The sequence below is a fragment of the Micromonospora sp. NPDC005161 genome, from assembly GCF_053599855.1.
In genome coordinates this window covers 111,507-166,977 of sequence record NZ_JBSFYQ010000013.1, presented here as the reverse complement: position 1 = coordinate 166,977, position 55,471 = coordinate 111,507, and the positions used below count along the sequence as shown (strand labels likewise).

Genomic DNA, 55,471 nt, shown 5'->3' with positions numbered 1-55,471 from the left:
GTGAGTCATCACCTCAGGATCCTCACCGAGGCCGGCCTGCTCGAGCGCGAGAAGCGCGGCGTCTGGGCGTACTACCGCCTGGTGCCGTCCGCGATCGCAACGATCGCCGACCTGCTGACGCCCCCTCGCAAGCGGGCGACGAAGAAGGCCGCCCGCTGAGCGGCAGTGTCGGAGACCACGCCGTCGTCGAGAGTCAGCGGTGTCGCGGCTCGCCGGTCAGCTCGGTGTTCGTCTGCCCGTTCGGTACGACCAGATGGCGGCGGGGCCGCCGCCGTCCTTGGACGGCAGCGGCCCCGGGTGGTACGGCCCGACGTCAGCGCCGGTCGGTCGTTCCGTTCCGTGCGGCGTCGACGGACACCTGGTCGAAGGCCGGTGCGCCGTCGACCGCGTCGGCGGCGACGGCCGCCGACGTGGCGCTGTCCGGCAGGTCCAGGCTGGTCCGCAGGGTGACCGGCTTGAGCAGGAGCGCGGCGATGACGCCGACCACCGCGATGGCGGCGGAGATGAGGAAGATGTGTCCGGTGGCGTCGCCGTACGCGGCCCGGACGATGTGCTGGATCCCCTCAGGCAGAGCGGTGATGTTGAGATTGCTGCTGCCACCGGCGCTGTCGGAGGCGGGGATCCCGGCGGCGGTGAGGTCGCGGGTGATCTGGTCGGTGACCCGGTGGGCGAGGACGGCGCCGAGCACCGAGACGCCGATGGTGCCGCCGAGCGACCGGAAGAAGGCGACGCTGGAGCTCGCCGCGCCGATGTCCTTGAGGGAAACCGTGTTCTGGACGGCGAGAACCAGGTTCTGCATGGTCATGCCGACACCGGTGCCGACGATGAACATGGCGGCGCCGACCAGGACGAGCGACGTCTCGTGGTCGATGGTGCCGAGCAGCGCGAACCCGGCGACCAGAATGATCGAACCGGCGACGATGTACGGCTTGATCCTCCCGGTCTTGGTGATCAACCGGCCGGCGATAATCGAGGAGCCGAGGACCCCCGCCATCATCGGGATGGTGAGCAGGCCTGCCTCGGTCGGGGTGTAGCCGCGGCCGATCTGGAAGTACTGGCCGAGGAAGACGGCGCCGCCGAACATGGCCATTCCGACCGCGAGGCTGCCGAGGATGGCCAGCGCGGTGGTGTGCTGGCGCACGATACTGAGCGGGACGACCGGCTCGGCCGCCCGCGACTCGACCCAGACCGCCAGGGCGAGCAGGATGAGCGCGCCGCCCACCATGGCCACGGTCTGCCAGGAGAACCAGGCGAACGAACCGTCGACGAAGGAGATCCAGATCAGCAGCACGCTGACGCCGGCGGCGATCAGGCTGGCGCCCAGATAGTCAATCTTGACGTTCTCCCGCCGCAGGGTGGGCAGGTGCAGGGTGGCCTGGAGCAGGATCAGCGCGATGATGGCGACGGGCACGCCGACGAAGAAGCACCAGCGCCAGCCGAGCCAGGACGTGTCGACGATGAGGCCGCCGAGCAGTGGGCCGCCGACCGTCGCGACCGCCATGACGCCGCCGAGGTAGCCGTTGTAGCGCCCCCGCTCGCGCGGCGGGATCATGGCGGCGATCGCCACCTGGACGAGGGCCTGCAGACCGCCGACCCCGATGCCCTGGAACGCGCGGGCGGCGATGAGCTGGCCGGCGCTCTGCGAGAAGCCCGCAACGACGGAGCCGAGCAGGAAGACCACGATGGCGACCTGGATGAGGATCTTCTTGCTGAACAGGTCGGCCAGCTTGCCCCAGATCGGGGTGGTCGCGGTCGCGGTGAGCAGGGTCGCGGTGACCACCCAGGTGTACTGGTTCTGCGAGCCGTTCAGCGCTCCGATGATCTTCGGTAGAGCGGTCGAGACGACGGTGCTGCTCAACATCGCGACGAACAGCACCAACAGCAGGCCGCTGAGCGCCTCGAGCGTCCGCCGATGGGTCATCGGCTCAGCGCCGGTCATGGTGGTGGGTGCGCTCATCGCGCGGCCTCCAGCTTGTCGTGGTTTGCGAGTGCGACCTCGATGTCGCGGGTGAACCGGTCGAGTGCGGCGCTCAGCGCCTCCACCTCGCCGGGAGTCCAGTCGGCGAGTGCCCGCTCGAGCAGCTCGCCGTACCAGCTGTGGGTGTCGGCCAGGGCGATCCGGCCGGCGGGGGTGATCGCCAGGAGACTCGCCCGCTTGTCGGTCGGATCGGGCCGCCGTTCGATCAGGTCGTGCGCGACGAGCGCGGCGACGGAGCGGCTGACCGTCGACGGGTCGAGCCGGGTGCGCTGAGCCAGTTCATGGGCGTGGCAGCCGCTGGACAGCTGGTCGATATGCCGGAGAATCCCGACCAGGCCCAGTGGAACGGCCGGCCGCTCGTCAGCCCGACGCTGTCTCAGCAACCGGACAGTCCGCACCAGGCCGTGCAGTCGAAGGCCGAACTCACGAACGGCGTTGTCCACGTCTGCTCCCACCCCCGGTTGTTGGTTGCCTCAAGCAAGCATCTACCGATCTTGCACAACAGGCAAGTTTGCCCATTGAGAAGCGGGTGGACAGCACTGAGCCGGGCGGCCGAACGCTTCGCCGAGGAGGCGTTCGGCGATCGCGACCACGCCTGGCTGACCCGACGCCGGCAGCTGCGCGGGCACCCTGGCCTGGCCGCACAGCAGGTCGCGGCGTACACCGCGATCGAACGCGAGCTGGCCGACGACCTCGCACACCGGCTCACCGGCGCCGACGTGGCACTGCGTGCCCGCCTCCTGGCCGCGACCTTCCTGGCCATCCTGCGCGTCGCCGTCCAGCACTGGATCAACCACCCGGGCGGCCAACTGCAGCGGACCATCCGGTCCGCGCTCGCCGAAGCCACTCCCCCGACAGCGGCGGCAGGTCACCGGACGATCACGGGCGACTAGGGCGCGTTTCAGACGAACGCCCGACCGGCGGCATGCCCGGAGGGGTCCTGGGGATCCGGGTACGCCACCGAGGCGGCCACGGCGGCCCTGCGGTTCGGCTCCGTCGACTGCGGCCTGGACCGCATCATCAGCATTCGCCACGTCGAGAACGTCAGGTCGGCGCGGGTGATGGAGAAGCTGGGAATCACGCACGAATTCGACACTGTCGTATCCGGGCACGATCAACCCGTCGCCGTTCATGCGATCACCCGTGGCCGGTACCGAGCCCGCTTCGGTGCCTGAGCTGCGAGGACAAACACCCGCGGGTGGCGGTGGCCAGGGTCACCTCACCAACCGTTCGCAGAAGCGGACGATGACCGTCCGCCTGGGATAGCGTGCTGGATGCGGACGGCACTCGTCCGTTCCGGGATGAGCCCGATGGAGAACGAGACCTCGCACGGCGGCGCCGGCGGCTCGTGGGCTCGCCTCTCGAATCACCCAGACCCAGAACAGAGATGAGGACTCATCGTGTCCATGCGTTTCACCGACAAGGTCATTTTGGTCACCGGTGCCACCTCCGGCATGGGGCGGGCCGTCGTCGAGCGGGTCGCCGCCGAGGGAGCGAAGGTCGTCCTGGCCGCGCGCGGCAAGGATGCGGGTGAAGCATTCGTGGCCGAGCTGCGCTCCGCCGGGCGGGACGCGCTCTTCGTGCCGACCGATGTGACGGTCGGAGCCGAGGTGGAGGAGCTGGTTGGCCGGGCGGTCGACCACTACGGCCGGCTCGACGGCGCCTTCAACAACGTCGGCGCGGCCACCGCGCACGGTCCGGTCACCGGAATCGACGACGACGCGTGGGGCGCCGAGATGGCGCTCAACCTCAACAGCGTCTTCTTCGGCCTGAAGTACCAGATTCCCGCGCTGCAGGCGTCCGGCGGCGGGTCGATCCTGAACAACGCCTCCAACCTCGCGGTCACGGGCGCGGCCGGGATGGCCGCCTACAGTGCGGCCAAGCACGGCGTCATCGGGCTCACCCGGTCGGCGGCACTCGACGTGGCCGCGACGGGTGTGCGGATCAACGCGCTCGTCACCGGCGGCGTCGACACCCCGCTCCTGCGCGGCGCGATGGGCGAGAACCCGGAGGAGGCCCTGCGTGTCGCCGGCGCGATGCACCCGGTGGGACGAATCGGGCGGCCCGAAGAGATCGCCGCTTTCGCGGCCTTCCTGCTGAGCGACGAGACCGCGTTCATCACGGGGGCCGCTCTCGCGATCGACGGTGGCATGACCGCCGCGTGAGGGCAGGCATGACGGGACAGGCGGCTGGATGCGCGCCCGGAGAGAGTCCGGTGACCCGGCATCGAGTACGTGCCGTCCCGGCGTACGCCATCGGCACGGAACCGCCGGCATCGCGGATGCCGCCGCCGGGTCAGCTCCCGGCTCTCGTGCGGGCCGGGAGCTGACGCCTTCGTCGGCGGCGATCGTCCGATTAGTGGCATTCTTTCCCGCATGGCCGAACGGATCGATCTGCCGCTTGCCGATGCCGAACTGGCCGCCTTCATCGAGGCCGGTCGGCGGAACCCCGGCCCTCCTGCCAGAGCTGTCGGAGCGGCGGAGCTACGGCGCGCGCAACGGCTCCGTGTCGAAGCCCGACCCCCAGGCCCGGAGATCGCCTGGGTTGAGGACCTGACGGTCGGTGCGACCGATGTGCGGACCCGCCTCTACCGGCCATCGGCGGCGACTCGGCCGCTGGTGGTGTTCCTCCACGGCGGGATGTGGACGATCGGCGATCTTGAGTCGCACGACCGGGCGTGCCGCCGTCTGGCGGTCAAGACCGGAACGGCGGTACTGAGCGTGGACTTCCGTCGAGCGCCGGAGCACCCGTGGCCGGCGGCCGTCGATGACTGCGTTGATGTGCTCCGATGGGCCTCGACCAGCGGGGGTTCGAGCGCTGGCATCGGTGGCCCGACAGTCGTCATGGGCGACAGCTCGGGCGGGAACCTCGCCGCGCTCACCTGCCTGCGCCTGCGCGATGAAGGCGGACCACTGCCCGCCGCCCAGATCCTGCTGTATCCCAACACCGATCTGACGCTCTCCTATCCGAGTGTGCGGACGTACGCCACGGGTTGGGGCCTGAACGCCGACGACGTCGCGTGGGGGGCTGAGCAGTGGGTCCCGGACCACTCTCAGCGCGCCGACCCCGACGTCAGTCCGGTGTTCACCGCCGACCTTCGCGGGCTGCCGCCCGCCGTTGTCGTCACCACGGAGCACGATCCGCTTCGAGATGAGGGCGACGCCTACGCGGCTCGGCTGGCGGCAGCTGGCGTTCCGGTCACCCATCGCTGCGAGCCGGCGATGGTGCACGCATTCCTCACCCTCGATACCGTCTCACCCGCCGCGGCGGCGGCCGGAGACCGGGTCTTCGCCGACGTCGCCGATCTGGTCGACCGCCTCTGGTGATGTCGCATCCGGCGGGCCTTGGGACGCTCCACCGAGATGTCGGCGTTCGACCCGGGCTCCCGGCCCCTGCGGCTACAGCCTCCCCCGGATCCCGGGGGTAACCGCACCGACCGGGCTGGCCTGCGTCGCGGCCGGGATACTGGCCGCTGTGACGAACAAGGCGCTGATCCTCGACTTCGACGGCCTGCTGATGGATACGGAGACCACGCTGCTGGAAAGTTGGCGGTGTGAGTGGCGTCGGCACGGTTTGCAGCTCGACCCGACAGGCTTCTTCGCCGATCATGGTGGCGACGCGAACGAGACGCGTTACGCCGCGCTCGAAGCGGCGGTCGGGCTGACCTACGACCGCGCGTCCAGCCACGCGCTGCGGATGGCGCACCGCGCAGAACTGAACTCGGCGCTGGAGCCGGCGCCCGGCATCGTCGGATGGCTGGACCGGGCCGCAGAGCTGGGGCTGCGGCTCGCCGTGGCGAGCAGTTCCCCGATCACTCATGTGGGCCCCCTGCTGGAAAACGCGGGGCTGCTGGCGCGGTTCGAGGTGGTGGCAACCGGCGAGGAGGTGCCAGCGCACAAGCCGGACCCAGCCGTCTATCTGCTGGCGCTGGATCGGCTCGGGCTGCCCGCGGATGAGGCGGTCGCCTTCGAGGACACCGCGCACGGCGTGGCCGCGGCACATGCCGCTGGGCTTCGCTGTGTCGCGGTGCCGAACCCACACGCGGACCACGCCCGCTTCACGGCCGCGGACCTCCTGCTGCACAGCGCCGCGGACCTGTCCCTGGACGCGCTCCTGATCAGACTCGCGCGGTGCGCGAGCCGTCCCCCAACAGCGTGAGTCGGCCCGCACCATGGGAATTCGCAGATGCCTCGCTGGTCGCGGTCGCACCGCTTCCGCCAGGATCGCGGACGTTCATTGGCCGATGTCCAGCCTGATCACCTCTGCCACCTCGCTCAGGTCGTTGTCCAGTTGGTGATCGCGTCGGGGCAGCCGGTGCAGCTGCGCCTGCGGGATGACGCGCGCGTACAGGTCGGCATGCGACGGTGGAGCAGTGTCGTCCTGGAGCCCATGGAACACATGTACCGGCACGCCTTGCGGCAGCCTCGCGCCGAGGTTGTGCGGCAGCTCGAACTCGTCGCCGGGCCAGCCGCCCGCACCGACGAACGGAGCGGCGATAAGCACGATCGCCCTGAGCTTCCGCTCCGGTGGCCGCTCGGCGAGCGCGTTGATGAGGATCGTCCCGCCCACCGAATGGCCCGCGACGACCGCCCCGCCGTCCAAGGCCGCGATCTCCCGCCGGATGGCCGCGCTCCAGGTGGCGTAGCTCGGATCGTCCTCGTCGGGCATGCGCGGGTAACGGACCTCGTACCCGTCCCCGAACTCCCGCCTCAGGCTGTCGACCAGCTCGTTGTCCCATTCGTCGTGCGTGCCGGCGCCGCCGCCCTGGATGAACAAGATCTGCCCGGTCCCCGCCATGACGATCGTCTCCCACACATCCTGCTGTCCGTGCTCGGCGTTGACCACTACTGAGGGTCGACGCGTGCGGCATCCGAGATGGTTCAGCGGCCGGAGTGGGGCATCGCCTGCGGGCAGACCAGCGACGGCCTCGCGGAGTCGGAGAACTCGCCGCGCCACCGCTTGCCGGGAAGGGTGTCATCCCACAGCGGCAAGTGTTCCCACTTGAACGTATATCGCACTGCGGGGCTTGCCGCAAGACCCCGGTCCTGCCGCAGAATCGTCGACCGGAGCCGAGAACGGACGAGGAAATGGGGCACGACGTGGGTCTGACGTTGTCGATGCGGAGGACGGCTGCCTCGGAGGTATCGGGATGATCGAGCAGTACGTGTTGGGCTTCCAGGAGGTCGACGAGACGCAGGTCGCGATCGTCGGCGGCAAGGGCGCGCACCTGGGAGCGTTGTCGCGGATCGACGGCATCCGCGTACCGGACGGCTTCTGCGTGACGACGGACGCCTTCCGGCGGATCATGGCCGAGACGCCGTCGATCGACGATCGGCTCGACCGGTTGTCGCGTCTGGACCCGGACGACCGGGCGGCGGTCCGCGAGCTCAGCGCGGAGATCCGCCGGGCCATCGAGGGGGTCGTCCTCCCCGATGATGTGGCGGGGGCGATCACCCGGGCTCTCACTCAGCTCGGTGAGCGAGCTGCCTACGCCGTCCGGTCCAGCGCGACGGCCGAGGACCTGCCGACGGCCTCCTTCGCCGGCCAGCAGGACACGTACCTGAACGTCATGGGGCTGGCGGCGATCCTTCAGCAGGTCAGCCGGTGCTGGGCCTCGCTCTTCACCGAGCGGGCCGTGACCTACCGTCAGCGCAACGGCATCGACCACCGCGGCGTCCACATGGCCGTTGTCGTGCAGAGAATGGCCTTCCCGCACGCGGCCGGCGTCCTGTTCACGGCCGACCCCGTCACGTCCAACCGGAAGGTCGCCTCCGTGGAGGCCAGCTTCGGCCTCGGCGAGGCACTGGTCTCCGGGCTGGTGAACGCGGACGCCTACCAGGTGCGGGACGGGAAGATCATCGACAGGGCGATCGCCACCAAGCGGCTGGCCATCCACGCCCTGCCGACCGGCGGGACGACGGAGCAGGCGATCGACCCGCAGCGGCAGGAGCAGGCGGCGCTGACGGACGCACAGGTCGTGCGGCTCGTGCAGCTCGGGCGACGGATCGAGGCACACTTCGGCCACCCCCAGGACATCGAGTGGTGCCTGGTCGACGATGACTTCCAGATCGTCCAGAGCCGGCCGATCACCACGCTGTTCCCCGTCCCGGAGACCGGCGACGGAGAGAACCACGTCTACCTCTCCGTTGGTCATCAGCAGATGATGACCGACCCCATGAAGCCACTGGGTGTCTCCATGTGGCAGCTGACGGCCATGGCGCCGATGCAGGAGGTCGGCGGGAGGCTGTTCGTCGACGTCACCCGGCGCCTGGCCTCGCCCGCGAGCCGCGCCGGTTTCCTGGAGATGGCGGGCAGGGACGATCCGCTGACCAGGGACGCGCTGGAGACCGTCCTCGACCGCCACGACTTCGTCCCGGCGCTCCCGGACACCGGCCCCGGCGGGCCGCCGGTCGGCGGCGCGCCCGCGCCGATCGAGACCGACCCGGCCATCGTCACCGAGCTGATCGAACGCAGCCAGGTGTCCATCGCCGCCCTGCGGAGCAACATCCGGGCGAAGACCGGACCGGCGCTGTTCGACTTCCTGTTGGAGGCCCTCGACGAGCAGAAGCGGGTCCTCAGTGATCCATTGGGCATGCAGGCGATCATGGCCGGACTGCAGGCCACCTGGTGGCTCAACGACCGGCTGTGGGAATGGCTGGGCGAGAGGAACGCGGCCGACACCCTGACCCTGTCCGCCCCCGGCAACGTCACGTCGGAGATGGGGCTGGCACTGCTCGACGTCGCGGACGTGATCCGCCCGCACCCGGAGGTGGTGGCGTTCCTGCAGGGTGTCGAGGACGAAGGCTTCCTGGACGAGCTGCCGAAGCTCGCGGGCGGGACCGAAACGCGTGACGCCATCGAGGCCTACCTTGAGCGGTACGGCATGCGCTGCGTCGGCGAGATCGACATCACGAGGCCTCGTTGGCGCGAACGCCCCACCACGCTCGTGCCCGTGCTTCTGGACAACGTCCGGAACTTCGAGCCGGGCGCCGCCAAGCGGCGCTTCGAGCAGGGGCGGCAGGAGGCGGAGAAGAAGACCCAGGAGGTGCTTGAACGCCTCCGGGCGCTGCCCGACGGAGAGCGCAAGGCCGACGAGACCAAGCGGATGATCGACCGGGTCCGGACCTTCATCGGCTACCGGGAGTACCCGAAGTACGCCATCATCAGCCGCTTCCTCGTCTACAAGCAGGCCCTGCTGGAAGAGACCGAGCGCCTCGTGCGGGCCAACGTGCTCCGTGCGAAGGAGGACCTCTTCTACCTCACGTTCCAGGAACTTCACGACGTCGTACGCATGAACCAGGCGGATGATCAGCTCATCAACCGGCGGAAAGAGGCGTTCAGGTCGTACCAGACGCTCACGACGCCCCGGGTGCTCACTTCCGAGGGTGAGGGAATCAGCGGGGCGTACCGGCGCGAGGACGTGCCGACCGGCGCGCTGGTGGGCCTCCCGGTCTCCGGCGGGATCGTCGAGGGGCGGGCCCGCGTCATCCTGGACCTGGCCGAGGCCGCTCTCGAACCAGGCGACATCCTGGTCACCGCCTACACCGACCCGAGCTGGTCGCCCCTGTTCGTCGCGATCGAGGGGTTGGTGACGGAGGTGGGCGGTCTCATGACCCACGGGGCGGTGATCGCCCGCGAGTACGGCCTGCCCGCCGTCGTCGGTGTGGCGAATGCGACCAGGCTGATCCGGGACGGGCAGCGGATCCGCGTGCACGGCACCGACGGGTACGTCGAAATCCTGCCGTGACGGACCACAGACCAAGGAGATCCCACCAGCCCTGGTCGAGGTGACCGGCGGGAAGCTCTTACTCGTTCAGTGCTTGCGGCCTACCCCGCCGAAGGCGTCGATGTCGGCGGCCGTGTCGACCGCGTCGTCGGGTCGCCACTTCGGGCACGGCACGACGCCCGGCTCCACCAGGTCCAGGCCCTCGAAGAACCCGGCGATCTGGTCGGGCGAGCGCAGCGTGTACGGCGTCGCCCCGGTGTCGTTGTAGTCGTCCTGCGCCTGCTGCATCTCGGGGCTGATCAGGCTGGTGCCGTCGTTGAGTGAGAGGTAACTGCCGGCCGGCAGGGCCGCCAGCAGGTGCCGCGTGACCGACCGGGCCGTTTCGTAGTCGGGCACGTGGCCCATGACGCCGCTGAGGATGAGGCCGATCGGCTGCTGGAAGTCGAGCGTCTTGCCGGCCTCGGCGATGACCGCGGCGGGATCGCGCAGGTCGGCGTCGATGTAGGCGGTCCTGCCCTCGGCCGTGCTGACCAGCAGCGCGCGGGCGTGCACCAGCACCAGCGGGTCGCTGTCGACGTAGACGATCCGCGCGTCCGGCACGATCCGCTGGGCCACCTCATGGGTGTTGTTGGCCGTCGGCAGCCCCGTGCCGACGTCGAGGAACTGGCGGATGCCCGCCTCACCGGCGAGGAACGCGATCGAGCGAACCAGGAACTGTCGGGAGGCACGGGCAACATCAACGACACCGGGAAAGACCTGCCGGTACTGGTCGCCAGCCGCGCGGTCGACCTCGAAGTTGTCCTTGCCGCCAAGCCAGTAGTTCCAGATCCGCGCCGAATGCGGCACCGACGTGTCGATCCTCTGCTGCACGTCGACCTCGCCAACCTCGGGCCGGTCGGTCGCCTGCGAGTCCATGGTCACGACGAACCCCTCATCTCGACTGCGTACGTGAATCGGCTCTATCGGGGAAGTAGCCGCCCGCAATCGTGCCACGGTATAGAAGGCAGGCGATCCGCGCCACCACCCGACCGTTTCCCAGCCCCTTACCCGGCTTCACGCGAAACGCCTGCTGTCTCTGGTTGGCGACCGGCCGCTGCCAGATCGAGGTCGGGCACCGGAGCGGAATCGGGGCGGCGGGGCAGCAGCAGCGGGCTGGCGAGGATGAGCACTCCCGCGGCGGCGATGGCCGTACGCGCGCTGGTGACCTCGGCGAGCAGCCCGCCCAGCGCGCTGAGGATGGCGATGGCGGCGCTGCTGCTGATCGACCATGCCGACAGGGTGCGGGCGATGCGGTCGCGGGGCGTGTGTTCAAGGCGATAGGTGGCCAGCACCGGGTTGTACAGGCTCATGCTGATGATGATCGCGAGTTCGACGGCCATCACGGTCGCGAGGCCGACGACACCGGGCTGGACGAAGGCGAGGCCGATCAGCCAGACCGACCGCAGCGTGCCGACCGCGCGGAGGATCCGGTGCTGGCCGTACCGCGCCACGACACCGCGGGCGAGGCGGGAGCCGATGAGCCCGCCGACGCAGGGGACGGCGAAGGCGAGGCCGTACTGCCAGGGCGGGAATCCGAGCTCGCGGAGCAGTAGCACGGCCAGCAGCGGCTCCGTGGCCATGATCAGTCCGCTGACGAGCAGTTGGTTGAGGTAGAGCGCCCGCAGGCCGGGATGGGCAAGGAGGTGTCGCCAGCCGTCGAGCAACTCGTTGGCCCGGACCCGGCGTCTGCCGGTTGGCTGCGGGTGTTCCTCTCGGCCGCGGATCGCCGTGATGCCCAGCGCGGACAACAGATAGCTGAGTGCGTCGGCCATCACGGTGGTGACCGGCCCGAGCAGGCCGATCGCCGCGCCGCCCAGCGGCGGCCCGACCGCGATGGAGCTCCACGTCGTCGACTCGAACCGAGCGTTGGCCACGAGCAGGTCGTCCGGCCTGACGAGGGCCTTGAGGTAGGCGCCGCTGGCCGCGTTGAAGGCAATCTTGGCCGCGGCCACCACGGCCGAGACCACCAGGAGCTGGACGAAACTGAGCATGCCGAAGGCGTAGGCGACCGGGATCGTCATGATGATCGCGAACCGGGCCAGGTCCATCGCGATCATCACCGGTCGCTTGCGGCGAAACTCCACCCACGGCGCGAGGGGCAACGCGATCAGCGCGCCCACCGCCGGCCCCACCGCGGACAACACGGACACCTGGGCGGGGCTGGCATCCAACACCAGCACGGCGATCAGCGGGAACGCACCGAAACCCAGCCCCGAGCCGTAGGCGCTGGCCGCGTAGGCCGCCCACAGCCATCCGAACTGCCGACCCAGGGATCGTCTGACCACGCTCCGCGCCTCCCGTCCGAACAACCGGCCGTTGATCGCTCTGAGCAGACCAGGGCCTGGAAGACGGGTCAAACAACGGCACGGGTGGGTGAGGGGTGGATCACGAGTACATCAGGTGCAGCGTCATCCCGGCGTCGGCGTGCGTCAGGTTGTGGCAGTGGTTGGCCCACATCCCGGGGTTGTCGGCGCGGAACGCCACCTTCCACACGTCGCCGGGGCGTACGTCGAAGGAGTCCAGCCACAATGGGCTCCCGGTCGCCGGCTCACCGTTGCGGGACAGCACCAGGACGTGATGGCCGTGCAGATGCCACGGGTGCACGATCTGGGACCTGTTGACGATCGTGAAGGTGACGATGTCGCCGAAGCGTACGACCTGCGACGGGATGTCCGGGGCGGCGGCGCCGTTGACGGTGTGGGCGTATCGCGGAAGCAGTCCCCGCAGGTCGAGGCCACGGTCGAGAACGAGGGTGAACTCCCGGTCCACCCGGGTCCACGGCACCGGGGAACCGACGCCGTAGGTGAGCGGGTCCAGCACCGGCCACGCGCCGGTCGCCGCCGACACCGGTCCGGTCGAGTGGACCTGCCGTCCGTCGACGAACAGCGCCACCGGCGTGGGGGGCGCGGTGAACGTCAGGTCGTAGCGACCCCCGGCCGGGATCAGCACGGCGGTGTCCACGAGCGGCGTCGGGCCATGCAGGTCGGATCCGTCGATCGCGGCGACCCGGAACGGGGTCCCGGCCAGGGCGTAGCGGTGCGTCGTGCTGTCGGTGTTGATCAGCCGCAGCCGTACGGGCACGCCCGCCGCGACCGGCTCCGTTCTCGGCGCGGGCAGCGGAAGGCCGGAAAGGGTGTGCACCGGGATCGTGACGTCGACGCCGGTCACCGGGGCCGGGTGAACGACCAGGACGCCGTACAGGCCCATCCGCACGCCGACGTCGGAGACCGAATGCGTGTGGTACCAGTACGTCCCGGCCTGATCGGCGCGGAACCGGTAGACGAACTCCTGTCCCGGCAGCACCGCCGCCTGCGTCACGCCGGGCACTCCGTCCTGACTGTTCGGCACGTCGTACCCGTGCCAGTGCAGCGTGACGCCCCGTTCGATGTCCCGGTTGCGCAGTGTCACCTCCAGGACGTCGCCGACGGTGGCGGCCAGCGCCGGCCCGGGAACCTGCGCGTTGAACGCCCACGCCGCGACCTCCCGGCCGCTCACGCGCACCGTGGCGGTCCCGGCTGTCAGGGCGAACCGCCGGGTCGGTTCGTCGGCGGTCCGCGCGTTCGGATACGCGTGGTCATGTGGTTCGCGGGGCGCCGCGTCCGGGGCGACGGTCAGCCCGGTTCCGGTCACCAGCGCCGCGACCGCCACCCCGAGGGCCGCCCGGGACACCATCCGGGACGGGGCCGCGCCAAGTGCGCGCCACGAGACCGCGGTCGCCGCGACGACCCCGGCGACGGCGAGCAGTCCCACGCCCGCCGACGCCGGATAGCCGTGCAGGAGCGTCACGAGCAGGGCGCTGCTCTGGGCGTACCCCGCGAAGAGAAGCGGGACCGCGACGGACCGGATGTCGCCCGGCGCCCGCAGCAGCCGCGGCCCGGCGACGACCACCGCCGCGAGCGACAGTGGGGCGGCGATGAGGACCTTCTCCCCCGCGAACCACCAGCCGGCACGGGCGAGCGCGGTGATCGTGATCACGCGGGCGAGCGTGGCGAGCAGCGCGAACGCGGAGAGTCCCAGCGCGAGGGGACGGCGCCGGGCGGCCGACGCGGCGCCGCCGCCCAGCCACCCGGCGGCCGCGAGGACCGCGATGACGAGGTCGGCCGCGAGCAGCGAGCCGGTGGTCATGCCGGTTCTCCTTCGCGGATGGTCACGGGGGTGGCGTCGGCCGGCGCCGGCTGCGCCAGCTTTCGCGCTGCCCGCAGGACGCCGACCACGACGTGCACCGCGATGATCCCGTTGACCGCGTGCAGCCCGGCGATGGTCAGGCCGAGCGGGGTGCTGGCGCCCGCGGCGTCGGTGGACGCGTTCGCGAGCATGGCGATGAGCGCCTGCACGACGACGAGGCCGATCGGCAGGATCGCCAGCCCGATGAGCCGACCCGGCGCCTTAGCCAGCGCGGCGAACAGGGCGGTGAGCAGGCTGAGAACGGGGATGACCGCCATGCCGTTGACGCTGTGCAGGGCGTACGCGCCGTCACCCGCGGGTTTCGTGAACCCGCCCACGGCGGCGAAGACGAACTGCAGGACGAACGAGATGAGCAACAGGGTGCTGGCGATGATGAATGCCTTGCGCATGGTGACCTCCTAGAGATGAGCCGACGTCAGTGCCCGGGCGACGTGATCGGTGGCCGTGATCGCCCCGAACGCGACCACCCGCACGAGGTCGGCGTCGGCCGGATGGGAGAGCCGCCAGAGGGCGACGTCGCCCGCGCTGACCGCGCCGGGCGCGAACGCCGCCAGCAACGCGATCCGCGTCCCGATGCGGTCCGCGCCGGGTACGTCCCGGACCAGATCGACGGCCCAGTCCGCGGGTCGGGCCGGGAACCGCCCGTCCTCCCAGCGCACGGTGGCCGTGACGGTCTGGCGCGCCACGTCGCCCAGGAGGTCCCCGCCTCGGTTGGCGGCGTCCCGCAGGGCCGCGTACGCGACGCCGACCGGGCTGTCCCCCGCCCAGGCCGGTGGCGGCGTCGTGCTGGCGTCGAGAAGCGCGAGGCTCTGGCCGGGCTCCTTGGGTCCACGGGCCGTCTTGGCGTAGAGCCGACCTCCGACTGACCGCACCAGCGATGAGCGTTGCAGGCCACCGGGGAGCAGATCGGGGTCGAGCAACGCCGAGACGACCCGGTTGATGAAGTGGAAGGCGAGCAGGGTGCCGGTCACCTCGGGGCGGTACGGGCTGGTCCAGCCGGCGGCCCGGGGGCTGCGGCTGGCCTCCGCCCAGCCGACGAGCTCGGCGTGCCTCGGCTCGGCCGGCGTCCCGCCCCGGGCGACGGCCTCGCCCAGCTCATGCTCGCCCAGCGCGTGCAGCAGCATCACGTGGGCGTCGACGCAGAACCGGCAGCGGTTGGCCCGGGACACCGCCGACGCGACGAGTTCGCGGTCCACCCTGGACGCGTCCCCGGCGAGCAGGGCCTCGCGCATCAGCGCCCAGGTCGCGGCCTGCAACTCCGGCACGGCCGAGAGCGCCTGGAAGGTGGGCACCGGCCCGAGGAAGTCGTCCCACAGCTGCCGGTACACCTCCGCGGTCAGGCCGGTCGCGGCCTTCGCTGGTTCGGGGGTGAAGAAGCGGTATGTCATGAGCTCGATGCTTGTCGGGGCGGGCTGGGAAAACGTCGTGCCGCCGCAGGCACTTGCCCGGCCACCGATACCGCGTCCGTGGTACGCCCTTCTACCGCGGGCGACGGATGCTCCCCGGTGACGGTCCGTTCTACAGTTCGACCATGCGTCGAGACCTGCCGTACGCCCTCAGCGGCCTCGCCCTCGGCGGCCTCCTGCTCGGCAACGCCGCGCTCGCACCGGACGCCGCGACGATCCGAGCGGTCGACGTCGCCCTGGTCCTGGCCATGGCGGCGGCCCTGGCGGTGTGCCGGCGGTACCCGGTCGTGGCGTTGAGCGTGGTGACCGCCGCCATGCTGGCCCTCCACGTCCGGGTGCATCCCGGGGTGTCCGCCGCGTTCCCCGTCCTCGGCGCCGTCTACGTCACCGCCTGGCGGGGGCACCGAGCGGCCGCCGTCCTGGGCAGCCTGGTCTTCCTCAGCGGCTTCCTGGCCCGCGACATCTCGGTCGCGCCCGCCGACCGGCCCGGCCAGCTGATCGCCGAGCGGACCGCCCTGCTGCTCGGCTGGTTTGTGGCGGCCAACGTCGCCGGGCTCGTCGCGCGGCAGCGCCGGGCGTACCTGGAACAGGTTGAGCAGCGGGCGATCGAGGCCGAACGCACCCGCGAGGAGATGGCGTTGCGTCGCGCCGGGGAGGAGCGTCTGCGCATCGCCCGGGACCTGCACGACTCGCTGACCCACAGCATCTCCGTGATCAAGGTGCAGGCCGGTATCGCCGTGCACCTGGCCCGCAAGCACGGCGAGGAACCGTCGGGCACGCTGCTGGCGATCCAGGAGGCCAGCAGCGCCGCGATGCGGGAACTGCGCACGACGCTGGACGTCCTGCGCTCACCTACCGACGGAGACTGCGTCGGGCTGACCCGCGTGGAGGAACTCGCCGAGCGGACCCGCGCGGCCGGCGTACCGGTGCAGGTGACCGTCAGCGGTGAGCCCCGGGACCTGCCCGCCGAGGTCGACCAGGCCGGGTATCGCGTCGTCCAGGAGGCCCTGACCAACGTGGCCCGCCACGCCGGCCCCGCCACCGCGCAGATCCACCTCGAGTACGCCCGGACACAGCTGACCGTCTCGGTGGCCGACGACGGTCAGGCGTCGCCGATCCGGCCGGTGACACCGGGCGTGGGCCTGCGCGGCATGCGGGAGCGGGTGACCGGACTGGGCGGCACGCTGCGGGCCGCCGCCCGCGACGACGGCGGGTTCGCGGTACGGGCCACGTTCCCGTTGGACGGTCCACTTTGACCCGGGTCCTGCTCGTCGACGACCAGGCTCTGATGCGAGCCGGCTTCCGAGCGTTGCTCGGCGCCGAGGACGACCTGGAGGTCGTCGGCGAGGCCGTCGACGGCACCTCGGCCGTCCATTTGTCGCGAAGCCTGCGGCCGGACGTCGTGCTGATGGACGTGCAGATGCCGGGACTCGACGGCATCGAAGCCACCCGGCGCATCGCCGCCGATCCGGACCTCTGCGCGGTCCGCGTCCTCATCCTCACCAACTACGGGCTCGACTCCTACGTCTTCGCCGCGCTCCGCGCGGGCGCCAGCGGTTTCCTCCTCAAGGACGCCGACCCCGCCGATCTGCTGCAGGCCATCGCCGTGGTGGCTCGCGGCGACGCGCTGCTCGCCCCGGCCGTCACGCGGACGCTCATCAGCGAGTTCGTGGCCGGCCCACCACCGGCCGAGCCGGCGGCCGGACGCGACGTGCTGACCGCCCGCGAACAGGAGATCGTCGAGCTCGTCGCGCGGGGGCTGAGCAACGACGAGATCGCCTCGCGCATGGTGATCAGTCCGTTGACCGCGAAGACCCACGTCAACCGGGCGATGACGAAGCTGCACTGCCGCGACCGCGCCCAGCTGGTCGTGTGGGCGTACGAGTCAGGGTTGATCACGCCGCGCCGCCGGTGACACCACGTCCCCGTTCCGGGGAACCGCCGGGGGCGGGGTCACCGGCGTGATGATCAGCACGTTCAGTCAACTCTCACGTGACGGAAGAGTAGGGTCACCGGCGGTCGTCGAGAGCGGGCAACCCCCCTTCGGCGACCCGTTGCGTCTGGGCGACGAGACCCAGAGGCCGGACGCGAGCCCGGCTGTCGCTGATCCGTGAGTAGCTGTCCGTGTCCGACCGTGGACACCGGACGCGCGCGCCCGTCGGGCGTGCCCCGAGTGGAAATGGCTGTATGTCTTCCATGCTGTCCCGTCCGCGCCTGTCCCGCCCCTCCTGGCTGTCGCCGAAGGTGTTCCGGACCGAGGTCCTCGCCGGCCTGGTCGTCGCCCTGGCGCTGATCCCCGAGGCGATCTCCTTCTCGATCCTGGCCGGGGTCGACCCCCGGGTGGGCCTGTTCGCCTCGTTCACGATGGCGGTCACCATCGCGATCTGTGGCGGCCGGCCGGCGATGATCTCCGCCGCGACGGGCGCCGTCGCGCTCGTGGTCGCACCCCTGGTCAAGGCGCACGGCCTGGACTACCTGATCGCGGCGGTGATCCTCGGCGGTGCGATCCAGGTCGTGCTCGCGGTGCTCGGCGTGGCGAAGCTGATGCGCTTCATCCCGCGCAGCGTCATGGTCGGTTTCGTCAACGCCCTGGCGATTCTGATCTTCGCCGCGCAGGTTCCGCACCTGCTCGGCGTGCCGTGGCTGGTCTATCCGCTCGTCGCGGTGGCCTTGGCGATCATGGTCGGCCTGCCCCGGCTCACCAGGGCCGTGCCGGCGCCGCTGGTCGCCATCGTGGTGCTGACGGTGGTCACCGTGTTCGCCGGGGTGACCGTACCGACCGTCGGTGACGAGGGTGCCCTGCCGGACAGCCTGCCCACCCTCGGCCTGCCGCAGGTTCCGTGGACCCCGCACACGCTCACCGTGGTCGCCCCCTACGCACTGGGAATCGCGCTGGTCGGGCTGATGGAGTCGCTGATGACCGCCAAGCTGGTCGACGACATCACCGACACCCACTCCAACAAGACGCGCGAGTCCTGGGGTCAGGGCGTCGCCAACATGGTCACCGGATTCTTCGGTGGAATGGGTGGCTGCGCCATGATCGGCCAGACGATGATCAACGTGAAGGCGTCCGGCGCCCGCACCCGGCTGTCGACGTTTCTGGCCGGCGTGTTCCTCCTGGTCCTGGTCGTGGCGCTCGGCGACGTGGTCGCGGTCATTCCGATGGTCGCCCTGGTCGCCGTGATGATCATTGTGGCCGTGTCGACGTTCGACTGGCACTCGATCGCGCCGAAGACGCTGCGGCGGATGCCGTACGGCGAGACCGTCGTCATGGTGGCCACCGTGGCCACCACCCTGGCCACCCACAACCTGGCCGTCGGCGTCGTCGTCGGTGTGCTCACCGCCACGGTCATCTTCGCTCGCCGGGTCGCCCACCTGGTCGAGGTCACCAGCGTCCTGGACCCGGACGGCACCACCCGGATCTACTCCGTGCACGGTGAGCTGTTCTTCGCCTCCAGCAACGACCTGGTCGGCCAGTTCGACTACGCGAACGACCCCGAGCACGTGGTCATCGACATGAGCCACGCCCACGTCTGGGATGCCTCTTCCGTCGCCGCCCTCGACGCGATCACCACCAGGTACGCCACCCGCGGCAAGACCGTCGAGATCGTCGAGCTGAACAAGCCCAGCGCCCGCATCCACGACACCCTCGCCGGCCAACTCGGCGTCGGCCACTGATGGCCGCCACCGGCCGGGAGAGCGGGTCGGAGCACACGCGCGCCCCGGCCACCGGCCGTCTCATGCAGATCGGAGAAGTGGCCGAGCGTGTCGGGTTGAGCATCCGGACGATCCGCCACTACGAGGAAGCCGGCCTGATCGTCCCCTCCGCCCGCAGCGAGGGCGGCTTCCGCCTCTACACCGAACCTGACCTCAGCCGACTCGCCGTGGTCAAGCGGATGAAGCCTCTCGGGTTCACCCTCGACGAGATGCGGGACCTGCTCACCGTCCTCGATGCCCTCGACACCGCCACCGGCACCGACCGCACCGCCCTGCTCGACCGCCTCGCCATGTTCCGGACCGCGGCTACCGCCCGCGTCACCGCTCTACGGGACCAACTCGCCATGGCCGAAGCCTTCGCCGGAACGCTCCGCGACAAGCTCGACCACCACAGCGGCCACCGGGAGCGGCGTCAGCAGGCAGCCGCCCCGGACGACGGCATCCTCAGGGACGCCGGGAATGTCGCCGAGCAGGAACTCCCGGGCCCGGCCCAGCCCGGTCAACGTGGGGTGATGAGCGGGGCGTAGTCGGCGCGGGTGAGCGGTTGCTCGGACAGCGAGCCGTCGGCGCGGGGCACGGCGAGTGGTTTGCCGTCGCGCAGGAACACCACGGTGGTGACGTCGTCGCGACCGGTGAGGGTGCAGACGATCTGCCCAAAGGCCAGGACCTCGTCGCTGCGACCGGCGTCGTCGTCGGGTGCGTCGACCGCGACGCGGGCCTGCGTGCCGCTCACTGTCGCACCGGCGGCGTTGACCGCTCCCGGCAGCGCGCTGGTCAGGTCGCTGTCGCGTTCGGTCCTACCTGGTCCGGCGAGCAGGTGCCGCAGTTGATCCTCGACCGTGGGAACGCGGTCGACGCGCCGAACGACGGAGACGATGCGGTTGTCGCGGACGAGGCAGACTGTCTCGTCCGCGCGGCCGGCCGGTGCCGTGGTATCGGCGGGGGCGGCACTGTGGAACGGACCCCGCGGGGCCCGCACCGTCCGTGGGGCGTCGTCGGTGGGGACGCCGCAGCCGGTCAGCAGCGCGACGAGTGCCAGTGGGGCCAGCCGGCGGTGGTTCATGGCAGGCTTTCCGGCAGGGTGACGCGGAAGCGGGCGCCTCCGCCGGGGCGGTCGGTGACGGCGGCGTGCCCACGGTGCGCGGCGGCGTGCTGGGCGACCAGCGCGAGTCCGAGACCGGTGCCGTCGCCGGCGCCGCGGGTGTGGGCGGCTCGCCCGCGGACGAAGCGGTCGAAAATCGCCCGCCGGTCCTCGACGGACACACCCGGGCCGTCGTCCTCGACCTCGATGACGCCGGCGTCGCCGTCGCGACTCAACCGGACACTCGCCGGGCCGCCCCCGTAGGTCACGGCGTTGTCGAGCAGGTTCGCCAGGATCTGTGCGATACGCCGCCGCTCGACCTGCCACGTCGCGGGTGCGTCCGCCGCGAGGTGGACGAGCGAGGCCGGCAGGTTGAGGGCATGGCAGGCGTCCCGGGCCAGCGCCACCACGTCCACGGCTCCCCGATGGGCGGGCTGGTCGCTGCGCGCCAGGTCGATCAGGTCGTTGACGAGCCGTTGGAACCGGTCGATCTCGTCGGCGACGAGCCCGGCGGCGGTGGCGGTCCGCTCGTCCAGGTGCTCCCGGCGACGCGCCAGGACGCTGGCCGCCGCGGCGAGGGTCTGCAGAGGTGAGCGCAGTTCGTGGCTGACGTCGGCGGCGAAGCGGCGGTCCCGCTCGATGCGATGGGCGAGCTGGTCGACCATCTGGTTGAACGAGGAGGACAGACGCGTCAGGTCGGGGTCGGTGGCCGGGTCGAGGCGGGCGGTGAAGTCGCCGGCGGCGATCTTCTCGGCGGCGTCGGCGACCGCCGTCAGCGGGCGGAGCCCGTGCCGGGTCGCGTACCAGCCGAGGGCCGCGCCGGATCCGGCGACCATGATCGCGACGGTGGTCAGCGCGAGTGCCAGGACCTGGAAGGTCTGCTCCAGCTCGCGCAGAGAGTTGACCTCGAAGTACGTCGCCGTCGCGGACAGGGGCACCGCGACCACCAGGGCGGGTTGGCCGTCGACGCGTACGCGCTGCATCGCCGGTTCACCGGAGGCGACAGCCCGTCGCAGGTCGACGGGTATGGCGGTGGTGGTGCCGGGGTCGGCGGTCCGGGCGTACCACTCGCCGTCCAGGTGCAGCACGGGCCGCCGGCCGCCGCCCGTGTCCAGTGACCGAAGGACCTCCACCACGTCGGGGGTGCCGGTGTTCAGCCCGGCACGGACGACGGCGGCGTCGAAGTACGCGGCGCGCAGGGCGGTGCGTTCCCGCTCGTCGATCAGCGAGCGACGGGTCAGCTCGTACGAGACCAGGGCCATCGACGCGGCGAGCAGGAGCGCTCCGACGGCGAACGCGGCGGTGACCCGGGTGCGCAGTCCGAGGCGTCTCATCGCTGCAGCTTGTAGCCCAGGCCCCGCAGCGTGACCAGGTGTCGGGGGTTCGCCGGGTCCGACTCGATCTTCTGCCGCAGCCGACCGACATGCACGTCGACCAGCCTCTCGTCGCCGCTGTCGTAGCCCCAGACCCGTTGCAGCAACTGCTGGCGGGACAGCACCCGGCCGGCGTGTTCGGCAAGCTCGCACAGAAGCCGGAACTCGGTACGCGTGACCGGTACGGGCTGACCGGCGCGACGTACCTCTCCCCCGTCGGGACTGATCTCGAGCTCGCCGAACGCGAGCACGGGCACGGGCTCCGGCGCCGGTCCCGCGGCGCCGGTCCGGGCGCGGCGGCGCAGGGCGCGCAGCCGAGCGGTCAGTTCCTTGATCGCCACCGGCTTGACGACGTAGTCGTCGGCGCCGGCTTCGAGGGCGGCGACGATGTCGTGCGTGTCGTCGCGGGCGCTGACCACCACGACCGGCACGTCGTCGTCCCGGCGCAGGTGCCGGATGCACTCGAAGCCGTCGAGGCCGGGCAGCATCAGGTCGACCAGCACGTAGTCTGCCGGATCGCGGCGCTGCACGCGCAGGCCCTCCTCGGCCGTGGCGGCGCCCACCGCGTCGTAGCCCTCGTCCTCGAGTGCGAGCAGCAGCGCCAGGCGGATGCGGTCGTCGTCCTCGATCACCAGTACGGCCGTCATACCCGGCATCATCCCCAGGCCACAGGCCACGCGGCCAACCGTGCCGGTCGGCTGGCGGATTTGTCACGCAACTGTCATAGATCCGCGCGGTGACCGCCAAGCCGGCACGGCACGGTCATAGGCGACCGGGTCCGCAAGGGGAAGGGGCACGCCCGTGACAGGACCACCCGCACCCACGTCATGCACGCTGCAGCTGGTCGAGGTGTGCGTCACCGAACTCGACCCGGCCTGCCTGCCGGCGGCCGGCGCCGTGTTCGACCGGCTGCTGGCCCTGTCTCCCGCGCAGGTCGTGGTCGACCTGTCCGGGTGCCGGCACATCGACGCCGCTGCCATCGGCCTGCTGCTCGACGTGCACCGGCGGCTGGCCCGTACCGCCGGGGCCCTCACCATTCGCGACCCGAACCCCCGCATCCGGCGCATCCTGCACACCGCCCGCCTGGACCAGGTCCTGCCGATCGTCACCGGTCCCCCGCCGTCGATCCCGGGCGCCCCGGCGACGGGACCGGAACCCGCATCGGCGCAGCCGGCTCTGGTCGCCTACGGCCGAGCATCCGTGACCACCTCTCAGTGAGGAGCCGGCAGGCCCACCGCCCCAGCAGTGCCTGAACCGTCAAGCGCGGGACCCGGACCACCCGTTCGGTCCCGCCCCGAACGCCGTGCCCCGCCCGAACCGGCGGGACACCGGCCCAGGAAGGACCAGCGGTATGACCGTCGTCCCGGACGATCACCTGATGACACTGATCTGCGACACCTGCGGCGACTCCATCACGTCCACCGCGTGCGTGCTCCCCGACGCCGAAGTCGTCTGGACCCTGGTGCTCGAACACGGATGGAGTGGTTCCCCGTTCGCCACCGGCCCGCATCGCTGCCCGCACTGCAGCCTGCTGCCAGTCTCCGGTGGCGGTCAGGCGTCGGGCGACCTCCACGGTCCCGGGGGCATCCTCGGCATCGACCATCTCGACGACGTGACGGTCCTGGCCGCCACCGGTGACGTCGACGTCGACAGCGGCGACAGCATGCGCGCCGCCCTGCGCCACGCGAGCGATCTGGAAGGACACGTCGTGGTCGACCTGAGCCGAGTGCACCTCATCGACTCCGTCGGCCTCGGCCTGCTCGTCCGCGCCCACCGCGAAGCCCGCGACCGCGGCGTCACGCTGTGCCTGGCCGCGCCGTCGCGGTTCGTCCGCACCGTCCTGCACACGATGCGCCTGGACCAGGCCTTCCCCATGTTCGAGAGCCGCGACGAGGCCATCGACCAGCTGTCCCAGGGTCTGGAGTCCGCCGCGACGACGGCCGCCCATTCCTGACCGACCGACGTGGACCCCCGCCCTGATCCCTCCCCGTCACCGGCAGCGACACCTGAGGAGAGCCCATGACCGTCACCGGTCTCGTCACCGCGCTCCTCGTCGGCGTCACCATCGGCCTGTTCGGCAGGCTCGTCATCCCAGGACGCCGGGAGGCCCCGATCTGGTTGACCGTGGCCGTCGGGGTCGTCGCGGCCCTGGCGGGCACCATCGTCGCCCGTCTCGCGGGCGTCGACACCCGCGCACCCAACGTCCTGGCCGTGCTCATCCAGGTCGGTCTCGCCGGCATCGGCGTGGTGCTGGTCGTCGCCTCCGCCAGGTCCGAACGGTCCGACTCCGCGTGAACCCAGCACCGGCACGATCGAGGAGCTCCCCGTGTACATGCCATGGCCACTACCCGACGAGAACTGGTTCGCCGACGCGTCGAACCAGCCTGAGCAGGACCGCGAGGATGTGCGGCTCGAGGCGCTGGTCGCGCAGCGACTGAGCATCGACTGGACGACGCGGCGCCAGCAGATCCGTGTCTCCGTGCAGAACCGGGTCGTCATCCTCGCCGGCGTGGTGAGCGACACCGAAACGCGACAGGCCGCGGCCGAACTCGCCTGGGACGTGCCCGGTGTCTTCGACGTCTGCAACACGCTGCGGCTCAGCGCCCGGCGGCGCGGTCACCGGTGACCGCAGATCACCACCCTTCGTGACGGCTCAGGCGACGTCGAACAGGAGCGGGAAGGCGAGGACGACAGCCCAGGCCCACCCGAAGTACACGATCACGTATCGGGTCTGCCACCGTTCCAGGCGGGCGAAGGGCATGCGGCCACGCACGAAGCCGAGGTACAGCCATGCCGACCACGCCAGGTTGGCGAGCAGGACGAGGTTCTCGCCCAGTGCCGCCGTCTTGTTGGGGCTGAAGCCCCATTCGGTGATCCGGCCCGTGATCGCCGCCAGCACCAGCACGTCGATGATGAGAGCGCTGACGATGAGCGCGAGTTGCAGGCGGTCGAACAGACCGGGTCGGGCCGTGAGGTCACGGGCGGAGATGGCGTACAGCAGCATGCCCAGCACGATGACGAGCAGCACGTCGAAGAGAATGAGCGCGTCGCGCTCGACGTCGATGCCGTTGGTGGTCCAGACGACGGCGACCAGGAAGGCCAGCAGGGTGGCCGTGAAGAGCGGCGTGAAGACCCGGGTCAGCACCGGCGCCATGTTCTCGATGACGCTCTGCTTGGCCTCCACCAGCCAGGCCGACACGATGACCGCGGCCACGGCGCCGCACGGCAGCAGCCACGACTGGATGAATCCCTCGACGTTCAGCCCGATGGCTGCGAAGGCGTTCACTGTGATGGCCGTGAGGACGCCGCCACCCAGCCCGATGAGGACGAAGTAGATCAGCCACTCCCCGGTGAACCGGATAAAGTCCATTCGTCGCCGGTCCGAACGCCAGTCGCCGCCCGCGTAGGCGACGCCGACAACCAGCCACAGCGCTATCGGCAGGTGGATCGCGGTGAGCACCATGGTCTGCGAACCGTCGGCCAGCGGGTACGCGTTGGCGGCGACCGCGCCGAGAACGAACAGCGACGCGAGCGCCCCGATGACGCGCGGACCGACGCGGCGTTGCCAGGCGAAGTAGGCCGCGAGCACCGGCAGCGCGAAGAAGCTGGCGTTTCGCGCGTAAAAGCCGCCGTCGTCGCCCAGGTCGAGCCCGAACCAGGACGGCACCTTGATGGCGAGCGCCGCGACGGCCGCACAGAGCACCATGACGGGCAGTTCCCGCCGGGAACGGGCGGCGGCCGACGCGTCCGGCTCCCCAGGCAGCACCAGTTGTTTCCATAAGCGCTCGGAGTGCTCGCGAGCGAACTCCCGCGACAGTTCGTCGAGGCTGCCCATGCGTTTGACGGCGATGAGGAACGACTCGTCGGCGTGCAGGCCCGCCTCGGTCAGCTCGGTGATCCGGCTGCGGAGGTGGTCCTCCAGCTCCTCGACATCGGTGTGGTGCAGCTCGCGGCGGCGGTGGATGTAGGCCCGCCACTCGGCGATCTGGCCCTCCAGGTCGTTGTCGACGGTCATAGCCCCGCCCCCCACGCCGGTGCCGTGATCGGCTTGATGGACTGTGCCGTGCTCCACACGCCCCGCAGGGCGTCGACGACAGCGGCCCACTGCCGGCGCTGCTCGGCGAGCTCGGCTCGGCCCTGGTCGGTGATGCGGTAGTACTTCCGGCGTCGTCCCCCCGGTGGGGTCTCCCAGGCCGACTCGACGTGGCCGAGCCGCTCCAGGCGGTGCAGCAGCGGGTAGAGCAGGCCGTCGGTCCACTCCAGCTGCCCGCCGGAGAGGTCGTTGACCTGCTTGAGGATGGCGTAGCCGTAGCTCTCGCCCTCGGCGAGGATCCCCAGCACGAGTGGCGTCGCCGAGGCCGCGACGAGGTCCTTGGTGATATGCATGGCACCGCCTATACCTAGATCTGCAATGCATAGTAGTTCTAGGTATGACGCCAACGCAATCAGAATGAGCGGCCCGTGCCGCCGTCAGCGGGGCGGCATCTCCCGCCTGGACGGGAACGGGGTGCCCGGCTTGCCGAGCGTGGAACGGGCGCGCAGCCCGACCGGGTCCGGGGCGACGACGGGTGCCGCGGCGGCCGGCTCCGGGACCCGCCGGGCATCCAGGTACGCGGCGGCGGCCCGGTCGTCCTCGGTCGGCGCGGCGAGCAGGGCGTAGAGCAGGCCGACCACCCCGAAGATCACCGCCAGCACGATCGGCACCAGGAGCGCGCCCATGCCGGTGCCGGTCACCTCGCCCCGGCCCTCGTGCTGGTGCACCGAGAGGGCGCTCATGCCGGTGAAGTGCATGCCGTTCACGGCGACGCCCATGACGAGCGCGGAGGCGAAGATCGCCAGCGGCCGGCGAACGGTCATCGCGAGCCACAGCGCCACGGTGGCCGCCGCGACCGCGATCACCACCGAGAGGGCGACGCGGACCGTGTCGTAGCCGAGGGTGCCGTTCAGGCGCATCGCCGCCATCCCGGTGTAGTGCATGGCGGCCACGCCGGCACCGGTGAAGATCCCGCCGACGACCAGCCGTACCGGGTTCAGCCGGCCGGTGCCCACGATGGCCAGGCCGATGCCGACCGCCACGACGGCGATGGCCGTGCTGGCAGCGGTGAGCGGCACGTCGTACCGGATCCGGGTGCCGGCGACGGCGAAGCCGAGCATGGCCATGAAGTGCATCGCCCAGATGGCGGTGCCGCCGAGGGCCCAGGCGGCCAGCAGCCCCCACCACGCGCGCAGGCCGGCGGTGCGGGCGGTGCGGATACGACCGGCGCAGATCAGCCCGAGGACCGAACCGAGCACGGACAGCGCGTAGCTCAGCCCGGGCGTGATCCACCCGTACTCAAAGTGATTGATCTCGGCCACGGCGGTCTTCTCCCCATTCGTTACCGGCGCGTAAAGGTGGTGCCCGGGCAATGATCAGGGGTGCCTCGAACAGGCGCGACAGCGCCCCCCGGGGCTATCCGGGGGGTGCTGTCGCGGTGAACGTCCGATGCGTCGGTTCACCGACGACGGTGACCGAAAGTGATGATCAGGCGGAGGTGTGGTACGCCAGCACACCTCGGTTGATGGCCGCGATCGCCTGCCGGGCGGTGGAGCGCAGGTCGGGTGACGCGCCGCCGGAATCGGCCAGCTGGCCCAGCAGGTCGACCACCTGACGCGCCCAGCGGACGAAGTCGCCGGCCGGCATCTCACCCTCGATCTCGTGGCCACTGCCGAGCACCTTGGCCAGCGCGTCACCACGGGCCCACCGGTAGACCGGCCAGGCGAAGCCGAGATCCGGCTCCCGGGTCGCGGTCAGCCCCCGTGCCGCCTCGTCGGCCTCGATCTCGCCCCACAGCTTCAGCGTCTCGTCGACCGCGTCGGCGACCGGCCCGCGTGGCAGCGACGCCCGCTCGTCGACGTCGCGGCGCGCCTCGAAGACCACCACGGACACGGCGGCGGCCAGCTCGGCCGGGGACAGCCCGTCCCACACCCCCCGACGCAGGCACTCGGCGACCAGCAGGTCCGCTTCGGTCCAGATCCGGCCGAGCATCCGACCGGCGTCGGTGACCGCCCCATCGCGGCTGAGGTAGCCGCGGTCGGTCAGCAGCGCGACGATCCGGTCGAACGTCCGCGCGAGGGAGCCGGTACGGCCGGAGACCCGCTCGCGCAGCTCTTCGGTGTCGCGCTCCAACCGCCGGCGCCGCTCGGCCCAGCGGGCGTGTTCCTCCCGCTCCGGGCAGGCGTGGCAGGGGTGGTGACGCAGCTCGGTGCGGAGCTGGGTGAGCCGGTGGTCCTCGCCGGTCGCCTGCCGGGAACGGCCACCCCGGCGGCCGCCGTGCCGGTCCAGGCCGGTGCCGCTGACCTCGGCGGCGAGGTCGCGCCGGGCGCCCGGTGAGCGGTGGTTGAAGTGCTTGGGCACCCGGATCCGGGCCAGCACCTCGGCCGGGGTGGTGAAGTCGCCCGGGCTGACCCGCCCCGCCCAGCGGTCCTGGGTGAGCACCAGCGGCCGGGGCTCGCCGAACCCGCCGGTCGCCGGGTCCAGCACCACGGCCAGCCCGGCCCGCCGGCCGGCCGGCACCCGGATCACGTCGCCGATCCGCAGCCGCTCCAGCGAGGCCACCGCGGCGGCCTTGCGCTGGGTCTGCCCCTGCCGGGCGATGGCCTTCTCCCGGTCGGCGATCGCCACCCGCAGCGCGAAGTACTCGTCGAAGTCGCCGTGGTGGCAGGCGGCCTCCGCGCCGTACGCCTCGATGGTCTCGGTGTTGCGCTGCACCTGCCGGGCCAGGCCGACCACCGACCGGTCCGCCTGGAACTGGGCGAACGAGGACTCCAGCAGGGCCCGGGCCGGGTCCGCGCCGACCGTGCCGACGAGGTTCACCGCCATGTTGTACGAGGGCCGGAAGCTGGACCGCAGCGGGTACGTACGGGTGGAGGCGAGCCCGGCCACGTGCCGCGGGTCGGTCTCCGGGGACCACACCACCACGGCGTGCCCCTCCACGTCGATGCCGCGCCGGCCAGCCCGCCCGGTGAGCTGCGTGTACTCCCCCGGGGTCAGGTCGACGTGGGCTTCGCCGTTGTATTTGACCAGCCGCTCCAGGACCACGCAGCGGGCCGGCATGTTGATGCCCAGCGCGAGGGTCTCGGTGGCGAAGACCGCCTTGACCAGGCCGCGGACGAACAGCTCCTCGACGATCTCCTTGAACACCGGGAGCATGCCGGCGTGGTGGGCGGCCAGGCCACGCTCCAACCCGTCGAGCCACTCCCAGTAGCCCAGCACCGTCAGGTCCTCACCGGGGATGGCGGTGACCCGGGACTCGACCACCCGGCGGATTTCGGCCCGCTCCTCGGGAGAGGTGAGCCGCAGCCCGGCGGCGAGGCACTGCTGCACCGCCGCGGCGCAGCCGGCCCTGCTGAAGATGAACAGGATCGCCGGGAGCAGACCCTCCCGGTCCAGCCGGTCGACGATGTCCGGGCGCATCGGGCCGCGCCAGCGTGGGCCGCGCCGGCCGGAGCCGGGCCCGGCGCTGCGGCCCTCGCCCAGCTCCAGGCGGCGCATGGTGTCGCGGGTGTAGCGCAGCAGCTCCGGGTGCACGTCGTGCTTGCGGGCGGCGTCGGCGTCGTGGAACAGGTCGAACATCCGCTTGCCGACCAGCATGTGCTGCCACAGCGGCACCGGCCGGTGCTCGCTGACCACCACCGCGGTCTCACCGCGCACGGTGACCAGCCAGTCCGCGAACTCCTCGGCGTTGGAGACGGTCGCCGACAGGGAGACCAGGGTGACCGAGGCGGGCAGGTGGATGATCACCTCTTCCCACACGCCGCCGCGGAACCGGTCGGCAAGGTAGTGGACCTCGTCCATCACCACGTAGGCCAGCCCCTGCAGGGTGCTGGAGCCCGCGTAGAGCATGTTTCGCAGCACCTCGGTGGTCATCACCACCACCGGCGCGTCGCCGTTGATGGCGTTGTCGCCGGTGAGCAGGCCGACCTGCTCGGCGCCGTAGCGGTTGACCAGGTCGTGGTACTTCTGGTTGGACAGTGCCTTGATTGGTGTGGTGTAGAAGCACTTGCGCCGGGCCGGAGGGGCGCCCGTGTCGTCGGCCGCCGCCGGGTCGCCGGGCCGTCCGCGCAGCGCCAGGTGTACGGCGAACTCACCGACCACGGTCTTGCCGGCGCCGGTGGGGGCGCAGACCAGCACCCCGCTGCCCCGCTCCAAGGACTGGCACGCCTCCCGCTGGAAGTCGTCGAGGTCGAACCCCAGGTCAAGGGCGAACTCGTCCAGCGCCGGGAACTGTGAGGCCTGCGCGGCCCGGCGGCGCGCCGCGACGTACCGCTCGGCGGGGCTCGACATGTCACCAAGATTAGTGCGTGCCGGGACACGACACCCGACAAGGCCGTCCGGAGGGGCCGTCGGCGGCGGTCGGTAGGGTGCACGGCGTGCCGGACCATGCCGAACCGCCCCAGACAAGTCCGCCGGGCAGCGCCGAGGACGCCGCCGCCCCCCGGGCGTCCCGACGGCCCGTCAAGGCGGTGCTCTTCGACTTCCACGGCACCCTGGCCCAGGTGGAGGAGCCGCGGCAGTGGGTGCTGGAGGCCGCGGCGACGTGCGGGGTCACTTTGGATCGGGTCCGGGCCACCTCGCTGGCCGACCGGCTGCTGACCGCCGGGCGGGCCGGCGGGCCACTGCCGGCCCGGGTGCCGCCCCGGCTGGCCGAGCTGTGGGCCGACCGGGACCTCTACCCGCACGCCCACCGGGGTGCGTACACCGGGCTGGCCGAGACGGTCGACGCGGGCATCGAGGGCTTCGCCGACGCCCTCTACGAGCGGCTGCTGATCGCCGAGGGCTGGCTGCCGTACCCGGACACCGCCCCCACCCTGACCGCGCTGCGCGAGGCCGGAGTGCGGGTGGCGGTGGTCAGCAACATCGGCTTCGACCTGCGGCCGCTTTTCGACGCCTGGGGGCTGACCGGGCTGGTCGACGCGTTCGTGCTCTCCTACGAGGTAGGGCGGTGCAAGCCCGACCCGGCGATCTTCCTGCGCGCCTGCGGGATGCTCGGCGTGGATCCGGAGCAGACCCTGATGGTCGGTGATTCGCCGGCCGACGCGGGCGCCGTGGCGGCCGGCTGCTCGGTGCTGGTGGTGCCGGCCGCCGACCCCGGCCGGGAGAACGGGCTGGGCGCCGTGCTCGATCTCGCCCTGCCGGCCTGACCCGGCGAGGTCAGCCGCCGACGACCTCGTGGGCGAGCGCGACCAGGTCGGCGACGCCCGGGTGCCGGGGCGGGTGCCGCCAGGCCAGCAGCACGGTGATCTCGGGAGCGTCGGTGAGGGGCCGGTACGCTACCGCCGACGTGGGATACATCGCCGCTGTCGCCGTGGTGGTGACCCCGACCGCCCGGCCGGCGCTGATCGCGGCGAGCCAGTCGTCGGTGTTCACCACCGGCACCACGGTCGCCGGGGCGGCGCCCGGCGGCCACAGGTCGAGCGTCGTGGTGCCGGTGGCGGTGTTCACCGCGATGGGCTGGTCGACCAGGTCGGCCAGCGTGAGCACGGCCCGCTCGGCCAGCGGGCTGTCCGCCGGGACGGTCGCCAGTCGACTTTCGGTGAGCAGCTGCACGGTGCGGACGTCGGGCAGGTCGACCGGCTGGCGCAGCACCGCGACGTCCACGGCGCCGCGGGCCAGCCCGGCACTGCGGTCGTCGATGCGCAGCAGCTCCAGCGGCGTGTCCGGGTGGGTCTGCCGCCACCGGCGCAGCAGGGTGACGGTGTGTCCGCCGAGCGCCGACCAGGCGTGCCCGAGCCGCAGCGGCCGCCCAGCGGAGTACCCCGGGTCCAGCACGTCGTCGACGGCCGCGACGGCGGCGGCGGCCCGGTACCGCAGCGACCGGCCGGCCGGCGTCAAATGCAGGTGGTGGGTGGAGCGGTCGACCAACCGGATCCCCAGATGGTCCTCCAACTGGCGCAGTGTGCGCGACAGCGCGGGCTGGGTGACCCGCAGCCGCCCGGCGGCGCGGGTGATGCTGCCCTCCTCGGCGATGGTGAGGAAGGCACGCAGGTGCCGCAGCTCGACGGTCATAACCGCGAAGCATAATCGCAGTGGAACCGGCATTTCCCTCCCCCGCGCGGCACCCCTACCGTCACAACCGTGACCGACACCCTGCTGCCCGACCGGCCGACGCCCACTGTCGCGTCGACCCGCCGAGCCGGCGGCGTCGGCGCGGTCGGCATGGTGCTCGGCGGGGCGCTGTCGGTGCAGTTCGGCTCGGCCGTGGCCGCCCTGCTCTTCCCGCGTACCGGGGTGGCCGGCGCGGTGACCCTGCGACTGACGATCTCGGCCGTGCTGCTGCTCGTCGTGTGCCGGCCCCGACTGCGCGGGTACGACCGGGGAGCCTGGGTCGCGGCGGGCGCGTTCGGGCTGGCGCTGGCCGCCATGAACTCGCTGTTCTACCAGGCCATCGAGCGAATCCCGCTCGGCCCGGCGGTGACCCTGGAGGTGCTCGGCCCACTGGCGCTGTCGGTGTTCACCGCCCGCCGCCTGGCCAGCTGGTGCTGGGCGGGGTTGGCCCTGGCCGGGGTGGCGCTGCTCGGGCAGGGCGGCTTCGACCGGTTGAACCCCTCGGGGGTGGCCTTCGCCTTCGGCGCGGGCGCCATGTGGGCCGCGTACATCGTGCTCAGCGCCCGGGTCGGCGGCCGGTTCCCGGGCGCGGACGGGCTGGCCCTGGCACTCACCCTCGCCGCCCTGATCACCCTGCCCCTTGGCATCATCGACGGCGGGTCGGTGCTGCTCGACCCGACCGTGCTGGCGCTCGGCACAGCCCTCGCCGTGCTCGCCTCCGGGCTGCCGTACACCCTCGAGCTGCTGGCGCTGCGCCGGATGCCCACCGCCACCTTCGCGGTGCTGATGAGCCTCGGCCCGGCCATCGCCACGCTGGCCGGTTGGCTGGTGCTGCGGCAGGCGCTGACGCTGCTGGAGTGCGCCGCCATCGTGCTGGTCATCGCGGCCAGCATCGGAGCGGTACGGGTCAGCGCAGCAACCGCAGCGCGCCCGGAACCACGCTGACCGTCACCGGCAGGTCCAGCGAACGCTCACCGTCGGCGTACGTGGTGATGCCCTCGGCACTCAGCTCCACCGTCCGCGCCCGGAAGCTGTGGACGAGCGGGTGGTCGACGTGGGTGCCCTGGTAGATGCGGGGCTTGATCCGGATCAGGGTGCGCCGGTCGATCCGGCCACCCACCACCACGTCCAGCAGCCCGTCGGTCGGGTCGGCGTCGGGACAGATCCGCATTCCGCCCCCGTAGCTCGGGCAGTTGCCCACCGCCACCAGCACCGCGTCCAGCTCGTGCGGCACCCCGTCCAGCCGCAGCGTGTACCGCCGGGGCCGTAACCGGGCCAGCTCGACGAGGATCGCCAGATCGTACCGGCGGGGGCCGCGCGGCCAGCGCATCCGGTTGGCCCGCTCGTTGACGATCGCGTCGAACCCGGCCGCGAGGACCGCCCCGTACCAGCGCTCGGTGCCGTTCACGCCGGTCATCCGGGCCAGGTCGACCGGGCGGGTCCGGCCGGCACGCAGCGCGTCGGCGATCACCGCCACCGCCGCCAGCGGATCTGGCGGAAAGCCGGTGTCGACGGCGAAGTCGTTGCCGGTGCCCGCCGGCACGGCCCCGAACGGCACGGCGGTGCCGGCGACGGCCTGCATCGCCCGGTGCACGGTGCCGTCCCCGCCCATCGCGACCAGCGCGCCGGCGCCGTCGGTGACCGCGGCACGGCATGCCGCCTCCGCCTCGGCGGGACTCGCCGCAGACAGCAGTCGGACCGGTCGACCGCCGGCGGCCAAACCCTCCAGCAGCCGGGGCAGCAGCCCACGGTGCCGTCCCCGGCCGGCGGTCGGGTTGGCGAGCACGGCGACGGGGCCACCGGCGAGCGGGCCGGGCGGGTGATCGTCTGCGGTCACGGGCAGCACCGTAACTGGTGTGACGCCCGCCGTACACCGGGCGGGGGCGACCTCACCAGCGGTCGCGGTCCGGGCGCTCAGGGTCACGCCGCCACGGCGGGTTCGGCCGCACATGCGGCGACGCCGCCCCCGTTGAGCGGGGACGGCGTCGGCGGACCGGACGGCGGGGGCCGTCAGGTCATGTCGTCGTAGCGGCGTTCGATCGGGGCGGGTGGGGCGATCGGCTCCGGTGCGCCGACCGGCGCGTCCACGTCGATCCGCTGCCCCGCCTCGACCGGCTCGGGGTCGTGCTCCAGCGGCGACACCTCGTCGTCGTCGAGGCCGGCGTAGACATCCTTGCCGCGCCCTCGCCGGCGATCGTTGAGGAACGCCACCCCGACCGCCACGAAGTAGAGCAGCGAGAGGGAGAGCGCCAGCAACGTCATGCCGAACGGACCCGGATCCGGCGTCGCGATGGCCGCGAAGGCGAAGGAGATGAAGATGACCGCGCGCCACCAGCTCAGCAGCCGCCGGGCGCTGGCCACGCCGGTGAAGTTGAGCATCAACAGGATGAGCGGGAACTCGAACGCAACCCCGAACAACAGGATCATGTTCGTGACGAACGAGATGTAGCGGGTGACCTCCAACTGGGTGGAGAGGCCGGTCACGCCCGCCTCCAGCAAGAACGCGAGGCCCTTGTCGACGACGAGGTAAGCCAGGACCGCACCACCGGCGAACAGCGGCGCCGCGATCGCGACGAAGACGTACGCCCACTTGCGCTCGTGCCGGTGCAGACCGGGCGCGATGAAAGCCCAGAGCTGGTAGAGCCAGACCGGCGCGCCAGCGATCAGACCGATCCAGAGCGCCAGCTTCAGCTTCAGGATGAAGCCGTCCGCGGGCGACAACTGAAGGAACTGGTGACAGTTGCCCAGCGCGTCCCGGGCGCCCGGGAGGCTGCAGTAGGGCTCCTTGAGCAGGTTGAACGCCGGCTGGGCCAGGAAGAAGCCGAGAATCAGGCCAGCGACGATCGCCAGTGACGCGCGGAACAACCGGTTGCGCAGCTCGCGGACGTGCTCGATGAGCGTCATCGAGCCGTCGGAGGCGCGCTCGAAGGCGCGCGGGCCGCTTTTACGCAGTGCGAAGGCCACGGTGCTCGGGCCTCTCGGTCAGTTGTCGCGGACCCGGTGCACCGGGTCGGCGACCGGCTGCTGCGGCGGCGCCTGCTGGTACGGCGCCTGCTGCGGCTGCCCGACCTGCGGCGGCAGCGGCTGGTAGCCGGCCTGCGCGTCGGCCTTCTCGGCGAGGTCGCGGTCGTCGTCCTGCAGGCTCTTGGTCTCCGCCTTGATGATCCGCAGCGAACGACCCAGCGAGCGGGCCGCGTCGGGAAGCCGCTTCGCACCGAAGAGCAGGATCAGCACAACCACGAGAACCGCGATGTGCCACGGCTTGAGGGCACCCATGAGAAGCTCCAGTCGCTCTGTGTGTCCGGGGGCGGTACGCAGCCCATCGTACGTGCGGATCGGCCGCTTGCCACCTGCCGGGGGCAGTCGTCGCGGCCCGGCCGGTGAAGTCTTGACCAACCGCGATGATCAGTCAACCATCGCCGAGCCGACGCCACCGAGGCGGCCCGCCGCCAGCGGGACGGCGCGGCGACGGGGATCGATCAGCCGCGCCTGGCCTTGATCACGGCGAGACGTCGCTGGGCGGTGTCGAGCTGGCGCTGAACACCCTCGGCACGCTGCTGCAACGCCTCGGCGGTGTCCCGCAGCGCCTCCGCCTCGGCGGCCCGGCGCTGCAGCGCCGCCGCGGCGCGGCGCAGCCGGGGCAGCCGGGCCAGCACCGGACGCACGGCCAGCGCGAGCGCCACGAGCGGGAGCAGCACCACCGCGAGCACGATCCAGATCAGCACGGCGGTCAGCCTACTGGGTGCGGCCGGCCACCGCCGGGTCGCCCGAGGGCGCGCCGGGCGTCGCCGGGTCGGCCTCGGGCCGCCGGGGCGCGGCGGTGGGAGCGGGCACGGCGTACGCGTCCAGCGCGGCGGCCGCCGTCGCCCGGACCTGTTCGGCCAGCTCGACCGGGGCGACCACGGTGACGTCCGGGCCGAGACCGAGCACGAACCGGCGGGCCCAGCCCAGATCGGTCACCCGCAGCGACACCAGCCACTGGTCGCCGTCGCCGGCCTCCACCCGCTCGCACGGGTAGTACTCGGTGATCCACCGCTCGCCCCGACCGACCCGCAGGGTGATCAGCGGCAGGTCGGGTGTGGGACGGAAGACGCCCTCGGTCAGGTCGTGCGGGACGGCCTGCGGCGGGACGGTGGCCGGCTCGTCCAGCTCGCTGATCGCGTCGATCCGGTCGGCGCGGAACAGTCGGACCGCCTCGGCGCGGCGACACCACGCCTCCACGTACGCCAGGCCGCCCACCATCAGCATCCGCAGCGGGTCGATGACGCGGTCGGTGGTCTCGTCCCGGGTGGCCGTGTAGTAGGTGATCCGCAGCGCCCGACCGCCCTCCACGGCGGCGCGCAGCGCCTCCACCCGCCGGGTGTCCCCGGGCAGCCGCACCGCCACCGGCGCGCCCACCAGATCACCGGCGGCGTCCTCGATCTTCGCGAGGGCCCGCTCGACGGCCTCCCGATTGGCCACCCCGGGCGTCTCGGCGAGCATCCGCAGCGCCACCACGAGGGCGAGCGCCTCGTCGGGGGTGAGCCGCAGCGGGCGGTCGATGCCGGCGTCGTAGGTGATGGTCACCCGGTCGCCGTCGAAGGCCATGTCGATCAGGTCACCGGGGCCGTAGCCGGGCAGCCCGCACACCCAGAGCAGCTCAAGGTCCTCGCGCAGCTGGCGCTCGGTGACGCCCAGGTCACCGGCCGCCTCGGCGATCTCGATGCCCGGCCGGGCCAGCAGGTAGGGCACCAGGTTGAGCAGCCGGGCCAGGCGGTCGGCGGAGGCCCGGGAGCCGCCGCGCGCGGCTGGCCGGGTCATCGGGCATCACCGGTGACGACCAGCTCGTCGTGTCGGGCGGCGATCTCCTTGAGTCGCTGGATGACCGCCTCGCGGACTTCCGGCGGGTCGAGCACGCGCACGTCCGGGCCGTAACGGACGAGCTGACCGGCCAGCCCGTCCGGGTCCGCGTACGGCAGGACCAGCCGGTCGCCGTCCGGGCCGGCGGTCACCTCGACCGCCCAGCGGCGCAGACCGGCGGCCCGGCCGGGTGCGGCCAGCACGGTGGCCCGACCGGTGCGCTCCACCGGGCCGGACCAGCGGGCCACGTGGCTGATCAGGTCGACGCCGGCCGGCGGCTCGTAGGCGCCGGGCGCGCCGGTCACCCGGACCGCGCCGACCACCCGGGACAGCCGGAAGCAGCGCGTCGCCGCGCGGTCCAGGTCGTGGCCGACCACATACCACCGGCCACGCCAGCAGACCACGCCCCACGGCTGCAGCCGCCGACGGCTGGGCGCGTCCCGGTCGGGCACCCGGTAGTCGAACCCGACCTCCCGGCGGTCGCGGGCGGCGGCGGTCAGCGGCGCGAACGCCGGGTCGACGGTGACCATCGGCTCCAGGCCCAGGGTGGCCTGCGGGTCCACGTCCACCCCGGCGGCGCGCAGTTTGGCCAGCCCCGACGAGGCGGCGGCGGCGAGACCGGCGTGCTGCCACAGCCGCGCGGCGATGCCCACGGCGGCGGCCTCGTCCGGTTCGAGGGGGATGTCGGGCAACGCGTACTCGCGGTGGGCGATCCGGTAGCCGGGCTCGGCGTCGAAGACACTGGCCGTCCCGGTCTCCAGCGGCACGCCCAGCTCGCGCAGCTCGGCCTTGTCCCGCTCGAACTTGCGCTGGAACGCCTCGTGGTCACGCGCGTCGTCCGGATCGTGCTCGTAACCGGGCACGGTCGCGGCGATCTGCGCGGCGGTCAGGAACCGTCGCGTGGACAGCAGGCAGATCACCAGGTTGACCAGGCGTTCGGTGCGGGTCCGCGACACGGGTAGACGCTAGCAGCCGACGCGCCCGAGACCTGCACCCGCGCTGGCGTGCCGCACATCTGTTCGGATCGGCGGGTCCCGGCCACTCGCCGAGCGCCGGGCCGCCACCGGTCATAGGGTGCCTTCATGGCGCAAGCGGGGGTCAAGACCGAGAGCGTCAGCACCGTGGTCGTCGCCGGGGCGGCCAACCTCGCCATCGCGGTGGCGAAGCTGATCGCCGGGCTGATCTCCGGCTCCGCCGCGATGCTCTCCGAGGCGGCGCACTCGGTCGCCGACACGACCACCGAGGTGCTGCTCTACCAGGCGCTGCGCCGTGGCGCGCGACCGGCGGACGCCCGGCACCCCTTCGGGTACGGCAAGGAGAGCTACGTCTGGGCGTTCTTCGCCGCCATGTTCACCTTCGTCGCCGGCGCCGGTTTCGCCGTCACCCACGGCGTGACCACCATCCTGTTGCACCAGCACAGCGACGACTACCTCATCTCGTACATCGTGCTGGGGGTGTCCTTCGTCATCGAGTCGATCTCGCTGGGCCGGGCCGTCCGGCAGGTCCGCCGCGAGTCCCGGCGGTGGCGGACCACTCCCCGACACTTCCTGCGGCTGACCGCCGACACCACCGTCAAGGCGGTCTTCCTGGAGGACAGCGCCGCCCTGATCGGTCTGCTGCTGGCCGGGCTCGGGGTCGGCCTGTCCGAGGCCACCGGCGACGAGGTGTGGGACGGCGTCGCGTCGATCCTGATCGGGCTGCTGCTCCTGACCGTCGCCGGGATCCTGGCCAGCAACAACCTGTCGCTGCTGGTCGGTCGGGCGGCCCCGGAGCGACTGCGCCGGGAGATCGAGCAGGAGCTGGCCGGGCTACCCGAGGTGGAACGGATCGATACCCTGCTGACCATGCAGCTCGGCCCGGACGACCTGCTGGTCGCCGCGAAGGTCGATTTCCGCGACGAGGCCACCGGCGCGGCCATCGAGGCCAGCGCCGACGAGGCCGAACGGCGGCTCACCGGGCGGTACCCGGAGATCCGCTACGTCTTCCTCGATCCCACCCGGTCCCTGCCCGGCGCCGTCGGCAAGGCCCGCAACACCCAGGCCCGGCCGAGCCCGGACTCCGGCGGCGAACCAGACCCGAGCTGAACCACGCGCCGGACCACCCGGGCGCGGGGCGCCGGGTCCGCGCCGCTAGCGTGCCCGTCATGGTGCGATGGCGGGCGGGGACGGTGGCGGCGCTGCGACGGCAGTGGACCGGGGCGGTGGAGCTGGACGTCGACCTGCCCGACGGCACCCGGATGCGGGCGCTGGCCTACCCGGAGCTGGTCGGCACTCCCGAGCCCGGCGACCGGGTGCTGCTCAACGCCGGGGCGCTGCTGATGGGGCTGGGCACCGGCGGGTACGCCCTGGTGGTTGCTCTGCCGGACCGGCTGCCGCCGGACCCGCCGGACGCCGGCGACACCCGCGACGCCGGGCACCTCGTCAAGGCCCGCTACACCCCACTGCAACCGATCCTGCTCGGCGTCGACGAGGAGGCGTCCCCGCACCGGGACGTGCTGGCCGACGCCGACGACCTGGGCGGGCTGCCGGTCGTCACCGCCGACCTGCACTCGGCCCTGCCGGCGATCCTCGCTGGTATCCGGGCCGCGGCCCCGGACGCCCGGGTGGCGTACCTGCTCACCGACGGCGGGGCGTTGCCGGCCTGGTTCTCCCGTACCCTCGCCGGGCTGCGCGCCGAACTGGCCGGCACGATCACCGTCGGGCAGGCGTTCGGCGGCGACCTGGAGGCCACCACCCTGCACGGCGGCCTGCTCGCCGCCCGGTACGTGCTGCGCGCCGACGTGGCCGTGGTCGCGCAGGGTCCGGGCAACCTCGGCACCGGCACCCGGTGGGGCTTCTCCGGGGTGGCCGTCGGCGAGGCGGTCAACGCGATCGCCACGCTGGGCGGTCGACCCGTCGGGTCACTGCGGATCTCCGCCGCCGATCCCCGCCCCCGGCACCGGGGCGTGTCGCACCACAGCCTCACCGCGTACGGGCGGGTGGCGCTCGCCCCGGCGGAGCTGGTGGTGCCCGACGACCTGGACCCGGCGTTGGCCGCCGAGGTGGACGCGGCGCTGGCCCCGCTGGCCGCCCGGCACCGCATCGTCCGGGTGCCCACCGCCGGCCTCGACGCCGCGCTGCGGGCCAGCGTCGTGCCACTGTCCACGATGGGACGTGGCCTCGACGCCGACCACGCCTACTTCCTCGCGGCGGCGGCGGCCGGCCGCCACGCCACCACCCTGCTCCCCTGACAGTGCGGCGGAGGGCGACCCGGGTCAGCGGATCACGGGGCGCTTGTCCCGGGGTAGGGCTTCGATCAACTCCCGAGGCAGGTTGAGGGTCTCCGCGATGACCTGGGGTGGCGTGTTCGCCATCCACTGGGTCAGGGAGATGTCCTCGAAGAGGGGCTTGCGGAACATCTCCAGGAAGACCAGCGGCTCCTCGCCGAGGTTCTCGATGTAGTGGCCGTAGGCGAACGGCACGTACCCGACGTCCCCGGAGCGCATGTCGAAGGTGCCCGCCACACCACTGCTGGCGAACACGCCCATCCGGCCGTGCCCGGAGAGGTAGTACTGCCACTCGTCGTCGGTGGGATGCCAGTGCAGCTCCCGCATCCCACCCGGGTCGACCTCCACCAGAGCGGCGCAGATGGTGGTGGCCGCGGCGAACTGGGACACGTCGGCGATGCGTACCTGCCCACCGGCGAACCGCTGCGGCTGCTGGGCGAGCAGCCGATGGCTCAGCGTGCGGGGCACATCCCCGGTCGGGCTCACCACCCGGTCCCGATCCAGCGGCGGCGGCACCTCTCCGGCGAAGATGTACTTCTCCCGATCCGGGATCGAGTCGAGCTGCTCGGGCCGCCAGCCGAAGTTCTTCGCCAGCACGTCCTTCGGGGTGTGCGCGAAGAAGTCGCTGATCAGGAACGTGCCGTTCTCGGTGAACGCCCCGTCGTCGAAGACCAGCAGGAACTCGACGCCCTCGTCGAGGGCCTGGATGTGGTGCGGCACCCCTTGCGGGAAGAACCACAGGTCACCGGCGCGCACGTCGTCGAGGAAGTTCCGGCCCTCCTGGTCGACGGCGCTGATCCGGGCGCTGCCGCGCGACACGTACGCCCACTCGGACTGCTTGTGCCAGTGCAGCTCCCGGTACGCGCCCGGCTCCAACGCCATGTCCACGCCGCACAGCTCGGTGGCGACCGGCAGCTCCCGCACGGTGACCTCGCGGGTCCAGCCGCCCCGTTGGATGCGGGTGTGCGCGTCGGAGAAGGAGAACCGCAGGTTGGGCAGGGTGCCCGCGTCCGTGCTCGGTGGCGTCAACAGATCGGGGTTCTGCCGGTCCTGGACCACGTCGCGCGGCCCGGGGTCCCGCCAGCCGGCCTGTCCCCTCTGGGGTTGTGGCGTCGCCCTGTCCCCGCCCGTCATCGCTCGCTCCCTCCGTCGGCCAGCCCGATGCCACCGCGGCGCCGCGTGCGGGCGTCCGGTGACCGGCGACGGGTACCCGGCCCCGAGACCCGGGCGGGCCAGCGGTGGCCCGGCCGGGCCAGCCACCGCCGACGGGCGGCGAAGACCCGGGGATCAGGCGAGGAAGATGAGGGCGAGCCAGCCGCCCACGATGAGCACCAGCGCTAGGGCCAGCACCCAGGTCGGCACGGTGTACTCGCCGCGGCGGTTGCGGTCGATCTCGGCGCGGATCTTGTCCCGCCGGCGTTCGACCCAGTTCTGCCGCTCGGCGCCGCGCTCGGAGCGGTCGGAAGGTCCAGAAGTCGTCATGGCGCGCCCAGCCTACCGGGCCGGCCGGCCCCGCCGGCGGACACCACCGCCGGGGCCGGCACACCCGTCACATGCTGGCGATCAGCCGCTCCACCCGTTCGTCGTACGCCCGGAACGGGTCCTTGCAGAGCACGGTGCGCTGCGCCTGGTCGTTGAGCTTCAGGTGCACCCAGTCGACGGTGAAGTCCCGCCGCTTCTCCTGGGCGTGCCGGATGAACTCGCCGCGCAGCCGCGCCCGGGTGGTCTGCGGCGGGGTCTCCTTGGCCTCGAAGATCTCCGGATCGGTGGCCACCCGGTCCACGTCGCCGCGGCGCTCCAGCAGCCCGTAGAGGCCGCGACCACGACGCACGTCGTGGTAGGCCAGGTCCATCTGCGCCACCCGGGGGTGCGACAGTGGCAGGTCGTGCTTGCGCTGGTAGCGCTCGATCAGCCGCAGTTTGCTGACCCAGTCGATCTCGCGGGAGACCGGCTCCAGGTCCCCGGTCTCCACCGCGCTCAGCACCCGGCCCCACAGCTCGACCACCCGCTTGGCCGCCTGGTCGCCCCCGCGGCGCTCCACGAACTCGGTGGCCTTGGCCAGGTATTCCTGCTGGATGTCCAGCGCGCTGACCTCCTTGCCGGAGGCCAGCCGGACCTTGCGCCGGCCCGTGATGTCGTGCGAGACCTCACGGATCGCCCGGATCGGGTTCTCCAGCGACAGGTCGCGCATCACCACCCCGGCCTCGATCATCCGCAGCACGATGTCGGCCGTGCCGACCTTGAGCAGCGTGGTGACCTCGTTCATGTTGGAGTCGCCGACGATCACGTGCAGCCGCCGGTAGCGCTCGGCGTCGGCGTGCGGCTCGTCGCGGGTGTTGATGATCGGGCGGCTGCGGGTGGTCGCCGAGGAGACGCCCTCCCAGATGTGCTCGGCCCGCTGTGACAGGCAGTAGACCGCGCCACGCGGGGTTTGCAGGACCTTGCCGGCCCCGCAGATCAACTGCCGGGTGACCAGGAAGGGGATGAGGACGTCGGCGAGTCGGCCGAACTCGCCGTGCCTGGAGACCAGGTAATTCTCGTGGCAGCCGTACGAGTTGCCGGCCGAGTCGGTGTTGTTCTTGAACAGGTAGATCTCACCCGCGATGCCCTCGTCGTGCAGTCGCTTCTCCGCGTCGACGAGCAGGCCCTCCAGGATCCGCTCGCCGGCCCGGTCGTGGGCGACCAGGTCGGTCACCGAGTCGCACTCCGGTGTGGCGTACTCCGGGTGCGACCCGACGTCCAGGTAGAGCCGGGCCCCGTTACGCAGGAACACGTTGCTCGACCGACCCCAGGACACGACGCGACGGAACAGATACCGCGCGACCTCGTCCGGGGACAGCCGCCGCTGCCCGCGATAGGTGCAGGTGACGCCGTACTCGGTCTCGAGGCCGAAGATTCGCCGCTCCATGGTGTGACATTAGCCGTCCGGAGGGCCCGTTCGTCACTGTCAGACCACAGGTCGTGCCCGGGGGGCGGTCACATACCGGTTGAGTGCGACATTCCGTCCGGCCCGCGCGCGCCGGCTGCGCCCCGCCCCGGATGCGCCGGCAACGGCGCGACGGCCCTCTCGGGATGCCGGCTCGCGTAGAGTGCTGAACCCGTGAGGATCCTCGTCACCGGCGGAGCGGGATTTATCGGCTCGGCGTACGTGCGCATGCTGCTCGGCGCGCCGGGCGGCGACGCGGGACTCCCGGTGAGCGAGCCGGACGTGGTGACCGTGCTGGACAAGCTGACCTACTCGGGCAACCTGACCAACCTCGACCCGGTGCGCGACGACCCCCGGCTGCGGTTCGTGCAGGGTGACATCTGCGACCCGGCCCTGGTCGACGAGGTTGTCGCCGGGCACGACGTGATCGTGCACCTCGCCGCCGAATCGCACGTCGACCGGTCCATCGCTGGCGCCGCCCCGTTCGTCACCACCAACGTGCTCGGCACCCAGACGCTGCTGGACGCCGCGCTGCGCCACGGCACCGGGCGGTTCGTGCACGTCTCCACCGGCGAGGTCTACGGCTCGATCGACGAAGGTTCCTGGACCGAGACCTGGCCGTTGGCGCCCACCTCGCCGTACTCGGCCTCGAAGGCCGGCGCCGACCTGCTCGCCCTGGCCTACCACCGCACCCACGGCGTGGACGTGGTGGTCACCCGCTGCTCCAACAACTACGGGCCGTACCAGTTCCCGGAGAAGGTCATCCCGCTGTTCGTCACGAACCTGCTCGACGGCGGCACCGTCCCGCTCTACGGCGACGGCGGCAACGTCCGGGACTGGCTGCACGTGCACGACCACTGCCGGGGCATCGCCCTCGTGCAGCACAAGGGCCGCCCCGGCGAGGTCTACCACATCGGCGGCGGCACCGAACTGACCAACCGGGAACTCACCGGCCGGCTGCTGGAAGCCTGCGGCGCCGGCTGGGACCGGGTGGTCCCGGTCCCGGACCGCAAGGGCCACGACCGCCGCTACTCGCTCGACACCATCAAGATCAGCGAAGAGCTGGGGTACGCCCCGAGCATCGACCTGGAACACGGTCTGGCCGCGACGGTCCGGTGGTACCGCGACAACCGGGCCTGGTGGGAGCCGCTGCGGTAGGGATTTACTCGGCCGTCTGCGTGCCCGACTTGTCCTCGAGATCGGCCGACCCGGCGGACGACGTGGGCTTGTGCGCCTCCTCGGTCGGCGACGTCGGCGCCTCGGCACGGTCCCCGGCCGGCGGCTCGGCGCCCCCGTCCAGCAGCGAGGTCAACGCCGCGCCGGTGATCCGGCGGAAGGTCCGCCCGACGCGCCGGCGGTCCAGCACCGCGACCTCAAGCTGGTTCGCGGCGATCGTCCGGGCGGCGCCGCCCTCCCCGCCGACGGTGCTCAACGCCTGCACCGCGACGTTCACCGCCTCCCCGAGCGACATGTCCGCCCGGTGGTTCGACTTCAGCACGCCGGTGATCGCCTCGGCCTGCCCACCCATCGCCATCCGCCCCGGCTCGTCGTTGACCGAACCGTCGTAGGTCAGTCGGTACAGCTCATCGTCGTCGGGAGTGGCACCGACCTCCGCCACGCAGATCTCCACCTCGAACGGCTTCGACTGCTCGGTGAAGATCGCGCCCAGCGTCTGCGCGAACGCGTTCGCCAGGGCCCGACCGGTGACGTCCCGCCGGTCGTAGCTGAGCCCGTTCAGGTCCGCCATCCGCACGCCGGCCCGGCGCAGGTTCTCGAACTCGTTGTACCGGCCGACGGCGGCGAAGCCGATCCGGTCGTAAATCTCACTGACCTTGTGCAGGGCGCTGGAGAGGTTCTCCGCGACGAAGAGCACCCCGCCGGCATAGCTGAGGACCACCGCGCTACGACCCCGGGCGATGCCCTTGCGGGCCAACTCGGAGCGGTCGCGCATGATCTGTTCGGGCGAGGCGTAGAACTGCATGGCCACGGCGGCGGTTCTCCTTACGGCGCTGAGCTGACGACTGCTGACTGGTGGGGGTGGGCGAGAGTCAACCGCCCGGGTTCTCCATCCGGCCGGAAACCACACCCTCGGCAATCGCCGCCGTCTCGGCGTCGGTCAGCCGGCGGGTGCCGTCGGCCGTCGCGGTCATCACCACCGGGTAGATCCGTCGGGTCAGGTCCGGTCCGCCGGTCGCGGTGTCGTCGTCCGCGGCATCGTAGAGCGCCTCGACCGCCAGCCGGGTCGCGTCGTCGACGGACAGGCCGGCCCGGAAGCGCTTCTTCAACGCGGACTTGGCGAAGAGCGAGCCGGAGCCGATCGCGTCGTAGCCGGTCTCCTCGTACGGGCCGCCGGTCACGTCGAAGCTGAAGATCCGGCCAGCCCGCGCCGGGTCCGCGCAGGCGAGGTCGAAGCCGGCGAAGAGTGGCACCACCGCCAGCCCCTGCATGGCGGCGCCCAGGTTGCCCCGGATCATCGAGGCCAGCCGGTTTGCCTTGCCGTCCAGCGAGAGCATGGCGCCCTCGATCTTCTCGTAGTGCTCCAACTCCACCTGGAACAGTCGCATCAGCTCGATGCCGATGCCCGCGGTGCCCGCGATGCCGACCAGCGAGTACGCGTCCGCCGGGTGCACCTTCTCGATGTCGCGCTGGGCGATCAGGTTGCCCATGGTGGCCCGTCGGTCGCCGGCCATCACCACACCGTCAGCGGCCGCGATGGCCACGATGGTGGTCGCGTGCGGCGCCAGGTCGGCGGCCATGCCCGGTGGCAGCGGCCGTCGACCGGGCAGCATCTCGGGCGCCACCCGGCTCAGGAACGTGGTGAAGGAGGACGTCCCCGCGTTGGTGAACACATCTGGTAGACGCCCGGATGGATCAAAGCCCGCTGCCACGTGGTTCCTCTCAGGTACGTGATCGCCCTGGCCAGCCTCATGGGACTGTCACGGAACTGGCCAAGACCACCGTTGCAGTTGAAGCAGAGTATCCCGCGCACCCATCCGGTGCGATGATCGTGGTCCAGATGTTCCGGATCGGGGCGCTCACAGATGGCGCACACGCCGCCCTGCTCGGCCAGGAGCTCGTCGAACTCCTTCTGCCCCACGCCGTAGCGCCGCCGCAGGTGGTATTCGCGCGTGCCGCCGTATAGCCGCTGCGCGGTCTCCTTGCTCCGGTCATTATGGCAGGGTTTGCAGTAGCTGTGCCGACCACTGGCCTTAGCCCTGGTAGTGGGAAAATCCCCCAGCGGCTTGATCTGCTCGCAATCCGGGCACCACTTGAGACCCTGACCGACCGGCGTCGCCGACCGTCGCTGCAGCGAGACGCCTCGCTTGCGGCGACTGACCTCCGACCGGGCGTTCGCGCACGACTTGCAGTAGAAGGCGAGCCCGTCCGTCCGTCGACGGTCGCTGTGGAACTCAGTGCGTGGCAGTAACCGCTTTCAGTCCGGGCATATCTTGTCCGATCGGCCTGACAAACCGGACATATGCCTCATTGGCCCCCTTTTTGGACGTAACCCCTCACGAATTCTTCTGCATTCTCTTCAAGAACGGAGTCGATCTCGTCGAGCAGGTCGTCGACGTCCTCGGTGATCTCGGCGTGCCGCTCCGCCACCTCAGGGTTGGCCTCGGTGGTGACGTCCTCGATCTCCTCGCCCTGCCGGGACTTGCCGGACTGCGACTGACCGCCGCTGTCACGAGTGGCCATAGCTGCCTCCTCTAGATCGCCTGGCATGAAATCTACCCCGTGGAAGCGACGGAAAGCCCCCGCGTCAGCCGTGTTCGGGTGGCACCGATCGCCGATCCCCGACGGGCGCGGCGTCGCTCACCGGCCGGTCAGCGTCTCCAGGAGGTCCTTGGCGCTGGCGCAGCGGTCGAACAACGCCCCGACGTGCGCGCGGGTGCCCCGTTCCGGCTCCATCATCGGCACCCGGACCAGCGACTCCCGGCCGACGTCGAAGATCACCGAATCCCAGCTGGCGGCGACCACCTCGGAGGCGTACTGCGCCAGGCAGCGACCGCGGAAGTAGGCCCGGGTGTCCTCGGGCGGCTCGGTCATCGCGGTGCGCGTCTCCTCGTCGGTGAGCAGCGTCTTCATCGCCCCCCGGGAAACCAGCCGGTGGTAGAGGCCCTTCTCCGGCCGGACGTCGGAGTATTGCAGGTCGACGAGCTGGAGCTTGTGCGCGCCCCAGCCGAGCTTCTCCCGCTCCCGGTAGCCCTCCAGCAGCCGCTGCTTCGCGACCCAGTCCAACTCGTCGGCGCAGAGCATCGGATCGCGACCCAGCCGGTCCAGCACGCTCTCCCAGCGGTCGAGGACGTCGGTGGTCTGCTCGTCCACGTCCGTGCCGTAGCGGTCGTCGACAAAGGACCGGACGCGCTCCAGGTAGGCCCACTGCACGTCCAGCGCGGTGAGCCGGCGGCCGTCGCGCAGCCGCATCCGGTGGGTCAGGGACGGGTCGTGGCTGACCGCACGCAGCTCGCTGACCGGGTCGGCGATGCCGAGGTCCGAGCCGAGCGCCTTCTCCTCGATCATGGTGAGGATCAGCGCGGTGGTGCCGACCTTGAGGTAGGTGGAGATCTCCGAGAGGTTGGCGTCGCCGATGATGACGTGCAGCCGGCGGTACTTGTCGGCGTCGGCGTGCGGCTCGTCCCGGGTGTTGATGATGGGGCGCTTGAGGGTGGTCTCCAGACCCACCTCGACCTCGAAGAAGTCGGCGCGTTGGGAGATCTGGAAGCCGCTCTGGCCGCCGTCCTGGCCGATGCCGACGCGGCCGGCGCCGCAGACGATCTGCCGGGTGACGAAGAAGGGCGTCAGGTACGCCACGATGTCGGCGAACGGGGTCTGTCGGCGCATCAGGTAGTTCTCGTGCGCGCCGTAGCTGGCGCCCTTGTTGTCGGTGTTGTTCTTGTAGAGGTGGATCGGCTGGCTGCCGGGGATGGTGGCGGCCCGGCGGGACGCCTCGGCCATCACCCGCTCGCCGGCCTTGTCCCAGCGCACCACGTCGCGCGGGTTGGTCACCTCGGGGGTGGAGTATTCCGGGTGGGCGTGGTCGACGTAGAGCCGGGCGCCGTTGGTGAGTATCACGTTGGCCAGGCCGAGGTCCTCGTCGGCGAGGGCCTCGGCGGGGTCGTAGGCGGCCCCGGAGTAGGTGAAGCCGCGCGCGTCGCGCAGCGGCGATTCCTCCTCGTAGTCCCACCGGGCCCGCCCACCCCGGTTGAGCTCGGGGCGGGCTCCGTATGCGTTGACCACCTGGGACGAGGTGACCATCGGGTTGGCTCCGGCCTGGCCGGGCACGGAGATGCCGTACTCGATCTCGGTGCCCATGATCCGTCTTACGCTCATCGACCTACCCGCTTCGCTCGCCCGACCCGGTCCCCCGTCACGTCGAGCGTAGTCCGACAGATCGGGGACGGGGGCACGCCGGTGCAGCCGTGTCACCGGTGTCGTCGCCGCGCCCGGGTCCACAGGAAACGGCCGGGGCCCGGGACGCGTCGCGTCCCGGGCCCCGGCCGTTGCTAGCTGTGGCTCAGAGGTACTGGCCGGTGTTGCTGGCGGTTTCGATGGACCGCCCGGCCTCGGCGCCCTTGCCGCCGGAGACCAGCGTGCGGATGTAGACGATCCGCTCGCCCTTCTTGCCGGATATCCGGGCCCAGTCGTCGGGGTTGGTGGTGTTGGGCAGGTCCTCGTTCTCCCGGAACTCGTCGACGCAGGCGTCGAGCAGGTGCTGCAGGCGCAGCCCCTTGCGCCCGGAGGTGAGGAACTCCTTGATGGCCATCTTCTTGCTGCGGTCGACGATGTTCTGGATCATCGCGCCGGAGTTGAAGTCCTTGAAGTAGAGGACTTCCTTGTCACCGTTGGCGTAGGTGACCTCGAGGAAGCGGTTCTCCTCGGTCTCCGAGTACATCCGCAGCACCACGGCGTCGATCATGGCCGCGACGGTGGCCTGGGGGTCGGCGCCGTGCTCGGCCAGGTCGTCCGGGTGCAGGGGCAGCCCGGAGAGGATGTACTTGGAGAAGATGTCCTTCGCCGCTTCGGCGTCCGGCCGCTCGATTTTGATCTTCACGTCGAGCCGACCCGGACGCAGGATCGCCGGGTCGATCATGTCTTCCCGGTTGGAAGCGCCGATGACGATGACGTTCTCCAGCCCCTCCACGCCGTCGATCTCGCTGAGCAGCTGCGGGACGATCGTGTTCTCCACGTCGGAGGAGACACCGGAGCCACGGGTCCGGAAGATCGAGTCCATCTCGTCGAAGAACACGATCACCGGGGTGCCCTCGCCGGCCTTCTCCCGGGCCCGCTGGAAGATCAGCCGAATGTGCCGCTCGGTCTCGCCGACGTACTTGTTGAGCAGCTCCGGGCCCTTGATGTTGAGGAAGAAGCTGGTGTGCTTCTCCTTGCCCTGCCGCTCGGCGATCTTCTTGGCCAGCGAGTTGGCCACCGCTTTGGCGATCAGCGTCTTGCCGCAGCCGGGCGGGCCGTAGAGCAGGATGCCCTTGGGCGGGCGGAGCTGGTGCTCACGGAACAGGTCCGCGTGCAGGAAGGGCAGCTCCACCGCGTCGCGGATCTGCTCGATCTGCGACTGGAGGCCACCGATGTCGGTGTAGCCGACGTCGGGCACCTCCTCCAGGACCAGCTCCTCGACCTCGCTCTTCGGGATCCGCTCGTACGCGTACGAGGAGCGGGGCTCGATCATGAGCGAGTCGCCGGCCCGGATCGCCGAGCCGATGAGCGTCTCGGCGAGGTGCACGATGCGCTCCTCGTCGGAGTGGGAGACCACCAGTGCCCGGTCACCCGGCGCACCGCCCGGCCCCTCCAGGATCTCCTTGAGCATCACCACCTCGCCGACCCGCTCGTAGCCGAACGCGTCGACGATGTTGAGCGCGTCGTTGAGCAGGACCTCCTGGCCCCGGCGCAGCTCGGCCACGTCGAGCGAGGGCGAGACGGCGACCCGCAGCTTGCGACCGCCGGTGAAGACGTCCACCGTGCCGTCGTCGTGCTTGGCCAGGAAGACGCCGTAGCCACTCGGCGGTTGTGCGAGGCGGTCGATCTCCTCCTTGAGCGTCACAATCTGCGTGCGAGCCTCCTTGAGGGTGCTCACCAGCCGGTCGTTGTTCTCGGTCAGCCGCGCCAACTGTGCCTGGGTGGCCGCCAGCCGCTCTTCGAGCTGCCGGACGTGTCGGGGGCTTTCGGTCAACTTGCGCCGCACCAGGGCGAGTTCCTCTTGAAGGAACGCGACCTGCGTGGAGAGATCGTGGGCTTCCTTCTCCCACCGTGCGGCGCGCGAGTCCGCGTCGTCGCTGCGTGCCACGTCCCACCTCCCCGGGGGGCTTGAACGTTCTGCCCTAACACTAGCCGCTATGAGGCCGATTCGGTCCCACGCAACACCCTCGTCACCGAACCTTGATCGCCAAGGGTGGCCTGGCGGGCCGGTACTGGCGTTCGGGTACCGTCGGACCGTACGACGGGAGAACATGGGGGGTGCTCCGGTGGCCGAGGTCGCGACCGACCAGTTGCAGGTCTGGGTGGACCAGGATCTCTGCACGGGCGATGGGCTCTGTGTGCAGTACGCGCCGGAGGTGTTCGAGTTCGACATCGACGGCCTGGCGTATGTCAAGGGCGCCGACGGTGAGCTGCGGATGGCGCCGGGCAGCCGGGTGGACGTGCCCGAGCACCTGCGGCTCGAGGTGATCGACTCCGCGAAGGAGTGCCCGGGCGACTGCATCCACGTCGTGCGGGGCGACGGTGTCGAGGTCGCCGGCCCGGACGCCGAGGACTGAGCCACCCGCCAACCGGCGCGGCCCCCGGCACGAGGGGGTAGGGCTCAGAGCAGCGGGCGGCCGACCACCGAGGCGACCAGCCGGGCGAACTCTTCCAACCGGGCGATCTGCCCGGCGCCGCCGTCGTCGAGGGTCTTGCCGAAGCGCAGCGCGTCGTGCCGTGGCGTGCCGACGATCTCCTCGCTCGGCGGCGCCTCGTCCAGCGAGGTGAGCAGCAGATACACGTCGATGCTGTCGACACGGATCTCGCCGCTGTCGGTGCGGTTGAGCCGGCGACGGCAGCCGACCTCGGTGACGGTGGAGACCGGCACCACCCGCAGCGACGACGTCATCGACCCCGGCGGGCCCTCCGTCGGCGGCACGTCCTCGCCGTGCCAGAGGATCAGCCGGCTGCCGTCGCAGACCACGACCTCCTGCCACACGCCGTTGACCTCGTTGACGAAGCGTTCCAGGGTGAAGCCGAGCACCGACGCGCCGCGCAGCACCCCGCCGAGCGCCTCCAGGGCCACGTCCGGGTCGCGCAGGTAGGCGCGCGCCGCCGACTCCAGGTCCTGGTAGGGCGACCAGTCCGGAAACACCGCGGGCAGATCGCCGCCGCCGTAGCCCGGTCGGCTCATGCCGCCGCCTCCCCCCGCTCGGCGACGCCGTCGCCCGGGCGCGGGCCGACCCGGTCGACCCGCGCACCCACACCGACCTGCCTGCTCGCACCGGCCCGGACGCCCGCACCCCCACGCGTGCTCACGCCGGCCCGCCCAGCTCGATGGTCACGGCCTGTCCATCTCCCCCGTCGCGTCGGGCTCCACACCCGCCACCTGCGCGGCGGCCGCCTGTCGGGCCGCCTCCGCCTCGCGCAGCACCTGCCGGCGCTGCACGTACGCCTCGGTGCCCTTGCTGGGCTTGCGGCGGCGGGGCGGCGCGGTGACCCCGGGGGCCAGCTTGCGGGCGGAGACCAGGAACGCGGTGTGCGCGATCATCCGGTGGTCCGGCCGGACGGCGAGGCCCTCGGCGTGCCAGTCCCGCACCAGCGACTCCCAGGCCCGCGGCTCGGTCCAGCCGCCGCGCTCGCGCAGCGCCTCCACCAGCTCGGAGAGCTGGGGCGTGGTGGCCACGTAGCCGATGAAGACGCCGCCGGGCACCAGCGCCCGCTCGACCATGTCGAGCGTCTCCCACGGGGTGAGCATGTCCAGGATGATCCGGTCGAAGCCGGTCTCCTGGCACTGCGCGACGTCGCCGACGTGCAGGTTCCAGGCCGGGTGCGGCCCGTTGAAGAACGACTCGACGTTGCGCCGCGCGATCTGGGCGAAGTCGTCCCGCAGCTCGAACGAGTGCAGGTCCCCCTCGGTGCCGACCGCGCGCAGCAGTGAGCAGCTCAGCGCGCCGGAGCCGGCGCCGGCCTCCAGGACCTTCGCGCCGGGAAAGATATCGCCCATCGCGACGATCTGCGCCGAGTCCTTCGGGTAGATCACCTGCGCGCCGCGCGGCATGGACAGCACGTAGTCCGACAGCAGCGGCCGCAGCGCCAGGAAGGCCGTGCCGCCGCCGGTGGTGGTGACCACGCTGCCGTCGGGCAGGCCGATCAGCGCGTCGTGCGCCAGGATGCCGCGGTGGGTGTGGAACTCCTTGCCGGGCTCCAGCGTCACGGTGTGCATCCGCCCCTTGGGGTCGGTCAGCTGCACCCGGTCGCCGGGCCGGAACGGCCCGCGGTGCACGGGTGTCAGCGCCGGGGAGGCGGCGTCGGCCGGGACGGTGGAGGGAGTTGCGGTCACGATGTCATCTTCCGGTCGGGTTCGAGGACCTGCGCGAGGTCCGCGATGTGCAGAATGCCGACGACATCTTCGCCTGCCGTCACCACGTACTGCGCGCCCGGGTGGCTCTGCACGGCCTCCATCACCCGCTCGCCGTCCAGCCCGACCGGCAGCGCGGGGAGCGCGCCCAGCGACCGGGCGACGGCGTCCACGGCCAGCCACGGGCGGCGATCGACGGGTACCGCCTCGGCGGCGGCCGGGTCGACCAGCGCGACCGGCCGGCCGGTGGAGTCCGTGACCAGCAGCGCGGCGGCGGGCTGCCCACCCTCGGCGCGCCGGCGCTGGGCCTCGGACAGCGGTGTGCCGGTGGTCACCGGCCAGACCGGCCGGGCCAGGCGGGACAGGTCGATCAGCGGGAACCGGCGGCTGACCCGGGCGGCCCGGATCGACTGCCCGGCGCCGCGCCAGAGGGTGACGGCGACCAGCAGCATCAGCGGCAGCGCCAGTGGCGCCAGGAAGCCGCCGACGGTGAGCAGGAGGACCAGGATCGTGGTGCCGACGGCGACGACGCGGCCGGCCCAGCCGGCGACCTCGGTGCCGCGGTGCCGGTCGCCGGTCAGCCCCCACACCGCGGCGCGCAGCGCCCGGCCGCCGTCGAGTGGCAGCCCGGGCAGGCTGTTGAACAGCGCGACGATGACGTTGCTCACCGCGAGCTGGAAGGCGAGCTGGTGGGCCACGCCGCCCCCCGGCAGGGCGAGCGTGGCGGCGACCGCGACGACGGCCAGCACCGCGGAGACCGCCGGGCCGGCCAGTGACACCAGCAGGTCGACGCGGGGAGACGGGGCGTCCCGGTCCATCTCGGTGTAGCCGCCGAGCAGTTCCAGAGTGATCCCGCGCACACCGATGCCGTAGCGGCGGGCGGTGAGCGCGTGGCCCAGCTCGTGCAGCAGCACCGAGCCGAGCAGCGACACCACGAACCCGAAGCCGATCAGATAGCCGCTGATCTGCGGCAGGTCCAGCTGCCGGCGGGCGAACTCCGCGTACAGCACGGCGACCAGCGCGGCGAGCAGGAGCATCGAGGCGTTGAGGTGCAACGGCACTCCGAACACCCGGCCCACGTTCAGGCCGGTGCGCCGGTCGGGTCGCCGCGGCGGTCGGGATGTCTGCTCCATCGGGACGATGCTACGGACCGGGGGTGTCCGGGCCGGGTGGCGGTCGGTGTCACACCGGTGCCCTAACCTTTGCCGACATGACGGCGGAACCGGTCACCACCCACCAGTCCCCCTCCCCGGCGCAGTTGCCGCCGACGGTGCGGGCCTCGCTGTCCCCGTCGCGGGCGGCGGATTTCAAGACCTGCCCGCTGCTCTACCGGTTCCGCAGCATCGACCGGCTGCCCGAGCGGACCACCATTGAGCAGGCCCGGGGCACCCTGGTGCACGCGGTGCTGGAGCGCCTGTTCGACCTGCCCGCCCAGAGCCGCACACCGGCCGCGGCAGGTGACCTGGTGGCCCCGCAGTGGGACCGGATGGTCACCGAGCAGCCGGAGCTGGCCGGGATCTTCGACGGCGCGGAGCCGGCCGGCCCCGTGGAGTTCCTGCGCTCCGCCGCCGGGCTGCTGGAGGGCTACTTCGCGGTGGAGGACCCCACCCGGTTGGAGCCGGCCGAGCGGGAGAGCCTGATCTCGGCGGTGGTCGACGAGGAGCTGCTGATCCGGGGTTACCTCGACCGGCTCGACGTGGCCCCGGACGGCGCGCTGCGGGTGGTCGACTACAAGACCGGCGGCGCCCCCCGGGAGGCGTTCGAGGCGCGGGCGCTGTTCCAGCTGAAGTTCTACGCGCTGGTGCTGTGGCGCACCCGAGGGGTGGTGCCCAGGGTGCTGCGACTGCTCTACCTGCGCGACGCCGAGGTGTTGGACTACACGCCGGACGCCGAGGAGCTGGTCCGCTTCGAGCGCACGGTGGTGGCGCTGTGGCGGGCGATCGAGCAGGCCACCGCCCGGCAGGATTTCCGGCCCCGCCCGAGCCGTCTCTGCGACTGGTGCAGCCACCAGGCGCTGTGCCCCAGTTTCGGCGGCACCCCGCCACCGTTCCCGGTCGGTGTGGCCGGCGCCGATCCCCTGCGCGATGCCCGGTCCGGTCCGGCGGCGCCGGGCGCCGACGACTGACCTCCGGTGCGCGCACGCCCGTCACCGCGCCTCCTGACCCCTCGCGCCGCGCCACCTCGGGGGCCTCAGGCCGACCGGACAGGTGCCGCGCCGATCGGGACGCGGCGGCTGGCCGAGCTCTACGGTGGTCCGCGGCGCATCGGTAGGCATGCGCGAGGATGACCGGTGCGGCAGCACGGCGTCGGCGCGGGACAGGGAGACGAGATGACCGAACGGGTGGCCTCGGCGCGGCCGGTGCGGATCCTGCTCGCCGACGACCAACCGCTGCTGCGCACCGGGTTCCGGATGGTGCTGGGCGCCGAGGGTGACCTCCACGTGGTGGCGGAGGCCGGCGACGGCCTGGAGGCGGTGGAGCTGTCCCGCCGGCTGCTGCCCGACGTCGTGCTGATGGACATCCGGATGCCCCGGATGGACGGGGTGGCCGCGACCCGGGCGATCGTCGACGCCCGACTGCCGGTGCGGGTGCTGGTGCTGACCACGTTCGATCTGGACGAGTACGTCGTGGGCGCGCTGCGCGCCGGAGCCAGCGGATTCCTGGCCAAGGACGTCCCGGCCGAGGAGCTGATCGCCGCGATCCGCACGGTGGCCGGCGGGGACGCGGTGGTGGCGCCACGGATCCTGCGGCGGCTGCTGGACCGCTTCGCCGACCTGCTGCCCGACCCGGCGGCGACGCCGTCGGCCGTGCTCAGCACGCTCACCGACCGGGAGCGCGAGGTGCTGGTGCAGGTGGCCCGGGGGCTGTCCAACGCCGAGATCGCGGCGGTGCTGTCGGTCAGCGAGACCACCATCAAGACCCACGTCGGGCACGTGCTGACCAAGCTGCGGCTGCGTGACCGGGTGCAGGCGGTGGTGCTGGCGTACGAGTCGGGGCTGGTCCGTCCCCGGGCGTAGGTCCCTGGCGGCAGCTACCTCACTCGGCGTACCCGCAGATCCCTCCCAGGGGCGACGCCCCCGGTTGCCGCGCTCACCTACCGTGACCGGAGATGGCTCGGCGCGGTTGACCCTCTCGTGGGGTCAGCTCCTAGCGTGCGGCCTGGAAGCGTTCCGCCGGTCAGAAAACACGTGGACCGGCCGTCGGGTCAGGGGCAACCCTGAGCCGGCATGGGGGTGCACCCGCAGCGTGAAATCCGCGCCGGATCACCCCGTGGGCGGACGGGACGGGCGCGTGCAGCGC

The 55,471-nt window shown here is 71.7% G+C and carries 57 protein-coding genes and 1 pseudogene (1 of these 58 running past the window's edge); 23 read left to right on the top strand and 35 right to left on the bottom strand.

The window, feature by feature from the left end; all coding sequences use genetic code 11:
* Positions 1–159, top strand: partial view of an ArsR/SmtB family transcription factor gene (locus tag ACWD5O_RS15590; protein ID WP_450005122.1) — the end only. The gene continues 186 nt to the left of window position 1, outside the view; 159 of the gene's 345 nt are visible here — the last part of the coding sequence; the start codon falls outside the window, past its left edge; it ends in the stop codon at positions 157–159.
* A 154-nt stretch (positions 160–313) separates the two neighbouring features.
* Here the strand turns inward: ACWD5O_RS15590 and ACWD5O_RS15585 are convergent, their stop codons facing one another.
* Together ACWD5O_RS15585 and ACWD5O_RS15580 are read right to left on the bottom strand one after the other, a co-directional pair.
* Positions 314–1,957, bottom strand: a complete 1,644-nt coding sequence (locus ACWD5O_RS15585) for an MDR family MFS transporter (RefSeq protein ID WP_450085693.1) — start codon at positions 1,955–1,957, stop codon at positions 314–316.
* Positions 1,954–2,421 (bottom strand): MarR family winged helix-turn-helix transcriptional regulator, encoded by a 468-nt coding sequence (locus ACWD5O_RS15580; RefSeq protein ID WP_354965326.1) that lies wholly within the window; start codon positions 2,419–2,421, stop codon positions 1,954–1,956. Before ACWD5O_RS15580 ends, ACWD5O_RS15585 begins: the two co-directional genes overlap by 4 nt.
* A gap of 75 nt (positions 2,422–2,496) precedes the next feature.
* On the opposite strand from ACWD5O_RS15580, the gene ACWD5O_RS15575 reads away from it, so the two are divergent.
* The 5 genes from ACWD5O_RS15575 (at position 2,497) to ACWD5O_RS15555 (ending at position 6,136) form a co-directional block, all read left to right on the top strand.
* Positions 2,497–2,871: an acyl-CoA-like ligand-binding transcription factor gene (locus ACWD5O_RS15575; RefSeq protein ID WP_450085692.1), complete on the top strand. Its 375-nt coding sequence runs from the start codon at positions 2,497–2,499 to the stop codon at positions 2,869–2,871.
* An 87-nt stretch (positions 2,872–2,958) separates the two neighbouring features.
* Positions 2,959–3,153 (top strand): hypothetical protein, encoded by a 195-nt coding sequence (locus tag ACWD5O_RS15570; protein ID WP_450085717.1) that lies wholly within the window; start codon positions 2,959–2,961, stop codon positions 3,151–3,153.
* A gap of 231 nt (positions 3,154–3,384) precedes the next feature.
* Positions 3,385–4,143: an SDR family NAD(P)-dependent oxidoreductase gene (locus tag ACWD5O_RS15565; RefSeq protein ID WP_450085716.1), complete on the top strand. Its 759-nt coding sequence runs from the start codon at positions 3,385–3,387 to the stop codon at positions 4,141–4,143.
* A 210-nt stretch (positions 4,144–4,353) separates the two neighbouring features.
* The gene (locus tag ACWD5O_RS15560; RefSeq protein WP_450085691.1) at positions 4,354–5,304 is read left to right on the top strand and encodes an alpha/beta hydrolase; all 951 of its coding nucleotides are present in this window, start codon (positions 4,354–4,356) and stop codon (positions 5,302–5,304) included.
* Between the two features lie 148 nt (positions 5,305–5,452).
* Positions 5,453–6,136: an HAD family hydrolase gene (locus ACWD5O_RS15555; protein ID WP_450085690.1), complete on the top strand. Its 684-nt coding sequence runs from the start codon at positions 5,453–5,455 to the stop codon at positions 6,134–6,136.
* Between the two features lie 75 nt (positions 6,137–6,211).
* Here ACWD5O_RS15555 and ACWD5O_RS15550 read toward each other — a convergent pair whose 3' ends face one another.
* Complete coding sequence (locus ACWD5O_RS15550) at positions 6,212–6,823, bottom strand: alpha/beta fold hydrolase (protein ID WP_450085689.1); 612 nt, start codon at positions 6,821–6,823, stop codon at positions 6,212–6,214.
* Positions 6,824–7,127: 304 nt separating this feature from the next.
* On the opposite strand from ACWD5O_RS15550, the gene rph reads away from it, so the two are divergent.
* On the top strand, positions 7,128–9,725 hold the full coding sequence (gene rph / locus ACWD5O_RS15545; protein WP_450085688.1) for a rifamycin-inactivating phosphotransferase: 2,598 nt from the start codon (positions 7,128–7,130) through the stop codon (positions 9,723–9,725).
* A gap of 66 nt (positions 9,726–9,791) precedes the next feature.
* On the opposite strand, the gene ACWD5O_RS15540 is transcribed toward rph, so the two are convergent.
* The 5 genes from ACWD5O_RS15540 to ACWD5O_RS15520 form a co-directional block, all read right to left on the bottom strand.
* Positions 9,792–10,619, bottom strand: coding sequence for an SAM-dependent methyltransferase (locus ACWD5O_RS15540; RefSeq protein ID WP_450085715.1), 828 nt, complete (start codon positions 10,617–10,619; stop codon positions 9,792–9,794).
* A gap of 128 nt (positions 10,620–10,747) precedes the next feature.
* Positions 10,748–12,028, bottom strand: a complete 1,281-nt coding sequence (locus tag ACWD5O_RS15535) for an MFS transporter (RefSeq protein ID WP_450085687.1) — start codon at positions 12,026–12,028, stop codon at positions 10,748–10,750.
* A 100-nt stretch (positions 12,029–12,128) separates the two neighbouring features.
* Positions 12,129–13,868, bottom strand: coding sequence for a multicopper oxidase family protein (locus ACWD5O_RS15530; protein WP_450085686.1), 1,740 nt, complete (start codon positions 13,866–13,868; stop codon positions 12,129–12,131).
* Positions 13,865–14,317, bottom strand: coding sequence for a DUF6220 domain-containing protein (locus tag ACWD5O_RS15525; RefSeq protein WP_450005102.1), 453 nt, complete (start codon positions 14,315–14,317; stop codon positions 13,865–13,867). The genes ACWD5O_RS15530 and ACWD5O_RS15525 overlap by 4 nt, the downstream gene beginning before the upstream one ends.
* A gap of 9 nt (positions 14,318–14,326) precedes the next feature.
* Positions 14,327–15,316, bottom strand: a complete 990-nt coding sequence (locus ACWD5O_RS15520; RefSeq protein ID WP_450085685.1) for a carboxymuconolactone decarboxylase family protein — start codon at positions 15,314–15,316, stop codon at positions 14,327–14,329.
* Positions 15,317–15,459: 143 nt separating this feature from the next.
* Between ACWD5O_RS15520 and ACWD5O_RS15515 the strand changes: the two genes are divergently transcribed.
* The 4 genes and pseudogenes from ACWD5O_RS15515 to ACWD5O_RS15500 all read left to right on the top strand — a co-directional run.
* Positions 15,460–16,590, top strand: a complete 1,131-nt coding sequence (locus tag ACWD5O_RS15515) for a sensor histidine kinase (RefSeq protein ID WP_354965336.1) — start codon at positions 15,460–15,462, stop codon at positions 16,588–16,590.
* Positions 16,587–17,249 (top strand): response regulator, encoded by a 663-nt coding sequence (locus ACWD5O_RS15510; protein WP_450085684.1) that lies wholly within the window; start codon positions 16,587–16,589, stop codon positions 17,247–17,249. Before ACWD5O_RS15515 ends, ACWD5O_RS15510 begins: the two co-directional genes overlap by 4 nt.
* 272 nt (positions 17,250–17,521) lie before the next feature.
* Complete coding sequence (locus tag ACWD5O_RS15505) at positions 17,522–19,012, top strand: SulP family inorganic anion transporter (protein ID WP_450085683.1); 1,491 nt, start codon at positions 17,522–17,524, stop codon at positions 19,010–19,012.
* Positions 19,012–19,443 (top strand): annotated as a pseudogene (locus ACWD5O_RS15500) (MerR family transcriptional regulator); the annotation flags it as partial. The gene ACWD5O_RS15505 and the pseudogene ACWD5O_RS15500, both read left to right, overlap by 1 nt.
* Before the next feature lie 107 nt (positions 19,444–19,550).
* Here ACWD5O_RS15500 and ACWD5O_RS15495 read toward each other — a convergent pair.
* From ACWD5O_RS15495 to ACWD5O_RS15485, 3 genes are read right to left on the bottom strand one after another with little or no spacing between them, the layout of a single operon-like run.
* Positions 19,551–20,114, bottom strand: a complete 564-nt coding sequence (locus ACWD5O_RS15495; RefSeq protein WP_450085682.1) for a GerMN domain-containing protein — start codon at positions 20,112–20,114, stop codon at positions 19,551–19,553.
* Positions 20,111–21,466, bottom strand: a complete 1,356-nt coding sequence (locus ACWD5O_RS15490; RefSeq protein WP_450085681.1) for a sensor histidine kinase — start codon at positions 21,464–21,466, stop codon at positions 20,111–20,113. The genes ACWD5O_RS15495 and ACWD5O_RS15490 overlap by 4 nt, the downstream gene beginning before the upstream one ends.
* Positions 21,463–22,152 carry a response regulator transcription factor gene (locus ACWD5O_RS15485; protein WP_450085680.1) on the bottom strand — a complete coding sequence of 230 codons (690 nt, stop codon included), beginning with the start codon at positions 22,150–22,152 and terminating at the stop codon, positions 21,463–21,465. The genes ACWD5O_RS15490 and ACWD5O_RS15485 overlap by 4 nt, the downstream gene beginning before the upstream one ends.
* Positions 22,153–22,306: 154 nt before the next feature.
* Between ACWD5O_RS15485 and ACWD5O_RS15480 the strand changes: the two genes are divergently transcribed.
* The 4 genes from ACWD5O_RS15480 to ACWD5O_RS15465 all read left to right on the top strand — a co-directional run bounded on the left by ACWD5O_RS15480 (position 22,307) and on the right by ACWD5O_RS15465 (position 24,131).
* A complete protein-coding gene (locus ACWD5O_RS15480) occupies positions 22,307–22,723 on the top strand; it encodes an STAS domain-containing protein (RefSeq protein WP_450085679.1) in 417 nt (138 codons plus the stop codon).
* 133 nt (positions 22,724–22,856) lie between these two features.
* The gene (locus ACWD5O_RS15475; RefSeq protein WP_450085678.1) at positions 22,857–23,459 is read left to right on the top strand and encodes an STAS domain-containing protein; all 603 of its coding nucleotides are present in this window, start codon (positions 22,857–22,859) and stop codon (positions 23,457–23,459) included.
* Positions 23,460–23,524: 65 nt separating this feature from the next.
* Positions 23,525–23,800 carry a GlsB/YeaQ/YmgE family stress response membrane protein gene (locus ACWD5O_RS15470; RefSeq protein ID WP_450085677.1) on the top strand — a complete coding sequence of 92 codons (276 nt, stop codon included), beginning with the start codon at positions 23,525–23,527 and terminating at the stop codon, positions 23,798–23,800.
* Between the two features lie 31 nt (positions 23,801–23,831).
* Entirely contained in the window at positions 23,832–24,131 is a 300-nt protein-coding gene (locus ACWD5O_RS15465; RefSeq protein WP_354965345.1) for a BON domain-containing protein, read from the top strand.
* Positions 24,132–24,158: 27 nt separating this feature from the next.
* Here ACWD5O_RS15465 and ACWD5O_RS15460 read toward each other — a convergent pair whose 3' ends face one another.
* The 4 genes from ACWD5O_RS15460 to ACWD5O_RS15445 form a co-directional block, all read right to left on the bottom strand.
* Positions 24,159–25,520, bottom strand: coding sequence for a permease prefix domain 1-containing protein (locus ACWD5O_RS15460; protein WP_450085676.1), 1,362 nt, complete (start codon positions 25,518–25,520; stop codon positions 24,159–24,161).
* Positions 25,517–25,891 carry a PadR family transcriptional regulator gene (locus ACWD5O_RS15455; RefSeq protein WP_450085675.1) on the bottom strand — a complete coding sequence of 125 codons (375 nt, stop codon included), beginning with the start codon at positions 25,889–25,891 and terminating at the stop codon, positions 25,517–25,519. Before ACWD5O_RS15455 ends, ACWD5O_RS15460 begins: the two co-directional genes overlap by 4 nt.
* Before the next feature lie 84 nt (positions 25,892–25,975).
* On the bottom strand, positions 25,976–26,860 hold the full coding sequence (locus ACWD5O_RS15450) for an MHYT domain-containing protein (RefSeq protein WP_450085674.1): 885 nt from the start codon (positions 26,858–26,860) through the stop codon (positions 25,976–25,978).
* Positions 26,861–27,026: 166 nt separating this feature from the next.
* Entirely contained in the window at positions 27,027–29,828 is a 2,802-nt protein-coding gene (locus ACWD5O_RS15445) for a DEAD/DEAH box helicase (RefSeq protein WP_450085673.1), read from the bottom strand.
* 86 nt (positions 29,829–29,914) lie between these two features.
* On the opposite strand from ACWD5O_RS15445, the gene ACWD5O_RS15440 reads away from it, so the two are divergent.
* Positions 29,915–30,685 carry an HAD family hydrolase gene (locus tag ACWD5O_RS15440; protein ID WP_450085672.1) on the top strand — a complete coding sequence of 257 codons (771 nt, stop codon included), beginning with the start codon at positions 29,915–29,917 and terminating at the stop codon, positions 30,683–30,685.
* A gap of 10 nt (positions 30,686–30,695) precedes the next feature.
* Here ACWD5O_RS15440 and ACWD5O_RS15435 read toward each other — a convergent pair whose 3' ends face one another.
* Positions 30,696–31,550 (bottom strand): LysR family transcriptional regulator, encoded by an 855-nt coding sequence (locus ACWD5O_RS15435; protein ID WP_354965351.1) that lies wholly within the window; start codon positions 31,548–31,550, stop codon positions 30,696–30,698.
* A 150-nt stretch (positions 31,551–31,700) separates the two neighbouring features.
* Here ACWD5O_RS15435 and ACWD5O_RS15430 point away from each other — a divergent pair, with 150 nt between their 5' ends.
* Positions 31,701–32,534, top strand: coding sequence for an EamA family transporter (locus ACWD5O_RS15430; RefSeq protein ID WP_450085714.1), 834 nt, complete (start codon positions 31,701–31,703; stop codon positions 32,532–32,534).
* Here ACWD5O_RS15430 and ACWD5O_RS15425 read toward each other — a convergent pair.
* From ACWD5O_RS15425 to ACWD5O_RS15400, 6 genes are all read right to left on the bottom strand, one after another.
* Positions 32,497–33,435 (bottom strand): diacylglycerol kinase family protein, encoded by a 939-nt coding sequence (locus tag ACWD5O_RS15425; RefSeq protein ID WP_450085671.1) that lies wholly within the window; start codon positions 33,433–33,435, stop codon positions 32,497–32,499. The genes ACWD5O_RS15430 and ACWD5O_RS15425 overlap by 38 nt on opposite strands.
* A 164-nt stretch (positions 33,436–33,599) precedes the next feature.
* Complete coding sequence (gene tatC / locus ACWD5O_RS15420; RefSeq protein WP_450085670.1) at positions 33,600–34,553, bottom strand: twin-arginine translocase subunit TatC; 954 nt, start codon at positions 34,551–34,553, stop codon at positions 33,600–33,602.
* Positions 34,554–34,571: 18 nt separating this feature from the next.
* Complete coding sequence (gene tatA, locus ACWD5O_RS15415) at positions 34,572–34,865, bottom strand: Sec-independent protein translocase subunit TatA (RefSeq protein WP_089021067.1); 294 nt, start codon at positions 34,863–34,865, stop codon at positions 34,572–34,574.
* 203 nt (positions 34,866–35,068) lie between these two features.
* Positions 35,069–35,314: a hypothetical protein gene (locus ACWD5O_RS15410; protein WP_354965354.1), complete on the bottom strand. Its 246-nt coding sequence runs from the start codon at positions 35,312–35,314 to the stop codon at positions 35,069–35,071.
* A gap of 10 nt (positions 35,315–35,324) precedes the next feature.
* The gene (locus ACWD5O_RS15405) at positions 35,325–36,389 is read right to left on the bottom strand and encodes a helix-turn-helix transcriptional regulator (RefSeq protein ID WP_354965355.1); all 1,065 of its coding nucleotides are present in this window, start codon (positions 36,387–36,389) and stop codon (positions 35,325–35,327) included.
* Positions 36,386–37,384 (bottom strand): helix-turn-helix transcriptional regulator, encoded by a 999-nt coding sequence (locus tag ACWD5O_RS15400; protein WP_387322739.1) that lies wholly within the window; start codon positions 37,382–37,384, stop codon positions 36,386–36,388. Before ACWD5O_RS15400 ends, ACWD5O_RS15405 begins: the two co-directional genes overlap by 4 nt.
* A gap of 126 nt (positions 37,385–37,510) precedes the next feature.
* Here ACWD5O_RS15400 and ACWD5O_RS15395 point away from each other — a divergent pair, with 126 nt between their 5' ends.
* A complete protein-coding gene (locus tag ACWD5O_RS15395) occupies positions 37,511–38,512 on the top strand; it encodes a cation diffusion facilitator family transporter (protein ID WP_354965357.1) in 1,002 nt (333 codons plus the stop codon).
* A gap of 59 nt (positions 38,513–38,571) precedes the next feature.
* Entirely contained in the window at positions 38,572–39,657 is a 1,086-nt protein-coding gene (locus ACWD5O_RS15390; protein ID WP_387322741.1) for a DUF3866 family protein, read from the top strand.
* A 24-nt stretch (positions 39,658–39,681) separates the two neighbouring features.
* Here ACWD5O_RS15390 and ACWD5O_RS15385 read toward each other — a convergent pair whose 3' ends face one another.
* The 3 genes from ACWD5O_RS15385 to pafA all read right to left on the bottom strand — a co-directional run bounded on the left by ACWD5O_RS15385 (position 39,682) and on the right by pafA (position 42,601).
* Complete coding sequence (locus ACWD5O_RS15385; RefSeq protein ID WP_450085669.1) at positions 39,682–40,827, bottom strand: oxalate decarboxylase family bicupin; 1,146 nt, start codon at positions 40,825–40,827, stop codon at positions 39,682–39,684.
* Between the two features lie 153 nt (positions 40,828–40,980).
* Positions 40,981–41,175: a hypothetical protein gene (locus tag ACWD5O_RS15380; RefSeq protein WP_354965360.1), complete on the bottom strand. Its 195-nt coding sequence runs from the start codon at positions 41,173–41,175 to the stop codon at positions 40,981–40,983.
* A gap of 67 nt (positions 41,176–41,242) precedes the next feature.
* Entirely contained in the window at positions 41,243–42,601 is a 1,359-nt protein-coding gene (gene pafA / locus ACWD5O_RS15375) for a Pup--protein ligase (protein ID WP_354965361.1), read from the bottom strand.
* Between the two features lie 192 nt (positions 42,602–42,793).
* Here pafA and rfbB point away from each other — a divergent pair, with 192 nt between their 5' ends.
* Positions 42,794–43,777, top strand: coding sequence for a dTDP-glucose 4,6-dehydratase (gene rfbB / locus ACWD5O_RS15370; RefSeq protein WP_450085668.1), 984 nt, complete (start codon positions 42,794–42,796; stop codon positions 43,775–43,777).
* 4 nt (positions 43,778–43,781) lie between these two features.
* On the opposite strand, the gene prcA is transcribed toward rfbB, so the two are convergent.
* The 6 genes from prcA to arc all read right to left on the bottom strand — a co-directional run bounded on the left by prcA (position 43,782) and on the right by arc (position 49,919).
* Positions 43,782–44,606 carry a proteasome subunit alpha gene (gene prcA, locus ACWD5O_RS15365; RefSeq protein ID WP_387322747.1) on the bottom strand — a complete coding sequence of 275 codons (825 nt, stop codon included), beginning with the start codon at positions 44,604–44,606 and terminating at the stop codon, positions 43,782–43,784.
* Positions 44,607–44,667: 61 nt separating this feature from the next.
* Positions 44,668–45,507 (bottom strand): proteasome subunit beta, encoded by an 840-nt coding sequence (prcB, locus tag ACWD5O_RS15360; protein WP_354965364.1) that lies wholly within the window; start codon positions 45,505–45,507, stop codon positions 44,668–44,670.
* On the bottom strand, positions 45,426–45,716 hold the full coding sequence (locus tag ACWD5O_RS15355; RefSeq protein ID WP_387322750.1) for an endonuclease VII domain-containing protein: 291 nt from the start codon (positions 45,714–45,716) through the stop codon (positions 45,426–45,428). Before ACWD5O_RS15355 ends, prcB begins: the two co-directional genes overlap by 82 nt.
* A gap of 386 nt (positions 45,717–46,102) precedes the next feature.
* Positions 46,103–46,318 (bottom strand): ubiquitin-like protein Pup, encoded by a 216-nt coding sequence (locus ACWD5O_RS15350; protein ID WP_067366797.1) that lies wholly within the window; start codon positions 46,316–46,318, stop codon positions 46,103–46,105.
* 117 nt (positions 46,319–46,435) lie between these two features.
* Positions 46,436–47,953: a depupylase/deamidase Dop gene (gene dop / locus ACWD5O_RS15345; protein ID WP_387322753.1), complete on the bottom strand. Its 1,518-nt coding sequence runs from the start codon at positions 47,951–47,953 to the stop codon at positions 46,436–46,438.
* Between the two features lie 184 nt (positions 47,954–48,137).
* On the bottom strand, positions 48,138–49,919 hold the full coding sequence (gene arc / locus ACWD5O_RS15340; RefSeq protein WP_387322754.1) for a proteasome ATPase: 1,782 nt from the start codon (positions 49,917–49,919) through the stop codon (positions 48,138–48,140).
* A gap of 178 nt (positions 49,920–50,097) precedes the next feature.
* Between arc and ACWD5O_RS15335 the strand changes: the two genes are divergently transcribed.
* Positions 50,098–50,388, top strand: a complete 291-nt coding sequence (locus tag ACWD5O_RS15335) for a ferredoxin (RefSeq protein WP_074309704.1) — start codon at positions 50,098–50,100, stop codon at positions 50,386–50,388.
* Between the two features lie 44 nt (positions 50,389–50,432).
* Here the strand turns inward: ACWD5O_RS15335 and ACWD5O_RS15330 are convergent, their stop codons facing one another.
* Genes ACWD5O_RS15330 through ACWD5O_RS15315 form a run of 4 tightly spaced genes read right to left on the bottom strand, consistent with a single transcriptional unit; the run spans position 50,433 to position 53,305 of the window.
* Positions 50,433–51,005, bottom strand: coding sequence for a hypothetical protein (locus ACWD5O_RS15330; RefSeq protein WP_354965368.1), 573 nt, complete (start codon positions 51,003–51,005; stop codon positions 50,433–50,435).
* Positions 51,002–51,130, bottom strand: a complete 129-nt coding sequence (locus ACWD5O_RS15325; RefSeq protein WP_354965369.1) for a hypothetical protein — start codon at positions 51,128–51,130, stop codon at positions 51,002–51,004. Before ACWD5O_RS15325 ends, ACWD5O_RS15330 begins: the two co-directional genes overlap by 4 nt.
* Positions 51,131–51,152: 22 nt before the next feature.
* Positions 51,153–52,154, bottom strand: coding sequence for a tRNA (adenine-N1)-methyltransferase (locus ACWD5O_RS15320; protein WP_450085667.1), 1,002 nt, complete (start codon positions 52,152–52,154; stop codon positions 51,153–51,155).
* Positions 52,151–53,305, bottom strand: a complete 1,155-nt coding sequence (locus ACWD5O_RS15315) for a site-2 protease family protein (RefSeq protein WP_387322759.1) — start codon at positions 53,303–53,305, stop codon at positions 52,151–52,153. The genes ACWD5O_RS15320 and ACWD5O_RS15315 overlap by 4 nt, the downstream gene beginning before the upstream one ends.
* Positions 53,306–53,382: 77 nt before the next feature.
* Between ACWD5O_RS15315 and ACWD5O_RS15310 the strand changes: the two genes are divergently transcribed.
* Together ACWD5O_RS15310 and ACWD5O_RS15305 are read left to right on the top strand one after the other, a co-directional pair.
* The gene (locus ACWD5O_RS15310; RefSeq protein WP_387322761.1) at positions 53,383–54,297 is read left to right on the top strand and encodes a RecB family exonuclease; all 915 of its coding nucleotides are present in this window, start codon (positions 53,383–53,385) and stop codon (positions 54,295–54,297) included.
* Between the two features lie 204 nt (positions 54,298–54,501).
* Entirely contained in the window at positions 54,502–55,188 is a 687-nt protein-coding gene (locus tag ACWD5O_RS15305; protein ID WP_387322763.1) for a response regulator, read from the top strand.
* Positions 55,189–55,471 lie beyond the last annotated feature (283 nt).

What these genes read in the sequence shown, in the direction of transcription:
- ACWD5O_RS15585 (WP_450085693.1), bottom strand. Translation starts at nt 1,957, where the DNA reads ATGAGCGCACCCACCACCATGACCGGCGCTGAGCCGATGACCCATCGG.
- ACWD5O_RS15565 (WP_450085716.1), top strand. Translation starts at nt 3,385, where the DNA reads ATGCGTTTCACCGACAAGGTCATTTTGGTCACCGGTGCCACCTCCGGC.
- ACWD5O_RS15560 (WP_450085691.1), top strand. Translation starts at nt 4,354, where the DNA reads ATGGCCGAACGGATCGATCTGCCGCTTGCCGATGCCGAACTGGCCGCC.
- rph (WP_450085688.1), top strand. Translation starts at nt 7,128, where the DNA reads ATGATCGAGCAGTACGTGTTGGGCTTCCAGGAGGTCGACGAGACGCAG.
- ACWD5O_RS15540 (WP_450085715.1), bottom strand. Translation starts at nt 10,619, where the DNA reads ATGGACTCGCAGGCGACCGACCGGCCCGAGGTTGGCGAGGTCGACGTG.
- ACWD5O_RS15530 (WP_450085686.1), bottom strand. Translation starts at nt 13,868, where the DNA reads ATGACCACCGGCTCGCTGCTCGCGGCCGACCTCGTCATCGCGGTCCTC.
- ACWD5O_RS15525 (WP_450005102.1), bottom strand. Translation starts at nt 14,317, where the DNA reads ATGCGCAAGGCATTCATCATCGCCAGCACCCTGTTGCTCATCTCGTTC.
- ACWD5O_RS15520 (WP_450085685.1), bottom strand. Translation starts at nt 15,316, where the DNA reads ATGACATACCGCTTCTTCACCCCCGAACCAGCGAAGGCCGCGACCGGC.
- ACWD5O_RS15515 (WP_354965336.1), top strand. Translation starts at nt 15,460, where the DNA reads ATGCGTCGAGACCTGCCGTACGCCCTCAGCGGCCTCGCCCTCGGCGGC.
- ACWD5O_RS15505 (WP_450085683.1), top strand. Translation starts at nt 17,522, where the DNA reads ATGTCTTCCATGCTGTCCCGTCCGCGCCTGTCCCGCCCCTCCTGGCTG.
- ACWD5O_RS15495 (WP_450085682.1), bottom strand. Translation starts at nt 20,114, where the DNA reads ATGAACCACCGCCGGCTGGCCCCACTGGCACTCGTCGCGCTGCTGACC.
- ACWD5O_RS15490 (WP_450085681.1), bottom strand. Translation starts at nt 21,466, where the DNA reads ATGAGACGCCTCGGACTGCGCACCCGGGTCACCGCCGCGTTCGCCGTC.
- ACWD5O_RS15485 (WP_450085680.1), bottom strand. Translation starts at nt 22,152, where the DNA reads ATGACGGCCGTACTGGTGATCGAGGACGACGACCGCATCCGCCTGGCG.
- ACWD5O_RS15475 (WP_450085678.1), top strand. Translation starts at nt 22,857, where the DNA reads ATGACCGTCGTCCCGGACGATCACCTGATGACACTGATCTGCGACACC.
- ACWD5O_RS15470 (WP_450085677.1), top strand. Translation starts at nt 23,525, where the DNA reads ATGACCGTCACCGGTCTCGTCACCGCGCTCCTCGTCGGCGTCACCATC.
- ACWD5O_RS15460 (WP_450085676.1), bottom strand. Translation starts at nt 25,520, where the DNA reads ATGACCGTCGACAACGACCTGGAGGGCCAGATCGCCGAGTGGCGGGCC.
- ACWD5O_RS15455 (WP_450085675.1), bottom strand. Translation starts at nt 25,891, where the DNA reads ATGCATATCACCAAGGACCTCGTCGCGGCCTCGGCGACGCCACTCGTG.
- ACWD5O_RS15445 (WP_450085673.1), bottom strand. Translation starts at nt 29,828, where the DNA reads ATGTCGAGCCCCGCCGAGCGGTACGTCGCGGCGCGCCGCCGGGCCGCG.
- ACWD5O_RS15435 (WP_354965351.1), bottom strand. Translation starts at nt 31,550, where the DNA reads ATGACCGTCGAGCTGCGGCACCTGCGTGCCTTCCTCACCATCGCCGAG.
- ACWD5O_RS15430 (WP_450085714.1), top strand. Translation starts at nt 31,701, where the DNA reads ATGGTGCTCGGCGGGGCGCTGTCGGTGCAGTTCGGCTCGGCCGTGGCC.
- tatA (WP_089021067.1), bottom strand. Translation starts at nt 34,865, where the DNA reads ATGGGTGCCCTCAAGCCGTGGCACATCGCGGTTCTCGTGGTTGTGCTG.
- ACWD5O_RS15405 (WP_354965355.1), bottom strand. Translation starts at nt 36,389, where the DNA reads ATGACCCGGCCAGCCGCGCGCGGCGGCTCCCGGGCCTCCGCCGACCGC.
- ACWD5O_RS15395 (WP_354965357.1), top strand. Translation starts at nt 37,511, where the DNA reads ATGGCGCAAGCGGGGGTCAAGACCGAGAGCGTCAGCACCGTGGTCGTC.
- ACWD5O_RS15390 (WP_387322741.1), top strand. Translation starts at nt 38,572, where the DNA reads ATGGTGCGATGGCGGGCGGGGACGGTGGCGGCGCTGCGACGGCAGTGG.
- ACWD5O_RS15385 (WP_450085669.1), bottom strand. Translation starts at nt 40,827, where the DNA reads ATGACGGGCGGGGACAGGGCGACGCCACAACCCCAGAGGGGACAGGCC.
- ACWD5O_RS15380 (WP_354965360.1), bottom strand. Translation starts at nt 41,175, where the DNA reads ATGACGACTTCTGGACCTTCCGACCGCTCCGAGCGCGGCGCCGAGCGG.
- pafA (WP_354965361.1), bottom strand. Translation starts at nt 42,601, where the DNA reads ATGGAGCGGCGAATCTTCGGCCTCGAGACCGAGTACGGCGTCACCTGC.
- ACWD5O_RS15350 (WP_067366797.1), bottom strand. Translation starts at nt 46,318, where the DNA reads ATGGCCACTCGTGACAGCGGCGGTCAGTCGCAGTCCGGCAAGTCCCGG.
- dop (WP_387322753.1), bottom strand. Translation starts at nt 47,953, where the DNA reads ATGAGCGTAAGACGGATCATGGGCACCGAGATCGAGTACGGCATCTCC.
- ACWD5O_RS15330 (WP_354965368.1), bottom strand. Translation starts at nt 51,005, where the DNA reads ATGAGCCGACCGGGCTACGGCGGCGGCGATCTGCCCGCGGTGTTTCCG.
- ACWD5O_RS15315 (WP_387322759.1), bottom strand. Translation starts at nt 53,305, where the DNA reads ATGGAGCAGACATCCCGACCGCCGCGGCGACCCGACCGGCGCACCGGC.
- ACWD5O_RS15310 (WP_387322761.1), top strand. Translation starts at nt 53,383, where the DNA reads ATGACGGCGGAACCGGTCACCACCCACCAGTCCCCCTCCCCGGCGCAG.
- ACWD5O_RS15305 (WP_387322763.1), top strand. Translation starts at nt 54,502, where the DNA reads ATGACCGAACGGGTGGCCTCGGCGCGGCCGGTGCGGATCCTGCTCGCC.